Annotated in this window: 56 protein-coding genes and 4 tRNA genes (1 of these 60 running past the window's edge); 29 read left to right on the plus strand and 31 right to left on the minus strand. The window is 67.7% G+C overall.

Annotated features, from left to right (window positions below; translation table 11 throughout):
- A protein-coding gene (locus NZ773_07835) for a YggS family pyridoxal phosphate-dependent enzyme (protein MCS6801837.1) crosses the window boundary here: on the minus strand, nt 1-21 show its 5' portion. The gene continues 666 nt to the left of window position 1, outside the view; 21 of the gene's 687 nt are visible here — the first part of the coding sequence; its start codon is at nt 19-21; the stop codon falls past the left edge of the window.
- Nucleotides 22-158: 137 nt separating this feature from the next.
- Here NZ773_07835 and NZ773_07840 point away from each other — a divergent pair.
- A tRNA-Arg gene (locus NZ773_07840) sits at nt 159-231 on the plus strand.
- 13 nt (nt 232-244) lie between these two features.
- Here the strand turns inward: NZ773_07840 and NZ773_07845 are convergent.
- Both NZ773_07845 and NZ773_07850 read right to left on the minus strand, forming a co-directional pair.
- The gene (locus NZ773_07845; GenBank protein MCS6801838.1) at nt 245-1,198 is read right to left on the minus strand and encodes an esterase family protein; all 954 of its coding nucleotides are present in this window, start codon (nt 1,196-1,198) and stop codon (nt 245-247) included.
- A 176-nt stretch (nt 1,199-1,374) separates the two neighbouring features.
- A complete protein-coding gene (locus NZ773_07850; GenBank protein ID MCS6801839.1) occupies nt 1,375-2,082 on the minus strand; it encodes a hypothetical protein in 708 nt (235 codons plus the stop codon).
- A gap of 496 nt (nt 2,083-2,578) precedes the next feature.
- Between NZ773_07850 and NZ773_07855 the strand changes: the two genes are divergently transcribed.
- A complete protein-coding gene (locus NZ773_07855; protein ID MCS6801840.1) occupies nt 2,579-2,887 on the plus strand; it encodes a hypothetical protein in 309 nt (102 codons plus the stop codon).
- A gap of 362 nt (nt 2,888-3,249) precedes the next feature.
- Nucleotides 3,250-3,948, plus strand: coding sequence for an aspartate/glutamate racemase family protein (locus NZ773_07860; protein ID MCS6801841.1), 699 nt, complete (start codon nt 3,250-3,252; stop codon nt 3,946-3,948).
- 14 nt (nt 3,949-3,962) lie between these two features.
- On the opposite strand, the gene NZ773_07865 is transcribed toward NZ773_07860, so the two are convergent.
- Nucleotides 3,963-4,036 (minus strand) — tRNA-Glu (locus NZ773_07865).
- A gap of 189 nt (nt 4,037-4,225) precedes the next feature.
- Between NZ773_07865 and NZ773_07870 the strand changes: the two genes are divergently transcribed.
- The gene (locus tag NZ773_07870) at nt 4,226-4,495 is read left to right on the plus strand and encodes a hypothetical protein (GenBank protein MCS6801842.1); all 270 of its coding nucleotides are present in this window, start codon (nt 4,226-4,228) and stop codon (nt 4,493-4,495) included.
- On the opposite strand, the gene NZ773_07875 is transcribed toward NZ773_07870, so the two are convergent.
- The 8 genes from NZ773_07875 to NZ773_07910 all read right to left on the minus strand — a co-directional run bounded on the left by NZ773_07875 (nt 4,492) and on the right by NZ773_07910 (nt 11,747).
- Nucleotides 4,492-4,917, minus strand: coding sequence for a hypothetical protein (locus NZ773_07875; GenBank protein MCS6801843.1), 426 nt, complete (start codon nt 4,915-4,917; stop codon nt 4,492-4,494). The two genes, NZ773_07870 and NZ773_07875, sit on opposite strands and share 4 nt — an antisense overlap.
- A 57-nt stretch (nt 4,918-4,974) precedes the next feature.
- Nucleotides 4,975-6,252, minus strand: coding sequence for an MFS transporter (locus tag NZ773_07880; GenBank protein ID MCS6801844.1), 1,278 nt, complete (start codon nt 6,250-6,252; stop codon nt 4,975-4,977).
- A 166-nt stretch (nt 6,253-6,418) separates the two neighbouring features.
- Nucleotides 6,419-7,405, minus strand: a complete 987-nt coding sequence (locus tag NZ773_07885; GenBank protein ID MCS6801845.1) for an amidohydrolase family protein — start codon at nt 7,403-7,405, stop codon at nt 6,419-6,421.
- 58 nt (nt 7,406-7,463) lie between these two features.
- Nucleotides 7,464-8,300, minus strand: coding sequence for a GNAT family N-acetyltransferase (locus NZ773_07890; protein ID MCS6801846.1), 837 nt, complete (start codon nt 8,298-8,300; stop codon nt 7,464-7,466).
- Between the two features lie 7 nt (nt 8,301-8,307).
- Nucleotides 8,308-9,216 (minus strand): PfkB family carbohydrate kinase, encoded by a 909-nt coding sequence (locus NZ773_07895; protein ID MCS6801847.1) that lies wholly within the window; start codon nt 9,214-9,216, stop codon nt 8,308-8,310.
- Nucleotides 9,217-9,267: 51 nt separating this feature from the next.
- On the minus strand, nt 9,268-10,143 hold the full coding sequence (mtnP, locus tag NZ773_07900; GenBank protein ID MCS6801848.1) for an S-methyl-5'-thioadenosine phosphorylase: 876 nt from the start codon (nt 10,141-10,143) through the stop codon (nt 9,268-9,270).
- Nucleotides 10,140-11,207 (minus strand): S-methyl-5-thioribose-1-phosphate isomerase, encoded by a 1,068-nt coding sequence (gene mtnA, locus NZ773_07905; protein ID MCS6801849.1) that lies wholly within the window; start codon nt 11,205-11,207, stop codon nt 10,140-10,142. Before mtnA ends, mtnP begins: the two co-directional genes overlap by 4 nt.
- A gap of 15 nt (nt 11,208-11,222) precedes the next feature.
- Nucleotides 11,223-11,747: an adenine phosphoribosyltransferase gene (locus NZ773_07910; protein MCS6801850.1), complete on the minus strand. Its 525-nt coding sequence runs from the start codon at nt 11,745-11,747 to the stop codon at nt 11,223-11,225.
- Nucleotides 11,748-11,865: 118 nt separating this feature from the next.
- Here NZ773_07910 and NZ773_07915 point away from each other — a divergent pair, with 118 nt between their 5' ends.
- On the plus strand, nt 11,866-13,155 hold the full coding sequence (locus tag NZ773_07915) for a (Fe-S)-binding protein (GenBank protein ID MCS6801851.1): 1,290 nt from the start codon (nt 11,866-11,868) through the stop codon (nt 13,153-13,155).
- A gap of 337 nt (nt 13,156-13,492) precedes the next feature.
- Here NZ773_07915 and NZ773_07920 read toward each other — a convergent pair whose 3' ends face one another.
- The 5 genes from NZ773_07920 to NZ773_07940 all read right to left on the minus strand — a co-directional run bounded on the left by NZ773_07920 (nt 13,493) and on the right by NZ773_07940 (nt 18,117).
- A complete protein-coding gene (locus NZ773_07920) occupies nt 13,493-14,164 on the minus strand; it encodes a DUF5343 domain-containing protein (GenBank protein MCS6801852.1) in 672 nt (223 codons plus the stop codon).
- A gap of 822 nt (nt 14,165-14,986) precedes the next feature.
- Entirely contained in the window at nt 14,987-15,427 is a 441-nt protein-coding gene (locus NZ773_07925) for a cytidine deaminase (GenBank protein MCS6801853.1), read from the minus strand.
- Nucleotides 15,417-16,724, minus strand: coding sequence for a hemolysin family protein (locus NZ773_07930; protein ID MCS6801854.1), 1,308 nt, complete (start codon nt 16,722-16,724; stop codon nt 15,417-15,419). Before NZ773_07930 ends, NZ773_07925 begins: the two co-directional genes overlap by 11 nt.
- The gene (locus NZ773_07935; protein ID MCS6801855.1) at nt 16,721-17,737 is read right to left on the minus strand and encodes an NTP transferase domain-containing protein; all 1,017 of its coding nucleotides are present in this window, start codon (nt 17,735-17,737) and stop codon (nt 16,721-16,723) included. Before NZ773_07935 ends, NZ773_07930 begins: the two co-directional genes overlap by 4 nt.
- Nucleotides 17,734-18,117, minus strand: coding sequence for a RidA family protein (locus tag NZ773_07940; GenBank protein ID MCS6801856.1), 384 nt, complete (start codon nt 18,115-18,117; stop codon nt 17,734-17,736). Before NZ773_07940 ends, NZ773_07935 begins: the two co-directional genes overlap by 4 nt.
- A 188-nt stretch (nt 18,118-18,305) precedes the next feature.
- Here NZ773_07940 and alaS point away from each other — a divergent pair, with 188 nt between their 5' ends.
- The 6 genes from alaS (at nt 18,306) to NZ773_07970 (ending at nt 24,589) form a co-directional block, all read left to right on the plus strand.
- Nucleotides 18,306-20,966: an alanine--tRNA ligase gene (alaS, locus tag NZ773_07945; GenBank protein MCS6801857.1), complete on the plus strand. Its 2,661-nt coding sequence runs from the start codon at nt 18,306-18,308 to the stop codon at nt 20,964-20,966.
- The gene (locus NZ773_07950; protein ID MCS6801858.1) at nt 20,963-22,477 is read left to right on the plus strand and encodes a baseplate J/gp47 family protein; all 1,515 of its coding nucleotides are present in this window, start codon (nt 20,963-20,965) and stop codon (nt 22,475-22,477) included. The genes alaS and NZ773_07950 overlap by 4 nt, the downstream gene beginning before the upstream one ends.
- Nucleotides 22,467-22,895, plus strand: a complete 429-nt coding sequence (gene ruvX / locus NZ773_07955) for a Holliday junction resolvase RuvX (protein ID MCS6801859.1) — start codon at nt 22,467-22,469, stop codon at nt 22,893-22,895. The genes NZ773_07950 and ruvX overlap by 11 nt, the downstream gene beginning before the upstream one ends.
- Nucleotides 22,895-23,974, plus strand: a complete 1,080-nt coding sequence (mltG, locus tag NZ773_07960; GenBank protein MCS6801860.1) for an endolytic transglycosylase MltG — start codon at nt 22,895-22,897, stop codon at nt 23,972-23,974. The genes ruvX and mltG overlap by 1 nt, the downstream gene beginning before the upstream one ends.
- Before the next feature lie 15 nt (nt 23,975-23,989).
- Entirely contained in the window at nt 23,990-24,229 is a 240-nt protein-coding gene (locus NZ773_07965) for a hypothetical protein (GenBank protein MCS6801861.1), read from the plus strand.
- 219 nt (nt 24,230-24,448) lie between these two features.
- Nucleotides 24,449-24,589: a hypothetical protein gene (locus NZ773_07970; protein ID MCS6801862.1), complete on the plus strand. Its 141-nt coding sequence runs from the start codon at nt 24,449-24,451 to the stop codon at nt 24,587-24,589.
- 97 nt (nt 24,590-24,686) lie between these two features.
- On the opposite strand, the gene NZ773_07975 is transcribed toward NZ773_07970, so the two are convergent.
- Entirely contained in the window at nt 24,687-26,030 is a 1,344-nt protein-coding gene (locus NZ773_07975) for a cobyrinate a,c-diamide synthase (protein ID MCS6801863.1), read from the minus strand.
- A gap of 118 nt (nt 26,031-26,148) precedes the next feature.
- On the opposite strand from NZ773_07975, the gene NZ773_07980 reads away from it, so the two are divergent.
- From NZ773_07980 to NZ773_08020, 9 genes are all read left to right on the plus strand, one after another.
- On the plus strand, nt 26,149-27,090 hold the full coding sequence (locus tag NZ773_07980) for a DUF6282 family protein (protein MCS6801864.1): 942 nt from the start codon (nt 26,149-26,151) through the stop codon (nt 27,088-27,090).
- A 17-nt stretch (nt 27,091-27,107) separates the two neighbouring features.
- Nucleotides 27,108-27,197: transfer RNA gene (locus tag NZ773_07985), tRNA-Ser, on the plus strand.
- Nucleotides 27,198-27,527: 330 nt separating this feature from the next.
- Nucleotides 27,528-27,605, plus strand: a tRNA-Pro gene (locus tag NZ773_07990).
- A gap of 162 nt (nt 27,606-27,767) precedes the next feature.
- Nucleotides 27,768-29,075: a LamG domain-containing protein gene (locus tag NZ773_07995; protein ID MCS6801865.1), complete on the plus strand. Its 1,308-nt coding sequence runs from the start codon at nt 27,768-27,770 to the stop codon at nt 29,073-29,075.
- Nucleotides 29,076-29,965: 890 nt separating this feature from the next.
- On the plus strand, nt 29,966-30,688 hold the full coding sequence (locus tag NZ773_08000) for a thermonuclease family protein (GenBank protein MCS6801866.1): 723 nt from the start codon (nt 29,966-29,968) through the stop codon (nt 30,686-30,688).
- A gap of 59 nt (nt 30,689-30,747) precedes the next feature.
- The gene (locus NZ773_08005; GenBank protein ID MCS6801867.1) at nt 30,748-31,449 is read left to right on the plus strand and encodes a hypothetical protein; all 702 of its coding nucleotides are present in this window, start codon (nt 30,748-30,750) and stop codon (nt 31,447-31,449) included.
- A gap of 1,114 nt (nt 31,450-32,563) precedes the next feature.
- Nucleotides 32,564-32,896 (plus strand): hypothetical protein, encoded by a 333-nt coding sequence (locus NZ773_08010; protein ID MCS6801868.1) that lies wholly within the window; start codon nt 32,564-32,566, stop codon nt 32,894-32,896.
- A 596-nt stretch (nt 32,897-33,492) separates the two neighbouring features.
- Complete coding sequence (locus NZ773_08015) at nt 33,493-34,386, plus strand: hypothetical protein (protein ID MCS6801869.1); 894 nt, start codon at nt 33,493-33,495, stop codon at nt 34,384-34,386.
- 61 nt (nt 34,387-34,447) lie between these two features.
- Complete coding sequence (locus NZ773_08020; protein MCS6801870.1) at nt 34,448-35,569, plus strand: hypothetical protein; 1,122 nt, start codon at nt 34,448-34,450, stop codon at nt 35,567-35,569.
- On the opposite strand, the gene cas6 is transcribed toward NZ773_08020, so the two are convergent.
- Entirely contained in the window at nt 35,566-35,946 is a 381-nt protein-coding gene (gene cas6 / locus NZ773_08025) for a CRISPR system precrRNA processing endoribonuclease RAMP protein Cas6 (GenBank protein MCS6801871.1), read from the minus strand. The two genes, NZ773_08020 and cas6, sit on opposite strands and share 4 nt — an antisense overlap.
- Nucleotides 35,947-35,958: 12 nt before the next feature.
- On the opposite strand from cas6, the gene NZ773_08030 reads away from it, so the two are divergent.
- Nucleotides 35,959-36,864 carry an RAMP superfamily CRISPR-associated protein gene (locus NZ773_08030; GenBank protein ID MCS6801872.1) on the plus strand — a complete coding sequence of 302 codons (906 nt, stop codon included), beginning with the start codon at nt 35,959-35,961 and terminating at the stop codon, nt 36,862-36,864.
- On the opposite strand, the gene NZ773_08035 is transcribed toward NZ773_08030, so the two are convergent.
- The gene (locus tag NZ773_08035) at nt 36,861-38,300 is read right to left on the minus strand and encodes an MEDS domain-containing protein (protein MCS6801873.1); all 1,440 of its coding nucleotides are present in this window, start codon (nt 38,298-38,300) and stop codon (nt 36,861-36,863) included. The genes NZ773_08030 and NZ773_08035 overlap by 4 nt on opposite strands.
- A 461-nt stretch (nt 38,301-38,761) precedes the next feature.
- The gene (locus NZ773_08040; GenBank protein ID MCS6801874.1) at nt 38,762-39,706 is read right to left on the minus strand and encodes an LLM class flavin-dependent oxidoreductase; all 945 of its coding nucleotides are present in this window, start codon (nt 39,704-39,706) and stop codon (nt 38,762-38,764) included.
- Nucleotides 39,707-39,875: 169 nt separating this feature from the next.
- Here NZ773_08040 and NZ773_08045 point away from each other — a divergent pair, with 169 nt between their 5' ends.
- From NZ773_08045 to lpdA, 4 genes are all read left to right on the plus strand, one after another.
- Nucleotides 39,876-41,165, plus strand: coding sequence for a hypothetical protein (locus NZ773_08045; protein ID MCS6801875.1), 1,290 nt, complete (start codon nt 39,876-39,878; stop codon nt 41,163-41,165).
- Nucleotides 41,166-41,259: 94 nt separating this feature from the next.
- Entirely contained in the window at nt 41,260-43,059 is a 1,800-nt protein-coding gene (locus NZ773_08050) for a glycosyltransferase family 39 protein (protein MCS6801876.1), read from the plus strand.
- A 169-nt stretch (nt 43,060-43,228) separates the two neighbouring features.
- Nucleotides 43,229-43,603: a hypothetical protein gene (locus NZ773_08055; GenBank protein ID MCS6801877.1), complete on the plus strand. Its 375-nt coding sequence runs from the start codon at nt 43,229-43,231 to the stop codon at nt 43,601-43,603.
- 154 nt (nt 43,604-43,757) lie between these two features.
- On the plus strand, nt 43,758-45,155 hold the full coding sequence (gene lpdA / locus NZ773_08060) for a dihydrolipoyl dehydrogenase (GenBank protein MCS6801878.1): 1,398 nt from the start codon (nt 43,758-43,760) through the stop codon (nt 45,153-45,155).
- Nucleotides 45,156-45,239: 84 nt separating this feature from the next.
- On the opposite strand, the gene NZ773_08065 is transcribed toward lpdA, so the two are convergent.
- The 5 genes from NZ773_08065 to dnaJ are packed head-to-tail and all read right to left on the minus strand — an operon-like array spanning nt 45,240 to nt 50,034.
- Nucleotides 45,240-46,475: an MFS transporter gene (locus NZ773_08065; protein ID MCS6801879.1), complete on the minus strand. Its 1,236-nt coding sequence runs from the start codon at nt 46,473-46,475 to the stop codon at nt 45,240-45,242.
- Between the two features lie 58 nt (nt 46,476-46,533).
- Nucleotides 46,534-47,316, minus strand: a complete 783-nt coding sequence (locus tag NZ773_08070; protein MCS6801880.1) for a 16S rRNA (uracil(1498)-N(3))-methyltransferase — start codon at nt 47,314-47,316, stop codon at nt 46,534-46,536.
- A complete protein-coding gene (locus tag NZ773_08075) occupies nt 47,276-47,917 on the minus strand; it encodes a cytidylate kinase-like family protein (protein ID MCS6801881.1) in 642 nt (213 codons plus the stop codon). The genes NZ773_08070 and NZ773_08075 overlap by 41 nt, the downstream gene beginning before the upstream one ends.
- An 18-nt stretch (nt 47,918-47,935) precedes the next feature.
- Nucleotides 47,936-48,865: a 50S ribosomal protein L11 methyltransferase gene (prmA, locus tag NZ773_08080; protein ID MCS6801882.1), complete on the minus strand. Its 930-nt coding sequence runs from the start codon at nt 48,863-48,865 to the stop codon at nt 47,936-47,938.
- A gap of 56 nt (nt 48,866-48,921) precedes the next feature.
- A complete protein-coding gene (dnaJ, locus tag NZ773_08085) occupies nt 48,922-50,034 on the minus strand; it encodes a molecular chaperone DnaJ (protein ID MCS6801883.1) in 1,113 nt (370 codons plus the stop codon).
- A gap of 165 nt (nt 50,035-50,199) precedes the next feature.
- Between dnaJ and NZ773_08090 the strand changes: the two genes are divergently transcribed.
- The 3 genes from NZ773_08090 to NZ773_08100 are packed head-to-tail and all read left to right on the plus strand — an operon-like array spanning nt 50,200 to nt 52,710.
- Nucleotides 50,200-51,201 (plus strand): glycosyltransferase, encoded by a 1,002-nt coding sequence (locus NZ773_08090; GenBank protein ID MCS6801884.1) that lies wholly within the window; start codon nt 50,200-50,202, stop codon nt 51,199-51,201.
- Nucleotides 51,179-52,414, plus strand: a complete 1,236-nt coding sequence (locus NZ773_08095; protein MCS6801885.1) for a glycosyltransferase family 4 protein — start codon at nt 51,179-51,181, stop codon at nt 52,412-52,414. The genes NZ773_08090 and NZ773_08095 overlap by 23 nt, the downstream gene beginning before the upstream one ends.
- A gap of 20 nt (nt 52,415-52,434) precedes the next feature.
- Nucleotides 52,435-52,710 carry an N-acetyltransferase gene (locus tag NZ773_08100; GenBank protein ID MCS6801886.1) on the plus strand — a complete coding sequence of 92 codons (276 nt, stop codon included), beginning with the start codon at nt 52,435-52,437 and terminating at the stop codon, nt 52,708-52,710.
- Here the strand turns inward: NZ773_08100 and accD are convergent.
- The 4 genes from accD to NZ773_08120 all read right to left on the minus strand — a co-directional run bounded on the left by accD (nt 52,707) and on the right by NZ773_08120 (nt 54,816).
- Nucleotides 52,707-53,534, minus strand: coding sequence for an acetyl-CoA carboxylase, carboxyltransferase subunit beta (accD, locus tag NZ773_08105; GenBank protein MCS6801887.1), 828 nt, complete (start codon nt 53,532-53,534; stop codon nt 52,707-52,709). The two genes, NZ773_08100 and accD, sit on opposite strands and share 4 nt — an antisense overlap.
- Before the next feature lie 15 nt (nt 53,535-53,549).
- The gene (locus NZ773_08110; protein MCS6801888.1) at nt 53,550-53,819 is read right to left on the minus strand and encodes a DUF2007 domain-containing protein; all 270 of its coding nucleotides are present in this window, start codon (nt 53,817-53,819) and stop codon (nt 53,550-53,552) included.
- Between the two features lie 119 nt (nt 53,820-53,938).
- The gene (locus NZ773_08115) at nt 53,939-54,205 is read right to left on the minus strand and encodes an Rdx family protein (GenBank protein ID MCS6801889.1); all 267 of its coding nucleotides are present in this window, start codon (nt 54,203-54,205) and stop codon (nt 53,939-53,941) included.
- Nucleotides 54,206-54,207: 2 nt separating this feature from the next.
- On the minus strand, nt 54,208-54,816 hold the full coding sequence (locus NZ773_08120; GenBank protein ID MCS6801890.1) for a thioredoxin family protein: 609 nt from the start codon (nt 54,814-54,816) through the stop codon (nt 54,208-54,210).
- Between the two features lie 122 nt (nt 54,817-54,938).
- Here NZ773_08120 and NZ773_08125 point away from each other — a divergent pair, with 122 nt between their 5' ends.
- Nucleotides 54,939-55,853, plus strand: a complete 915-nt coding sequence (locus tag NZ773_08125) for a hypothetical protein (GenBank protein ID MCS6801891.1) — start codon at nt 54,939-54,941, stop codon at nt 55,851-55,853.
- Nucleotides 55,854-55,948: 95 nt separating this feature from the next.
- Here NZ773_08125 and NZ773_08130 read toward each other — a convergent pair whose 3' ends face one another.
- Entirely contained in the window at nt 55,949-56,113 is a 165-nt protein-coding gene (locus tag NZ773_08130; protein MCS6801892.1) for a hypothetical protein, read from the minus strand.
- Nucleotides 56,114-56,262 lie beyond the last annotated feature (149 nt).

The following is a 56,262-nucleotide window of genomic DNA, read 5'->3' on the forward strand; positions in this document are numbered from 1 at the left end:
TCGGTCGGCGAGGAGGGTCACCCTGCAATCGTAGCACCGGCGGACTGTCTCGTGACGGGACGCACCGCGCCCCGACCGGCGGCGAGATGCGATGGCGCTGCCCCGAACAGGGCGCAGCTCTTGACCGGCGACCGAGGCAATGGCATAGTCAAGGACGGGTCCCGGTAGCTCAGCGGACAGAGCAGCTGCCTTCTAAGCAGTTGGCCGGGGGTTCGAATCCCTCCCGGGGCGCCTTCCTCCTCCCCTACGACCCGAACGCCTCGCGCTCAGAGAAGGCCCGGCCGTAAAACGTCACGTAGTCGACCATCCGCGGTCCCCAGTAGGTGAACTCGTGGATGCCGGAGCCGATCGAGAACTCATGCGGAATATCGAGCTGGGTCAGCAGGGCGTGAAAGCGCTCAACCGTCGGCCGCCAGATATCCGCGTCCCCGACATCGAGCCAAATCCGGAGGCTGCGTGCCGCTGCCGCTTGCTGCGGCGCGAGCTCGAACGGATCGTACGGACGATACCCCGCCGGGTTGCGGAAGTACCAGAACACCTCGAGATACTCGAAGTGAGCGAAGTCTTCTGAGGCGAATGTCGTCCGAAAACTGGGGCTGTGCGCGCCGACGATGCCGAAGAGGTCAGGACGGCGCAGCCCGAATTGGAGCGCGCCGGTGGCGCCCATCGAGAGACCGCCAATCGCCCGCGCTTCCCGGTGCGCGATCGTCCGATACCGCGCATCGATCGTCGGGATGAGATCCTCGGTCACGTAGTCTGCCCAGCGGTCGCCGCCCGGGTGATTGAACCAGTACGACTGGTCTCCTTGGGGGAACACCATAATGAACGGCTCCACTTCGCCGGCAGCAAACACTGCGTCAGCCGCGTCAGCAACCCCAAACGAGATCCATTCCGTGTGGTTGCCGCCGACCCCGTGGAGGGCGTAGAGCACCGGGTAGCGCCGGTCGCTTGCGGCGTAGCCGGGCGGCAAGTAGACGGCATAGGTCATCTCGCGGCCGAGGATCGGGCTGAAGAAGCGCTCCTCGCGCAGTTCGCCGTGGCGATCCGCGGGCCGCTGGGCGCCAGACGAGTAGCGCGCTTCGAGCACCTCTTGGAGGGTCCGGCGCGCGACCGGCGAGACCCCCCGCTGCGGTCCGGCCGCATCGGGCGGGACGGGCTCGCCAAAGAGCACCCCGACGAGAAAGAGCGCCACTGCCATTGCCAGCAGCAGCAGGCGCGGACCAAGCGGCCGCCGCGACCGCTCGCCTGACGTGGTGGTCTGCAGAGCCTGTCGAGCCTCCTGCAATCAGTTGCCTCCGTTTAACATTTACTGCGCGCTCGCGTCCAAAGTTGCGCTGACGCGTCGTGCTGGCCAACGGCTGCTCGCTCGGCGGATTATCCCAGCCGCAGCCAGATTTCCCCGGGGATGCCTTGGAACTGGAGGGCCAAGATCGCCTCAGCCTGACCGGCCTTGGGGATAAGCGCTGGCGGCAGAAAACCCTCATAGCTTGAGCCGGGACCCGGCAGCATGCCGCCCGAAAACGCCGGGGCAGGCGCCGGGGCGAGCGCCGTGCGTCCCCACGTCTGGCCCTGCGCCATCACCTCGTGGGTGGTCAACGGGACCATGAATGCCCCAGGAGGGCCGGAAACATACTGAAGGCGCAGCTTGATCAGCACGTAGTCGAAAGCCGGGTCTGGTAGGGCGACGGGGATGCCGAGGCGCGCCAGCTCGGCGAACGCATCGTGCTGTACCGAAACTACCGAGATGAGCAGCTCTCGCCCCTGAGCGCGGACCCGCACCGGGGCGCCGAGCGGGGCAGCGGAGTAGGGGGTGCGAACTTCGCTCGCCTCGAAAATGCCGCCGGGGCTCGGCGTGCTCGTTGGCTGCAGCAGCCCGCTCGCTGGCGGGTCGGCGCGGCCGGCAGCAACGACGAGTGCGGCGAGCCCGCCCCCGAGGCAGGCAAGCGCCACCATCCCCGCGACGCCCAGCGCGACCAGGGGGATCATGCTGCGGCGGGAGGCGGCGGGAGCGGGCTCTGGAGCGGCGGCGAGGACTGTCCCGCAGACGCGGCAGGCGCGGTCGCCCGGGCGCGGCACGGTCACGCAGACAGGGCATCGAGCCGACGTGTCTATCCCTGGCATCTCTTTGAGCTTAGCGCATGCAGTTGCCTCGTGCTCCCCTTTTGACGCGGCGCGTGGTACCCTGCGCATGCGGAATGAGGAAGGAGCGCAATGTGCAGCATCAGCAGCGAGACCCCCGCAAACCGTCCGCTCCCGCTTTGCGCTCGCCCAACTGCCCCTGCCGCGCTCCCGCGCCGGGGGCTGAGCAGCCAGCTGAAGGAAGCCCGCCCCTCGGAGGCCGGCTTGATGCGCTGCGGCAGCGTGATGGCGGGAGGCCGCGCAGGCGGGGCGGTCGGCATCGCCCGAGCATCTCCGCCTGCAGACCGCGGCTGGGCGGCTGCCGCTCCGCGCGACGGCGTCGTTCTGCCGCGCCTGCGCAGTCCGAGCGGACCGCGGACTGCTTTCAGGGTCGGCGCGACCGTGCGAGACAGCGGGCGTCTCGCCTCGCCAATCGAGCGCAGGGAGGTCGTGGTGCGCGATGACGTCATCTGAGCAGACGGTCGTGTTCGCGGAGCTGTGGATGCAGCCGGGAAGACGGCTGGAACTGGAAGCGGCGGCGCGCGAGGCGGCGGCGCTCCTCCAGCGTCAGCCGGGGTTTGTCGCTGGCCGGTTGCTCCATTTCCGCGGCGGGCCGTATTTCTATCGCTACGAAATGACTTGGACCGATCCTGCCAGCTGGGGAGCGTTCTGGGCCAGTGACGACGAGGCCGCCTTCCGCGCCCTCTTCGACCCGTGGCTGCTCCGCCCGTTCACCTACCACGTCCATGAGGTGAAGGTGAACGCATGACGAGCGGGCGCTTCTCCCGCTTGCGGCGGTCGGGGAGGCGATGAGGCGCGTCCCGTCGCCAACGCGCAGCCGTTCTTGGTGGAGGAGCGGAGCATGGCGATGCCGCTCGGGGTACGCTCTCAAGCCGCGTTCTCGCTCGCGAGAAGCGCCAAGGAGACGCGCGGCGCCGAGCGCGTGCCGGCGGGCGCAGAGCGGAGAGCGGTGTGTCATACTGCGCGCAGCGGCGCGAGGCGGCCCCTAGCCACAAAGAGCAGGAGAGCGCGGCTCGTCTGCGCTGCGTTCGCCGCAGCGGGGGCGGCTGGCTGCGGGCGGCGGCCCGCCGGGCGCGCCCCTTGAGCGTGAGAAATGCTGAGGAGGGAGCAATGCGTCCACGTCGGAAGCGTGTCGGCCTGCTCGTACCGTCGACCAACTCGGCGGCGGAGCCGGAACTGGCGCGCCACCTGCCCGCTGAGGTCACGGTCCACACCGCCCGAATGCGCTTCACCCCCGAGGGGGGGCCTGCAGCGATGCTCGACACCTATCTCCCGGAGGCGGTCGCTGACCTTGCCACGCTCCAGCCGGACGTGGTTCTTTTTGCCTGCACCACAGCCGGCGCGATGCGCGGCAGCGCCTATGAGGTGGCCATGCTCCGGGAGATCGAACAGCAGACGGGCGCGAAAGCGCTCTCGGTGATGGCCGAGGCGGTGGAAGCGCTCCGCCGGCTCGGGGCGCGCCGGATCGGTTTGCTCACCCCCTACCCCGAGGAGGGAACGCGCGCCGTTGCCGCTGCCCTCGTCGCCGCCGGCTTCGAGGTGCCGGTAGCGAAAGGGCTGCAGATCGCGGGGGTTCGCCCGCCGGAGCTGACGCCGGATGACCTGATCGCCTTCGGGCGCGAGGCGCTCGCCGGGGTCGAGGTCGACGCGGTCTTCATCTCCTGCACCGACCTCTTCACCCTCGATGCCCTCGACCAGTTCGAAGCGGCGTTCGGCAAGCCGGTCATCACAAGCCTGTCGGCAGGCCTCGCTGCCGTCGAGCGCGCGCTCGGCGCCTCTGCGCACGACACAAAAACGGCGGTATCCTGAGAGGATACCGCCGGTAGCGCATGCCGGATTCGAACCGGCGATCTTCGCCTTGAGAGGGCGATGTCCTAGGCCGCTAGACGAATGCGCCGTACTTCAAAACCATACCAGAGAAGAGGGCTGGCGATCAAGCGCCGAACGGGGATGACCGCACGTCGCCAGAGCCCGGCGGCGCGGATGCGCGCTGAGGAAGAGCGCGCAACTTCGCGCGCTATCCTCTTGCGGCCGCCTGCCGCGATCCGTAGGATGCGCTTTTACCTCGACTGCGGGGAGAGGCGCGGTGAGCGGTTCTGGCCGAGCGGTTTTGACACTGGCGCAACGCCCTGGGTTTCTGCTTCTCGCCCGGATTGAGGCGCGCGGCGCCTCAGTCCGCATCACTGTCGAGCTGAACGGCGCGCCTGTGCGGTCAGCGCGCCGTCCCACTCTCACGAGCGCGCTCCGGTGGGCGCTCCGCTTGAGCGAGCGGGTGCTCGATCTCTTCGGTCAGCAGGGCGAAGTGATCTCGCTCGAACGCGCAGTTCGCCAAGCGTCTGCCCAGCTTGCCGCTTAGCGCCGCCGCTTTGGCTGCAGCTCGCGGATGCGCCGCTGCCGCTCGAGGGCAGCCATCCGCTTCGGATAAACCGTGCGCAGATACCAGATGAGGTAGCCGAGAAGGATGAGCGCGGCGATCGCATCGAGCAGCAGCCACAGGCGCATGCCGAAGAAGCCGACGTCGAGCAGCCGAAAGACGACGACAATCAAGCCGATCGTCGCGATCCAGAGAATGCCTTGCCCGATGTTGGCTGCCAGCATCGCGTGATAGCGGTTGTCGCGGAAGAAGTGGCGCGGCACGAACCAGACGAGGTAGAGGCCGGCGACAATAGCGATCAGGAACAGTGCGCCGAGGATGGTGTACCAGCTCGACGCCGGTCCTGGCTGAGGATTGAACCACCGTCCGAGATCGAGCAGCTTTGCGGGATCAAAGGGCGGCACGGCGATCCTCTGGGGGAACTATTGCGAGTATAGCCAAGCGCGCAGAGCGCAACAACGCTACCGGCCCATCGGCGCCTGCGCTGGCCGCTGTCCGGCGGCGGCGGCATACCCGGGATTGAGGGCGAGCGTCAGCGCTACTCCGCCGGCAAGGAGGATCCCGAGCGCCGCGCTGGTCGGCACCACGCCGATCGCGTCTGCGGCGGCGGAGATGGGCACGGTGGTCAGAGGCGTCAGCGCCATCGTCATCATCAACAGCCCCATCACGCGGCCGAGGAGCGCGCGGTCGGCATGGAGCATAACGAGCGTGCTGTTCAGTGCGAGGAACGTCTGGGAGAGGATGCCGGCGGCGAACAGGATCGCCAACCCGAGGAGGAAGTGGTGGATCACGGCGAAAGCGGTGATGGCGATGCCGAACCCGATGGCGGCGGCAGCTTGAAGCCGCCCTTTGTGCGGATGGTCGGAGCGCCATGCCACCAGCAACGAGCCGGCGAGCGCTCCCAGCCCCATCATCGTGTTCATGACGCCGAGGCCGGCGGCGCCGACGTCGAGGACGGTGACCGCAAAAACCGGCAGGAGCATCTGAAACGGCATGCCGAGAAGCGGCAGGAGCGCGCCGAGCACTATCAGCACGCGCAGCACCGGGGTGTGCCAAATATGCGCAATCGCCTCGCGAATGTCGCCGGCGACCGAGCGCTGCTGGGCCGGCCGCCGCGGCGGCACGGCAGGCAGGCGGAGGAGGAACAGCACCGCTGTCAGGTAGCAGGCGGACATCAGCAGATAGACGCCGCCCACGCCGACCGACGGGGTCGCGATGAGCGCTCCCGCGAGCGCCGGTCCCGCAATCCGCGTCAGACTGAAGGAGGCATTGTTGACCGCGACGGCGTTGGTCAGGCGCTCGTCGTCGACGAGGTCGGGCGCCATGCCTTGGCGCGCTGGCATATTGAAGGCGAACGCCGTCCCGTGGAGGAGCGCCACGAGCGCCATCATCCACAGCTGGAGGACGCCGCTGAAGATGAGCACGGCCATGATGAGCGTCATTCCCATCGCGACACTCTGGGTCACGATCAGGATGCGGCGCCGTTCGTAGCGGTCGGCGACGACGCCGCCGACCATCACCAGCGCCAGCTGGGGCAGCCCCCATGCCAGCGCGATGAGGCCGAGCGCTGCCGCGTACCCCGTCAGGCGGTAGGCGAGGTAGCCCTGGACCATCATCAGCATGGTCATGGGCAGCGACGAGAAGAGCATGCCGGTCAGGTAGAACCGGAAGACCGGCAGCTCAAGAGAAGAGAACATCCGGGGCCACCGCCGCGCGGCCGCGGCATGCTCCGCCTCCATGCCGCGCATCATAGGCGTTTGTCCGGGAAGTTGCCAAGTGAACTATTTGCGTTCCGACCGGTTTTGTGCGGCGCGCGCGCTGCGCGGAGGGAGCGCGGACCGGTCCGTCGGCGCGCTCCGCCTGCGGCACCCGGCGCTTTGTGCCGGCAGGGGAGGCGCGGCCAGGTCAGCCGGCTGCGGGGGCGTTCCGCACTTCCTCCTTCGGCGGCAGCTTGAGGAGGCGGGCCGCATTTTCGCCCAGCATGAGGTCAACCTCTTCTTGGGTGAAGGTATAGCCGAACCAGCGGCCGATCGTCGGGAGATTGCGCCAGATGAACATCCATTCGCCGTCGCCGTTATCCGCCCCGTCGCGCCCGAGGGGATTGTCGGTGCCGTTGACGATCTTCTCAGCGCCGACATACGACTTCATGACATGGATGCGCCGGATCAGTTCCGGCACGTCCTTGAGCGCGCCCCACAGGTGCCACTCCGTGGGGTCGAGATACACATTCTCGTGGCGCGCTGCGACGATCACCGCTTGCTCCCAACCGTAGGTCGAGAAGAAGGGCGACTCGACGCCGGCGTGGCCGAGGATCACTTTCAGTTCGGGATACTGGCGGCACACTTGCCCCCAGTGGATCGGCTCGCACCAACTGACTCCCGCCTGGGTGTGCGAGAGGATCGGCACATCGAGCTCGATCGCCTTCTCGATAATCGGCTTGACGCAGTCATCCCACGGGTAGAACCCCATTGGGGGGTAGAGCTTAAACCCCTTTGCGCCGTCCTCCTTCACCCAGCGCTCGAACTTCTCGGCGGCGCCGGGCCGGCGCGGGTCGATGCCGCAGAACCACATCAGGCGGTCGGGGTGGTTGCGGACCGCTTGGGCGGTGCCCGCGTTGATCTCGTCAATCGTGTTGTCCGCCTCGACCCCGTAGCCGATCGACCAGTCCACGACTTGGATCACTCCCATATCCATCCCGAGGCGGTCGAGGATCTTGACGTTCAGATTGCCCGACGGGTCCATGAAGCCGTTGCCGACGCGCGGCCGGATCGTCATCGGGTCGACCGGCGGACGGCGGCGTTTCGCGGCGCGGATCGCCATGTTCATCTTGTGCGGCTCTGGCAGCCAGCCGTAGTCCCACATGTGAGTATGGATATCGATGACCCAAGGCATGGTACTCCCTCCCACTCGCGCTCAGGATAGCTCGCCGGCCGTGTCGGGGCAACGTGGCTCAGCGGCGCAGCCGCTCGACCGCGCGCTGCAGCCATCCCGCGATGCCGCCCGGCCGGCGCACCGCCACCGCTTCAACGAAGCGCATCGCCTCGCGGAAGCCGAGCTTGCGGTAGACCGCTTGGGCGGGGGCGTTGGCCGCGCTCACGTTGAGGACGATGTCGCGGCAGCGGTCGAGGATCGCGAGGATGACCGCGCTGGTCACCTGCGTCGCAAAGCCGCGGCCCCGATAGGCAGGATGGGTGAAGACGTTGCCGACGGCGCCGAGGCGCTCCGTCGGGTTGATGAAATGGGTGCCGGCGACTGCGACGAGCCGGCCGCCATCGAAGATGCCGTAGTACACCCCGTCGGCGACGTGCTGGCGGGAGATATAGCCGCCCGCGCCGAGACGATAGAGCCGATTGATCTGGTCGAGGTCGGCCGGCGAGAGCCGCGTCGCTGAGCCGGCAGGGCGGAAGCGCCCGGCGGTCACCGCCATGCGGATCATCTCCTCGCAGGCGGTGATGCGGTAGCGCGGGCGCAATGCCGCAATGAGTGCGGCTGGACCGCTAAAGTACAGCTCGGCGGGCAGGTCGAGCCGCCGGAGGACCGCCGACAGCCCTGCCGCCGTGCCGGAAGCCCACAAGCTGACGCCGTGCCCGAGCCGCTGGAGACCGACAAGAGTGTCGCCCGCCAAAAACCATTCACCCCGAGGCTGACCCCGTGGGTCGACATCCCCGAGCGGGTAGGCTGCTCCGATCCGGTCGGCGCGCAGCAGCCGCAGCACCTCGTCCGGGTCGTGCAGGCGAACGACCGCCGGCCGGACCCAGAGCGGAGCGCGGACGACGAGATCGGCCATCGCCGCCTCAGATGGCGTCGACCAGCGTGAAGTTGCGGAACTCTTCGTAGCGTTCGCGGATCTGCGCCGGCGTCAGGTCGCGCAGCGCGCGCAAGGAGAACTCTCCCACCGTGAAGCTTGCCACCACGCTGCCGAAGATAATCGCTTGGCGCATCGTCTTCCGGGAGATCTCGCCGCACTGGTCGAGGTAGCCGAGAAAGCCCCCGGCAAAGCTGTCGCCCGCGCCGGTGGGGTCGCGCACCTCCTCGAGCGGGTAGGCCGGGGCGGTGAAATAGCCATGCTCATCGAACATCACCGCGCCGTACTCTCCCTGTTTGATGACGACCGCTTTCGGCCCGAGTTCGCGCACCTTGCGCGCCCCCGCGATCAAGCTGCTTGTTCCGGCAAACATCCGCAGCTCGGATTCGTTCATGGTCACAATGTCGACCGCGCTGATCATGCGGGTCAGTTCATCCCGCTGGCCCTGGATCCAAAAGTTCATCGTATCCATCATGGTCAACCGGGCATGCGGAACCTGGGCGCGCACCTCATACTGCAAGGTCGGGTCGATGTTGGCGAGAAAGACGGTCGCGACGTCGGTGTAGCCTGGGGGCAGGACGGGATGAAAGTCGGCGAAGACATTCAGCTGCGTATCGAGGGTGTGGGTGACATTCAAGTCATAGTCGTAGCGGCCTGACCAGCGGAAGGTCCGTCCGTCGGCGACTTGCAAGCCGGAGAGGTCGACCCCGCGGGCGCGGAGGAAGTCAAGCTCCTCGAGGGGGAAATCCGTCCCGACGACAGCGACAAGCTTCACCTCGGTGAACAGGCTGGCCGCTGCCGCGAAGTAGACGGCGGAGCCGCCAAGCACCTCGGTCTCTTTGCCAAACGGCGTTTCAACGGTGTCGAGGGCGACCGAGCCGACGACCAGAATACTCATTGGTATGCCGCTCCGATCAGCAGTCCTGAAAGTCCAAAGTCCAATTCAGGACTAAGTCGACTTGTCAAGATACTTGTCGATGAGGAGTCCGTACTTGCGCCGATGTTCCGGCGTAATGTACCGCCGGTCGGTGATGATCGCGAACTCCAGCGCCCGCTCGCATTTACAGTCTCGTTTCATGTCGATCCTTGCGACGACGGACTTGATGATGGCCTGCGCCGTCGCGGTATTCCGGAGCAGGTTTTGGATCACCATATCGATGGTGACGTCGTCGTGGTGCGGGTGCCAGACGTCGTAGTCGGTGGCACAGGCGAGCGTGGCGTAGCACAGTTCCGCTTCGCGCGCGAGCTTCGCCTCGGGCAGCGCAGTCATCCCGATGATATGAGCCCCCCAAGAGCGGTACAGCTCCGACTCGGCGCGGGTGGAGAAGAGGGGGCCTTCCATCACGATCAGCGTTCCGCCGCGGTGGACCGTTGCGCCCGTCTCCTCGGCGCACGCGGCGACAATGGCGCTCAACTCCGCGCAGAAGGGGTCGGCGAAGGCGGCGTGGACGACAATGCCGTCTTCGAAGAAGCTGTTGACCCGGCTCTTCGTCCGGTCGATGATCTGGTCGGGCACGACGAGGTGAAGCGGCGCGATCTCCTCGCGCAGGCTGCCGACCGCGGACACCGACAGCACCTTGCGGACGCCGAGCGACTTGAGCGCCCAAATGTTGGCGCGCACGGGCAGTTCGGTAGGGCTGATGCGGTGGCCGACCCCGTGACGGGGAAGGAAAGCAACGCGCTTGCCCGCAATCTCGCCGATGACAATCCGGTCGCTCGGCTTGCCGAAGGGGGTGTCGATGTCGACTTCCTCCAGTTTGATGAACCCCTCTTCAAGCGCATAGAGGCCGCTGCCGCCGATCACGGCAAATTCTGCGGTCGTCATCTCCCATCCTTTCGCGATCGCGCCGCGACGGCAGCGCGCAGCCCCGGCTCGAACGGCGGGCGGAGAACGGCCACCTCGGTGACGATCGCGCTGACATAGCGGTAAGGCGTGACGTCGAAGGCAGGATTGGCGACGTCGACCCCTGCGGGGGCGACCACGCAGCCGCCGAAGGAGGTCACTTCCTCGGGCCGCCGCTGTTCGATCGGGATCGCGTCGCCAGAGGGGGTGGCGAGGTCGATCGTGCTGGTAGGCGCGGCAACGTAAAACGGGACGCCGTTTTCCTTCGCGAGCACCGCCAGGGTGTAGGTGCCGATCTTGTTCGCGACGTCGCCGTTGGCAGCGACGCGGTCGGCGCCGACGATCACCGCCGAGATCGCGCCTTGGCGCAGGAAATAGCCCGCCATCGTGTCGGTGATTAAGGTGAGCGGGATGCCATCTTGCGCCAGCTCCCAGGCGGTCAGCCGCGCGCCCTGCAGCAGCGGGCGCGTTTCGTCGACGAAAACGCGCCGCACCTTCCCCTGTTCCCATCCGGCGCGGATGATGCCGAGGGCGGTTCCGTAATCGACCGTGGCCAACGCCCCAGCGTTGCAATGGGTGAGCACGGTCGCGCCGTCGGGCAGCAGCGCCGCGCCCCGCTCCCCGATCGCACGGCAGGCGGCGATATCCTCCTCAGCGATCCGCTGCGCCTCGGCGAGCACCGCGGCCCGAACAGCGTCGGGCGTCTCTCCGACGGCGGCGGCGAGCACGCGATCGATCGCCCAGAACAGGTTGACGGCAGTTGGCCGGGTGGCACGGAGCCGGTCGGCGGCGGCGGCGAGGTCGGCCCGCAATGCAGCCGCAGTGGTTGCCCGGCTGGCGCGGGCAGCGAGCGCCAAGCCGAAAGCGGCCGCCGCGCCGATCGCCGGCGCGCCGCGTACCCGCATCTCGCGGATAGCGTCTCCCAAGGCCCGGTCGTCGTCGAACTCGAGCCACACGACCTCATGCGGCAGCCGGGTCTGGTCGATCAGCCGGACCCGGCCATCCCGCCAAGAGACGGTTTGCTCGCGGCGTCCTGTCGTCTGCACCGGCCGCCACCCCCGCTAGAAATGGATGATGCTGACCACTTCACGGCCTTTCAGGCGCTGGCGGCCGTTCAGGAAATCGAGCTCAACGAGAAAGCCGATGCCGACGACATGGCCGCCGAGCAGTTCAACGAGCTGGGCCGTCGCGTTGATGGTGCCGCCGGTGGCGAGCAGGTCGTCGATGATCAAGACGCGCTCGCCGCGCCGGATCGCATCTTTATGGATCTCGAGCGTCGCCGTGCCGTACTCGAGGGTATATTCCTGCGCGATCGTCTCGTGGGGGAGCTTGCCTACCTTGCGGACCGGAACGAACCCCGCGTTCAACGCGAGGGCGATCGGCGCGCCGAAGATGAAGCCGCGGGATTCGACGCCGACCACCCGGTCGATACCCCGCTGCTGCCACGGCTCGGTCATCGCCCGGATAGCCTCGCGGAAGGCGGCGGGGTCAGCGAGGATCGGCGTGATGTCCTTGAAGACAATGCCAGGCTGAGGGAAGTCCGGGATATCGCGCACGAGTGCGTGCCACCACACCGTTTCCGCCATTGAGACCGTCCCCGGACAGTAAGCGTGTCGGGCGCGCTGGGATGCGCGCGGAACCGCAGAACTATAGTCAGCCCGTCCCGATACCGTCAACGTCGCGCCGATCGCCTACACTTTGCCGGTGACCCGCGCTGCCCAACCGCCGCTGCCTGCCCATCCCGATGGCCCGACGGCGGCCGACCTTGTCAAATGCGTGCGCTGCGGACTGTGTCTCAGCGCCTGTCCGACGTATCACCTGCTCGGCCTAGAGACCGATTCGCCGCGGGGACGGATCCACCTCATGCGCGGGCTCGCCGAGGGCCGGCTGGCCTTAACCCCGGGCGTGGTGCGCCACCTGGACCAGTGTCTCGGGTGTCGAGCGTGCGAGACGGTGTGTCCGTCCGAGGTGCCCTTCGGCCGCATGCTCGAAGCAACGCGGGCGGTCATCGCTGACCGCCGCCCGACCCCGGGCTGGCGCGGCCGTCTCCAGCGGTTCGCCCTGCGCCAGCTCCTCCCTGCGCCGCGGCGCCTGCAGGCAGTCGGCGTAGTCCTCTGGGCGATGCAGCGGCTTGGCCTCCTGCAGGCCGCCGCCCGCTTGCCGGGGTGGGTGGGCATGGCCGCCGCGCTCGTGCCTCCGCTTCCGTCGCGTCCCTCCCGTCCGCCTGCTGGCCGGCGCGCCGCGCTGGGGCCGCGGCGCGGGCGCGTGATCCTCTTTCAGGGCTGCATCATGCCGATCCTGTTTGGCGACGTAATGCGGGAGACGGAAGAGGTGCTCCAGCGCAACGGCATGGACGTCGTGATCCCGGCGGGGCAGACATGCTGCGGCGCCCTGATGGCGCACGCGGGCGAGCGGCGGCTCGCACAAGCGCTGGCGCGCCGAAACATCGAGGCGTTGGCCGGCGACGACCCGATCGTCGTCAACGCTGCCGGCTGCGGCGCGATGCTCAAAGAGTATGGCGAACTCCTCGCCGCTGACCCGGCCTATGCGTCTCGGGCGGCTGCCTTTGCCGCTCGCGTTCGCGACGTGACCGAACTGCTGGACGCGGTCGGGCTGACGGCGCCGCTCGGCCGTCTCGAGCGGACGGTCACATATCAAGATGCCTGCCATCTCCTCCATGGGCAAGGGATCCGCCGTCAGCCGCGTCAGCTCCTCAGCCGGATCCCGGGGCTTCGCCTCGTTGAGCTGCCCGCCAGCGACCGCTGCTGCGGCAGCGCCGGAATCTACAACCTAACCCATCCGACCCTCGCCCGCGCGCTCGGCGAGCAGAAAGTCGACGCCATCCTCCACACCGGGGCCGACACCGTTGCAGTCGGCAATCCGGGCTGCCTGATCCAGATCGGCGCCGGACTGCGTGCCCGCCGCGCGCGGGTGCAGGTCGCTCATCCCATCTCCCTCCTCGCGGAAGCGGCGCGGCGCAGTCTCGGCGCGTAGTCCGGGCACGCCCAGCCGCCGACGGCCTCCTCCCAAGTGGCTAGCGGTGCCGCTGGCCGCTCCCGCCGCGGCGGCACCCGAGACCGCGATCGTCCGCCAATATTATGAAAAGAAATGGCGCAGTCGTGTCAGGGCGAGGCGCGCACAATTTTTATGACAACTTTCTGCCGCCCGGCAACTGTTCACTATATTTACGTCAAGCAGAGATCTATCTTCACGGCGACGTGCTTTCCGAAAGTTTTATGACAAGAATGCGCGATCGCGCAGTGAGCAAAGAGCGCAGTGAATGTCCGGCGGCGGAGCGTGGCGGCCGGAGGGGGGAGAACTGCGGCAGGGACTACGCGGTGGCCGTCCGCCACGCCCGGATCAGGCGGCCGAAGAAGCCGGCCAGTTCTTCTTCGCTCATCGACAGCGCCTCGGCGGGCAGGACGAGGCTGAGCGCCGGAGGGTCGCTTCGCGTTCCCTCGGCGGCCACCGCGCGCGGCTGCGCCGTTCGGGTCCGCCGGCTGGCGCTGCCCGGTTCGGCCGTCCGTCGGAGCTCGGCCGTCCGCTCATCGTGGCTGTCAGCGCGCTCGATGCCGACTTGGAACCCCGCTGCCCGCGCTAATTCGAGGAAGAAGCGCGTCGCCTTCGCCGCCATCTCGGGCTGGAGGCCGAGGTCGGCGAGGAAGTGGTTGTAGATGTCGTCGCGGGTTGCGGCGCGGAGGTCCAGCTTGCGGAAGAGGGTCGGATACGCATCGCGGACGATCTGCTGCAGGTTGAGCAGCTGGACCGCGCCCCGCGCTTTCAGCAGGCGCGCCCGTTCCGTCGGGCGCCCCTCCTCATCGATCAGGCCGAGGTAGCGCAGCGCGCCGACGACCTTGTATTCGTTGCCGCGCGCAATCCCGTGCGAGCGCAGCAGCTCTTGGTCGACGATGCTCGGCGAGGTGCGCTGGAGCAGGCGCAGCCCTTCCAGCATCCCTTTCGCCGGGCCGTAGGGCGGGGTCCGCCGAACCGCTTCGGTCGCCATCAGCCAACCTCCTTCATCTCCTGCATCTCCAGTCCACCGCAGTGTACCACGGTCTCAGGGAAGAATGGAACCCTATTGAGACTTTTTGGGACTACAAGAAACTAGCCACATTGGACTGCGATTGCTGTCTCTCTTAGTCCGAAATATTCTGGACGGACTGGACTCGCCTTAGCTGTCGGCGCGCAGGTGTCAGCGGCCGTGGGGAGATGGCGGGGAGGGCGAGATTGCCGAGAGTGCGAGGAAGTGCGCGGCGCGGAGACCCGGCGTTGGAGAGGGCGCGAGCTTGGGGATGGTGCCGTGCTCGCGCCGCAGGCCGGCTCTCGCGCTGCAGCGCCGCCCAATGCCGGGCAAGGTCGGCAGGGGAAGCGCCGCTCAGCGCCGCGTAATGCTGTGCACTGCTGCGATGATGTGCACAAATTGCAAAGAAATTGCCCAATTTATAAGGCTTGCACAGATTTGGATCTCTGCTGTGCACGGGACAACGGCGGAGGCGCGATCGTCCCACCCTGTGCGGCAAAGGCCGCTCGCTCAGGGCGCTGCCCTGCTCAGCCAGCGCGCGAGCGCTAGAGCGCAGCGACGCGCTGCGCCAGCTCTGCCATCCTCGCCCCGACGCGATTCCGGCCAGCCCCGGGCCGGAACTTGCCGATCGTGCCGTGGCGCGTCTCGCGAACAGTCCGGGCGCGAGTGTCAAGTGTGGCAGCGCGCGTTCCGTTTGCGCGAGCGGAGATGCAGCGGACGACGGCGCAACCGCCGGCGGCAGCGGGCGGCGCGGCTGCAGGGCCGCCCGCGAGGCACTCCGAACCGCGACGGCCGGAGCGGCGGTCAGGCGCGGGGGGGATCGCCGAAGAAGGAAGCGCGCTCAAACGCCTCAGGAAGCAGTGAGCGCACGCTCCGCCGGATGGGGTCGCGCGCGTCCACGGCAGCGATCAGCACGCTCGGCGCGTCTCGCTGGTCGTGCGCCCACAGCTCCCAGAGCACTTGTCGACAGGCGCCGCAGGGGGGGACTGCAGAGGGAGCGGCGACGATCGCAATCGCCGTAATGGCGCGCTCTCCCGCCGTGACAGCCGCGCCGACGGCGACCCGCTCAGCGCAGAGCGTCAAGCCGAACGACGCATTCTCGACGTTCGTGCCGCGGTAGATCTGGCCGCTTGCGCCGCGCACAGCCGCGCCGACTGCGAACCCGCTGTAGGGGCTGTAAGAAGCAGCGCGGGCAGCGCGCGCCGCCGCGAGCAGGCGCGCTTCGTCTGCCCGGTCAATCGCCATGGCTCGCGGTGTCCCGCGCCGGCTCGCGGGGAGCGTCGGGCAGCGTGATGCGGACCGAGCGGATGCCGCGGCCAGACACCTCGTTCACTTCGAAGGTGATCCCGTCGATGACGACCGTGTCGCCCACCTCTGGCGCCTCGCCGAGCCGGTCGGTGACGAGGCCGCCCACGCGGTCCACTTCCTTCTCGTCGAAGCGATGGCCGATCAGGTCGCTCAGGTCGTCCAACGACATGCGGCCGGAGACGATCACCTCTTTGCCCTCGCGCACCCACGTCACATCCACGACCGGCGCGTCATATTCGTCCTGGATTTCGCCGACGATTTCCTCGATCAGGTCTTCGATTGTCACCAGCCCTTCCACGCCGCCGTATTCATCCGCGACGATGGCGAGGTGCTTCTTCCGCTCCTGCAGCGCATGAAGCAGCTGGTCCACGCGCATGCCGGGCGGAATGATGTACGGCTCGCGCGCGATATCGCGCAGGGTGAACGGCTCGCCGCTGATCAGCTTCGCGAGGAGATCTTTGGCGTACACCACGCCGACGATGTGGTCGATGGTATCGGTGTAGACGGGAATGCGGCTGTAGCCGCTCTGCACGATCAGTTTGGCGAGGTCGAGCGGGTCGCTCTCAATCGGCGCGCACACCATCGCGACGCGCGGCGTCATCACCTCGCGCACCGTCGTATCTTCCAGTTCGAAGATGTTGTCGATCATGTCGAGCTCATCGGCTTGGATGACGCCCTGTTCGCGGCCGACACTGAGCAGCAGATGCACCTCTTCCTCGCTGACAAGGAGCGACGCTTGCCCGCCGCGCCGCCATCCGAAGGGCCGCAGCAGCAGGCCGGTGATCCATTCCAAGGCACGGACGATCGGCAGCAGCGCTACCGAGAGGGCGTAGACCGGCCGGCCGACCAGCCGCGCGATGGCCTCCGGCCAGAGCCCGGCGATCGCTTTGGGGATGATCTCGCCGATCACCAAGAGGAGGAGCAGCACAATTCCGATGCCGGCGACGAGCGCCCAGGGGCCGATCAGGGCCGACCACCACTCGATCGCGAGCTGCGCTCCCACCGCCGCCGAGACGACGCTCGCGAGCACATTGACAAAGATGATGGCGCTCAGCACTTGGCCCGGGCGCTCAAGGAGCGCCTTGACCACTTCCGACTTCGCTTCGCTCTGCTCGAAGGCGCGTCGAGCGCGCAGCCGGTTCGACGAGAGGATGGCCGCCTCCGCAAGCGAGGCAAAAGCGTTGACGAGGATCCCAAGAAGGACGACCGCTACGCCGAGGCTCGTCGGGATCACGGCGCGGCGTCTCCCGCAATCCGCTGGAACGACTCGACGACGCTTCCCGGCGGAAGGACCGCCCGCCGAATGTCGGCGGCGCGGACCGTCGCTCCGTCGCCGATGACGGCATCTTCGAGGATGGCGTGTGGACCAATGCGGCAGCCGCGTCCGACCCGCGTCCGCCCGAGGAGGAGCGAGCCGGGCAGGATCACCGTGTCAAAGCCGACCTCCACATCGATGTCGATCACCGTAGTTTCCGGGCTGATGAGCAGCACGCCGCGCTCGAGCAGACGGCGCCGGATGCGCTCGCGGAGGACGGCCTCGCTGCGCGCCAGTTCGGTCCGGTCGTTGATGCCGGCCACGGCGAGCGCGTCGTGGGTAGTCACGGTGGTCAGCGTCTCTTCGGCGGCGGCGAGCGCGACGAGGTCGGTGAGGAAGAGTTCGCCCGTCGCGCTCGGCCGCAGCGACTCCAGCCGCGGCCAGAGCCATTCGCCGGCAAAGGCATAGAGCCCGGTGTTCCACTCGCGGATCGCCCGCTCCTCCTCGCTCGCGACCCGCTCCTCGACGACCGCCACCGGCCGGCCGCCGCGCCGGACGACCCGGCCGAGCCCGGTCGGGTCGCCGTGGTCACACGTCAACAGGGCCATGGCCGCGCCCGCCTCACGCCGCGCCCGGTGCAGCGTTGCAATCATGTCTGGCGGGACGAGCGGAACATCCCCATAGATTATGACAAGATCTTCCGTGCCGGTGAAAGCGGACCGAGCTTGGAGCAGGGCGTGGCCGGTGCCGAGCTGGTCCGCTTGGAGGACGAACTCGCGCTCGGGAAAGACGGCGCGGACGTGGTCGGCGCCGTAGCCCAGAACGAGAACGGTACGGGACGCGCCGGCGGCGTCGAGGGCGGCGAGGACATGGCCAAGCAGCGGGCGGCCGGCGAGCGGCTGGAGCACCTTCGGGAGCGGCGACCCGAAGCGCGTTCCGCGGCCGGCCGCTAAGACGACCGCCGCGAAGGGAGAGGGAGGCTCCTCACTCACGGGCGGACTGCGATCGCGTCGATCTCAATGCGGGCGTCGCGGGGAAGCCGCGCCACCTGCACCGTTGACCGCGCCGGCGGATCGACAGGGAAATACTCGCCGTAGACGGCATTAACGGTCGCGAAGTCGTCCAAATCGGCGAGAAAGATCGTCGTCCGCACCACGTGCCGAAGATCGAGCCCGGCCGCAGCGAGCACGGCGCGCACGTTTTCCATCACCCGCCGCGTTTGAGCGGCGATGTCGCCATCGACAAGCTGTCCTGTTGCCGGGTCAAGCGGGATCTGGCCGGAGAGGAAGAGGAAGCGGTCCCAGCCGACGGCCTGGGAATACGGCCCGATTGCAGCGGGGGCAGCGGAAGTGGCAATGATCTGGCGGTCCACGCGGTCCTCAGCTCCGTTTTGAAGGCACGCTTGACCATATTGTAGAATGAGGCGACCTGACGTCAACCCCGGCCCGTTCCGCTCGGCTCTGGCAGCGCCGGCCGTTCATCTTCAGGGCCTTCCGGCGACCGCCGGCCGCTCCGCCAACGCGCGGCGCGTCCGGCAAGCTACCGCGAGGGTGCGAGCAAGTGACCAGCGACGAGATCCGCGAAGCGTTCTTGCGCTACTTTGAGCGCAACGGGCATACCCGCGTTCCAAGTTCCTCCCTCATTCCCGGCAACGACCCGACCCTGCTCTTTACCAATGCCGGGATGGTCCAATTCAAAGAGGTGTTCCTCGGCCTTGAGGAGCGTCCGTACCGCCGAGCGACGAGTGTCCAGCGGTGTGTCCGTGCCGGCGGCAAGCACAACGACCTCGATAATGTCGGCCGCACCGCCCGCCATCACACCTTCTTCGAGATGCTCGGCAACTTCTCCTTCGGCGACTACTTTAAGGAAGACGCTATCCGCTTCGCCTGGGAGTTTGTCACCGTCGAGCTCGGGCTCGACCCGTCGCGGCTCTGGGTGACGGTCTTCCGCGAGGACGACGAGGCGGCCGAGCTGTGGCAGCGCATCGCCGGCTTGCCCCCAGCGCGCATCGTCCGCTTGGGCGAGAAGGATAACTGGTGGGCAATGGCCGAGACGGGCCCGCAAGGGCCGTCGTCCGAGCTCCTCATCGACCGGGGCGCGGAGCGCGCGTGCGGTCCAGACTGCGGCATCGGCCGCTGCGACTGCGACCGCTGGCTCGAATTCTGGAACCTCGTCTTCATGCAGTACGACCGCGATGCCAGCGGCCGCCTCACTCCGCTCCCGAAGCCGTCGATCGACACGGGGATGGGCCTCGAGCGCATCGCCGCGATCGTTCAGAACGTTGAAAGCAACTGGGAGACCGACCTCTTTCAGCCGATCATCGCCCGCATCGAAGCGCTCTGCCGCCGCCCGTACGACCGCGGCGAGGCCGGCTTCCCCTTCCGGGTGATTGCCGATCATGCGCGCGCCTGCACCTTTTTGATCTGCGACGGCGTCCTGCCGAGCAATGAGTGGCGCGGCTATGTTCTGCGCCGGATCTTGCGGCGCGCCGTGCGCTTCGGGCGCAAGCTCGGCATGGAGGGGCCGTTCCTCGCCGAGGTTGCCGACGCTGTCGTCGACCGGATGGCCGGCGCCTATCCGGAACTGGTGAAGCGGCGCGACTTCATTCGCCGGGTAATCGAACTCGAAGAAGAGCGGTTTGGGCGGACGCTCGCCGCCGGCCTCCAGCTGCTGGACACCCTGATCGTCGCTGCCCGGCGGGACGGACGCGCCACCCTCGCGGGCGAAGACGCGTTCCGCCTCTACGACACCTACGGTTTCCCTCGCGAGCTGACCGAAGAGGTCGCGGCCGAGCACGGCGTCACTGTCGACCGGGCCGGCTTCGACGCCGCCCTCGCGCGCCAACGCGAGCAGTCCAAGGCGAGCGCCCGTTTCCGCGGCGCCGGCGTGGAACGCTTCAACGCCCTCGAGTTGCCGGAGCTGCGCTTTGTCGGCTACGACCGCCTCATCCACACTTCGCCGATCGTCGCGCTGCTGCGCGAGGGCGAGCCGGTCGATGCTGCGGCCGAGGGACAGGAAGTCGAATTGCTGGTGCGCGAGACGCCCTTCTATCCGGAGGGGGGCGGCCAAGTCGGCGATACCGGCACCGTCCGAACCGCGACGGGCGTCGCGACCGTGCTGGACACTCAGCGGCCGGCGCCCGAGATCATTGTCCATCGCGCAGTCATCGACTCGGGCTTTCTTGCCGTCGGCCAAGAGGCGCGGCTGGAGGTCGACGCGCCCCGGCGCGCCAACATCAAGCGCAACCATACCGCCACCCACCTGCTCCATGCCGCGCTGCAGGAGGTGCTGGGACCGCACGCGCGCCAAGCAGGCTCGCTCGTCGCTCCCGACCGGCTGCGCTTCGACTTCACCCACCTCGCCCCCGTCTCTGACGAGGAACTGCGGCAGATCCAACGCTGGGTGGCGCGGCGGATTTACGAAGATTTGCCGGTTACCCCCGCCTACGCGCGCTACGATGAGGCGATTGCTGCCGGCGCCATTGCGCTCTTCGGCGAAAAATACGGCGATACCGTCCGCACGATCTGCATTCGTCGTCCTCCCGAAGAAGAGCTCGAGGTGGGGGTGCCGTGCGCGAGCTTGGAATTGTGCGGCGGCACGCACTGCGACCGGACGGGTGAGATCGGCCCGTTCGTGATCATCTCGGAGGGGAGTGTCGGCTCCGGCATCCGGCGGATTGAGGCGGTGACTGGGCCCGCGGCTGAAGAAGCGATCCTCGAGCGCATGGGCGTGTTAGAGAGCGTGGCGCGGCGGCTGAAGGCGGCGCCGACCGAGGTCGAAACGCGGGTCGCGAGCCTGCAGGCTGAACTGGCTGCCGAACGCCGGCGGGTCGAGCAGCTCGAACGCGAACTGGCGCGTCGCGAAATCGAGGCGCTCCTTCAGCGCGCAGAGCAGGTGAACGGCGTCACCCTGCTCGCCTCACGCGTCACAGCGTCGCGTCCTGAAGCGCTGCGCGAGATGACGGATTGGCTGCGCGAGCGCTTGAAGAGCGCGGTGATCGTTCTCGGCGCGCAGATCGGCGACCGGCCCTACTTCATTGCTGCGGTCACGCCCGACCTCGTCGCGAAAGGCTATCACGCAGGAGAGATTGTCCGTCAGGCGGCGCTGCTCGCCGGCGGCGGCGGCGGCGGCCGGCCCGAGCTTGCCCAAGCCGGCGGCAAAGACCCGACGAAGATCGAAGAAGCGCTTCGGGCGGCGCGCCAGGCGGTGCAGCGGATATGACGAAGGGAGCCGGCGGCAGCCGCGGCTCGTCCTCTCCATACGCTCTCGGCCACGACCAGCCGTCTGCCGGACCCCTGAGCAGCGCCCCGACTGTGCTCCCCGTCGAGCCTGACGACGATATCGGCTCGCTGCGCGAAAAACTTGACCTCGCCGAGAGCCGTCGCGTGGTGCTCGTCGTTCCGCGCAGTGCCCGCCTCTTTCGCAACCCCGTCCGGCTGAAACTGCTCCGTCGCTATGCGCGCCAGGTCGCGCGCGAGGTTGCGATCGTCGCTGAGGATGGCGAGGTGCGGCGCTTGGCGCGGGCAGAAGGGTTCCGCGTTGCGCGCTCTGTTGAGGCGGTTTCTTTTGCTCCGGGCGCCCGGTCGCTCGCGTTGCCGGCGATTTCGCCGGCGGGGCTGATCGCCGGCGGTGCGCTCCTCGCCCTCATCCTGCTCGCCTGTTCGACCGCGTCGGCGCTTCTCGTGCCGAGCGCGACGGTCGAGATCGCGCCCGTCGCCACGCCGGTCACCGAGGTGCTGACCGTCCGCGCCTCGCGCCAAGCGCGCGGGGTCAATGCCGACCAGCGCACCGTGTCAGCGCGGCTGGTGACGGCGGAAGCCGAGGCGTCGGATACAACCGAGGCGACGGGGAGAAAATCGGCCCCGACCGAACGCGCCAAAGCCCGGGTCACGATCACCAATCGGAACCCGCAGGACGGGCAGTTCACCCTTCCGCGGGGGACGCTGGTGCGGACACTGGGCAACATCCAGTTTGCGCTTGATGACGCCGTCGTAGTGCCCGCTTCCCCGGCGCCCGTGCAGGTAGGAGTGACAGCGGTGGAGCCCGGCGTCTCTGGCAATGTCGCTGCCCGCGCTATCACCGCCTTCTCCGACCCGGCGCTGAACACCCGGGCGACCGTGGTCAATGAGCAGCCGGCGACGGGCGGGGCTCAGAGCGAAACCCCCTTCGTTACGCTTGCCGACCGCAATCGGCTGCGCCAGACGGTGATCGAAAAGCTTCGCGCCGCAGGCTATGCCCAGCTGTATGATACGAAGCGTCCCAACGAGTCGATCTACCGCGAGACGGTGCAGGTGACGGTGGTCGAAGAGACGTTCGACCGGCTGCTCGACGAAGAAGCGAGCACCGTCACAATCCGAGCGCGAGCGCGGGTCTCCGCGATCGCTTTCACGTCGGACGATGTTCTCGAGCTTGGACAGCGGGTCGCGCGCGCGCAGGTGCCGCCGGGCCAGCAGATCCTGCCGGGCAGTCTTACCGTCGCGCCCCTTGGGCTGGTGGGGGCAGACGACGATGCGGTTTCCTTTAATTTAAGCGTGACGTATCTCGCTATTCCCCAGATCGACGAGGCGCAGATCAAATCGGCAATTGCGGGGCAGCCGGTCGGTCAAGCTGAGCGCTATCTCGCTTCCACGCTCCAGCTTCGCCGCCCGCCGACGATCTCGGTCTGGCCGGGCGGTCTGCCGTGGCTGCCGCGCTTGACCCAGCGCCTTGAGCTGAGGATCGTTGGCAGCTGAACGGATTGGCCGCTGGCTGGCAGTGGACCTTGGCGACCGCCGCATCGGCGTGGCGGTATCGGACGAGCTCGGGCTGATCGCCACCCCGCTGGCGGTCCTGCCGGCGCGCGGCCGGCGCGTCGACATCCCCGCTCTCCTCGCTCTCGCCGAACGCGAGGGCGTCGTCGGCATCGTTGTCGGGCTTCCCATCCGCGATGACGGAGCGCGCACCGAGCAGACGGCGAAAGCGGAGCGGTTTGCGCGCCGCTTGGCTGCGGCAACCGCGCTCCCCGTCTGTTTGCACGACGAGCGCTACACCACCTGGGAGGCGCAGCAGCGCCGTCTCGGGCGGCGGCGCGGCCCGGACGATGCCGAGGCGGCGGCGGTGCTGCTGGAGAGCTTTCTTGCCGACCGACAGTTTCTCAAGGCAGGAGGGTGATGGGGCGCGTCATCGCTGGCGGCATTGTGATCGCGGCGCTCTCCTTCTGCGCGTGCCTAGCGGCAGCGCTGGGGCCGCTGCTTGCGAGTGAGGCAGGGCGCAGCGCGGTTATCGACCTGCTCGACCGCCCGGCAGCGCTCGACCCGACCCCGATCGCGTTCACCGTCGAGCCGGGGGACGACGCTGGCACCATCGCGCGCCGGCTGAAGGAGCAGGGGCTGATTGGGGATGAGCGGCTCTTCCGCTATCTTGCGAGCGCGACCGGACTTGGCGTCGCGATCCAAGTCGGCCAGTATGAACTGCGGCGCGACATGACAAGCCGCGCCATCCTCGAAAAGCTCGCTCGCGGCGAGGTCCTGCTTCGCACGTTTACGGTGCCGGAGGGATGGCAGGCGCTCCAAATCGTAGAAGGGCTCGAAAAGCAGGGGGTCGGCGACCGCGCAGCGCTGTCAGCGGCCCTTGCCCAGCTCACGGCCTCCCCGCCGCCGGGAACGCTCGCGGCTGCCCGCCCGCCCGGTCAGTCGCTCGAAGGCTATCTCTTTCCTGAGACCTATCGCCTCGCGCGCGATGCAACGCCCATCGAGGCGCTCACGCTCATGCTGCGCCAGTTGGACGAAGCGTTTACGCCGGAGCTGCGCGCTGCGGTCGCGGCGCGCGGGCTCACGCCGCATCAGGCACTGACGCTCGCGTCGATTGTCGAACGCGAGGCGGTGAAGGCGGAGGAGCAGCCGATCATTGCCGCCGTCTTCCTGAACCGGCTGCGTCTCGGCATGCCCTTGCAGGCCGACCCGACGGTTCAATTCGCGCTTGCGCTCGACCCGGTCCGGCGTGCTCGCGACGGCTACTGGAAGAAGGACCTGACGGTCGAGGACCTCGCGATCGACTCCCCCTACAACACCTATCGCGTGCCGGGGTTGCCCCCCGGGCCGATCTGCAGCCCGGGGCTGGGAGCGCTGCGCGCAGTGGCGAAGCCGGCCGAGGTCGACTACCTCTACTTCGTCGCGCGCCCGGATGGCTCCCATGCCTTCGCCCGCACCCTCGCTGAGCACAATGCGAACGTTGCGCGCTATCAACGGTAGCGCGGGGAGGAAAAGATGGCGCTCCGGCGCTTCCAGCGGGACGAACTCGGCGGGCGGCTTGCGCGCTTGTGGGACGAGGCGCGCGCCGCCGGCAACGAGCCGCGCTTTCTCGAGGTTGTCGCCAACGCTCCGAATGTCGCCGACTTCTATTTCGACCGCTTCTACGGCGAGCTGTTTTTCCGCGGCATCGCGCCACGGCGGGTCAAGGAGCTGGTCCGGCTGCGGCTGAGCATCCTCCACGGCTGCGCCTCCTGAAACCGCTCGAACACCGTCTCGGCGAGACGGGCGGGGATCAGCGACGACGAGATCGACGCGCTCTGGCGCAACGAGCGCGCCCCGTTTACTGACGGAGAGAACGCGGCCCTTGAACTGGCGAGCCTCCTCTCGAATGCCACGCCGGACGGCCCGATCGAGGAGGATCTGCTTGCCCGCCTGCAAGCCGAATTCAGCGACGGGCAGATCGTCGAGATCGCGGTGGTCTGCGCGGTCCTGACGGGAATGGCCAAGCTGCTCTTCGCCTTCGACCTTGGGGAACGGGAGGACTTCTGCGCCTTCCCGGGCCACGGCTGGACGGCTGGCGAAGAACGCTCCGACGGCCGCGCCGGTTCGCCCTAAGAGCGCCGAACCGGGGAGCGAGCAGCGCGGCTGTTCCGTTCGCTGGGCGAGAAGCGCGCGCCTTGCGCGGCGGCCTTGCTGCCGCGAGCGGGGCTGGCTATGCGTTCGCGGCGCGCGCCGCGCTGCCCTGCTCGGCCGCCGCCACGAAGCGCGCTGCCGCTTCCTGATGCGCCAGCAGATAGAGATGAACGAAGCTGCCGAGGACCCGTCCGCTGCTGAAGCCTTCGACAGCCTCGCTTCCGGCGAGACGCCAGGCCGGCAGGGGGCTTCCCTCCATGCGCGCGTAGTGAAACTCGTGGCCGCGCAGCCGCCAGCCGGGCAGCGCTACCGGGCTCTCCCGGAGCGCGATGACCTCCCGATAGCCGAGGACGGGACGGTCGGCGAGGACGGCCTGACCGGGCAGGAGCCCCACCATCGCAGCGCGTCGGTCCCCAATGACGAGGGCTTGGGCAAGGTACATATAGCCGCCGCACTCGGCCACAATCGGTCCGGGGAAGGCGCGGATCGCTTCGCGCATCGGCCGATTGGCCGCGAGCGCCTCGGCATGCAGTTCGGGATAGCCGCCTCCGAAGTAGAGCGCATCGACCGCCGGCAGCTGCGCGTCGGCAAGGGGGCTGAACGGCACGATCTCGGCGCCAAGCCGGCGCAGCAGCTCCCGCGTCTCGGGGTAGGCAAATTGGAACGCAGCATCCTCGGCCCAGCCGATCCGGACGCGCGGCGGCTGCGGCTCTGGAAAGACCGCCGCCGCCGGGGGCAGGGGGCCGGCGCTCCGGGCGAGACGCACGAGAGCCGCAACGTCGAGGTGGCGGCCTGCCGCACGCAGCGCCTCTTCCGGGATCGCCATTTCGCCGGCCAAGATAAGCCCGAGATGGCGCTCCGGCAGATGGAGCTGGGGGTCGTTTGGCAGCCAGCCGACGAGCGGCAGGCCGACCGCTGCCAGCGCCTCGCGCAGCAGGTCGGCGTGCCGCTCCGAGCCGACCCGGTTCGCGATGACGCCGCCGACCTGCACCCGCCGGTCGAAGGCGGCAAAGCCGTGCGCCACGGCCGCGATGCTGCTTGCCATCCCGCTCGCGTCGACGACGAGCAGGACGGGCGCGTTGAGAGCGGCGGCAAGGTCCGCCGTCGACCCCGCGCTCCCGGCGCCGGCGCGGCCGTCGAACATGCCCATCACCCCCTCCACGACGGCGATGGTCGCCCCGCGCATCGCCTCGGCAAACAGTCCCCGCGTCTGGCTGGGGGTGAGAAACCAGGTATCGAGGTTGTACGGCGTCCGCCCTGCCGCTGCGCCAAGATGGGAGGGGTCGATATAGTCTGGCCCCGCCTTGAACGGCTGGACGCGCTCGCCGGCGCGGCGAAGCGCCGTGATCGCGACGAGAGCGACCGTCGTTTTGCCGGCGCCGGAGCTTGGGGCCGCGAGGACGATGCGGGGAACGGTGCGCATGGCGGCTCCGCTGTCGGGCAGCATATGACCGAGGGCTGCCTGCTCGCGCTGAGCGGGGATTGTAGCCCGCTGCTGCCGCAGTTGACAGCGGCGCGCCCTCGCTCTACCCTGCGCTGCCATGAGCGATGTGCGCCGGATGCAGCGCGCCTACGCGATGATCCGGGAGCTGACGCTGCCGACGACGCTGCCGGTGAGCGGGCAGCTGCCGGGCGTGGTGGATATCCACGTCCATGTTGGCGTCGGACTGATCGACCCGCTCGAGCTGGGGCTGCGCGCCACTGCGGCGGGAATGCGCGCAATCGTCTTCAAGACCCCGTCGCCGACCCTCGACCTCGCCCTCACGGTGAATGCGGCGCTGCGTCGCCTCGCCGCCGGCCAGACGCCCGTCGAATGTATCGGCGGCGTCGTGCTCGAAACGGCCGGCCCGCCCCACGCCGCCGCGGCAAGGCGGTGGCTGGAGAAAGGCGCTCGCGTTGTCTGGTTCGCGACCGGCTCGAGCGCCAACCATCGGGAGCGCGCCCATGGCCTGCCCCGGCGGACAGCGCGCCGAAGCGGTCAGTATGTCCTGAAGGGCGGCGCACTGATCCCCGAGGCGATCGAGGTGATCGAGACCGCCCTCGAGTTTGGGGCAGCGCTCTCCTTCGGCCACCTCTCGCGCGAGGAGCTGGTCGCGCTCGCCCGTGAAGCGGAGCGTCGCGGGCTGACGCGGGCATTCGTGGACCATCCGCTCAATCCCGTAATGGGCCTCGCTGTCGACGATTGCGCGCGTCTCGCCAGCCACGGCGTTTGGCTGAATTTCACAGCTGCCGAGCTGTCGCCGATGTTTGGCGTCGACCCCGCCGAGATGGGGCGGGCGATCCGGGCGGCGGGGGTGGACCGGGTCGTGCTCTCCTCCGATGCCGGCCACCCAACGATGGCCGACCCGGTTGAGGCGATGCGCATGTGGCGCGCAATCGCCCTCTGGCAAGGGTTCAGCGAGCGTGAGATCGACCAGATGATGGTGGCGAACCCGGCGCGAGTGATCGGCCTGCCCGAGATTGCCCCCGCCACCGGGGGTTGATATACTTGGTTGCTACTGGGGGGATCGCATAGTTGGTCTAGTGCGGCCGCCTGCTAAGCGGTTACTCGGGGAAACCCGGGTCGAGGGTTCGAATCCCTCTCCTCCCGCCCCGCTTGAAACCGGCTCACGCGGAGCCGGTTTTTGTTGTCTCGCGGAAACGGCCTGCCTCTCCGCGCGGAAGCACAGGCGGCCGCGCGGAGAGCGTGTGCCGGCCGCAGCGCGGCTCCCCCTCTCTTGGCGCGCGGCTGCCGGCCGCGCTGGAGAGCGGCGTCGGTGCTCTGGGCGCGGGGCGCAAGGTCGCGAGGCCGCCGCGAGCGCCCGAGGCGGAAAGGGGACAGGGCAGCGGATGGGCGCCGCGGCTGCTCGGCGAAGGCTGGGCAGGCGAGCGAATGAGCGCGCTCTCCTAATGCCCGCAAAAGCGCTATACTCCGACTGTTCGGGATGTAGCGCAGCCCGGTTAGCGCACTTGACTGGGGGTCAAGAGGTCGCCGGTTCAAATCCGGCCATCCCGACCATGGAGCGCCTGCGAGGCGGGCCAACGCGTCCTGACCGCTAAGGCGCCGCCCGAAGAACGTCTCGCCGCCAGCTCCGCTTGCCGGGAGGGCGCCCGCCGCGTGGCCTCATTCCATTCTCCGCGACCATGGCAGCGCCGCCGCGCCGCCTTTCCCCTCCTCGCTGTGGCTGCGCTGCTGCTTGCGTTCCCGCCGGGGTTCTCCTTTGCGGCGGCAGAGCGGAGCGACGCCCTGCAGGGGCAGCCGGCAGAGCGCCGGGGAGGCGAACCCGGGCAGCTGCCGGCCGCGGTCCAGCCGGCGTCCGGCTATGCGCTCCGCTTCTTCGGCAGCGGCCGCGACGGGGTCGACCGGGTGACCGTTCGCATCGACGGCGCCGGCAACCCGGCGAACGTGGGCGGCGATTTTACCCTCGAGTTCTGGCTGAAAGCGCTGCCCGGCGAAAATCGCAGCGGGCCCTGCCGCACCGGCGCCGACGCTTGGACGAACGGGAATATCATCGTCGACCGCGATATCTTCGGGCCGGGCGATGACGGCGATTACGGGATTTCGCTCTTCGGCGGCGTGATTGCGTTCGGCGTGGCAGTCGGCTCCGCGGGCGCGTCGCTCTGCGGCACAACCCGGGTCGATGACGGCGCGTGGCATCACGTTGCCGTCACGCGCCGGCGGGCAGACGGCCGCCTCCAATTGTTCGTCGACGGTCGGCTCGATGCGTCGGTCATGGGGCCGTCCGGCTCCGTCGCCTACCGAAGCGGGCGCGCGAGCAGCTGGCCGAACGACCCCTATCTTGTCCTCGGCGCCGAGAAGCACGATTACGACCCGGCGGCCTATCCCTCATTCCGCGGCTGGCTCGATGAGCTGCGGCTCTCGACGGTCGTTCGGTATGCTGCTCCCTTCACGCCGCCGGCCGCGCCCTTCGCGCCGGATGCGAGCACAGCGCTGCTCTTCCATTTCGATGAGGGGCCGGAAGGACCGTGCACCGGAACGGTCGTCGACTCGGCGCCGGGAGGGAGGAGCGCGGGCGTCTGCGCGTTTGGCGGCCTATCGGGAGGCGGCCCGCGCTATGTTCGCGACACGCCGTTCCAGCCGGCAAACGAACCGCCTCGCGTCGTCAGCATCACGCGCGCCGACCCGAATCCTGCGGCCGGCGGCTCGCTCCGGTTTCGTGTCCTCTTTTCCGCGCCGGTCGAGCAGGTCGACCCGGCCGACTTCGCGCTGACGGTGCTGAGCGGCGGGTTTGCGTCGCTCAGCGTTGCTGAGGTGGCTGGCGCGGACGCTGCCTACACGGTTACAGCGCTCGTCGGCGCGGGCGCTGGGCTGGTCCGTCTCGATGTTCCTGCAAGCGCGACGATCGTCGACGGCGCCGGCCGGCCGCTTGCCGGTCTCCCGTTCACCGCCGGCGAGGCGTATCTTCTCCCGCGCGACCGCCAGTTCGCGCCGCTTGCCTTGCTCCGCGGCTCTCCAGCGGCCAACTGATCGCTCGTGTTTGCACGGTCGCTCATTCCTGGCGCCGTAAACCGGCCGCTCCCATGCGCGGGGGCAGGTATTGCGCTGCTGCCGCCTCGTCTTGAGCCGTAACGGCATGCTCCGGAACGCGCCGGACCCTGCGCTGAGGCTTGCGCCGCTCAGGGGCGCTGAGCACGCCGGCGCCGCTGTGTCGCGCGCGTTCTCAGGAACGGCCGTCTTCGGCGCGCGGCCGGGCGGAGAACGGTGAGCATCTTGTTCCGCGGGGCTGCGCTCTCCCGCGGAAGGTTGTGCCGCGGGGCAGCGCGCGCCCCGCGTTCGGCCGGAGCCGATCCCGCTGAGCAGGTCGGCCGCAAGCGATGTTGGGCGGATCGCGCTGGTGAGGTGGCGCGCGATCGAAGCGGGCAGGACGCGTCCTGAGCAGCCGAAGCCGGCATCTGGCCTCCTGCTGCCGCAGCATCTGCAGACAGGTTTGAAGCTCGCGTGCGTGACTGAGGGGGCGGCAAGCGGAACAGCCTCCCTGTTCCAGCAAAAGGCGCATCGCGCTGATGCAGGAAAGTTTTCCGCTCACACGCACGAGCCAGCCGACAGCTATCGAGATGGAGGACTACCCCCAGAGCGGCGCCCGCTGCGGGAAAATCCGTGTGATGGCTGCGCATTGCCGACGCGGGGGTGATAAGGGGTTCGACTGCCGTCGCGGCGGTACTGCTTCGCGGCCTGAGCTCCGGCGGTCATTTCGGCCGCGCAAACAGCGGGAGCGCATTGCGGTTGGCGCGACCGGCTGCGGTTTCGGCGCTGGGAAAGCAAGGCCTGCGCTCTAACGATGTTCTATTAGAAAACTACCGATAATTTCTCTATAATTTCGGCGCGTTCAGCGTTCTGATCCGTGTTTGGAGGAGCCGATGCGTTTCGTTCGCCGTGCGCTGGTCTTTGTCCTCGCTCTTGTCCTCCTTGCGCCGCAGGTGGCATTCGCGCAGGAGGGGAGCTGGTGGCAGACCATCCGCATCGTCGACGGCGACACGCTGTGGGTCGCTGGCCTTGGCAGCGCAATCCGGCTCGCCGGCATCAACGCGCCGGAGCCGGGCCAGCGGTGCGCTGCAGAGGCGACAGAGCTCGTGCGCCAACTCGCATTTCCGAGGGTGTTTCTCGAATTCGCCTCGCCGCAGCGCGACCAGTACGGCCGCTACCGGGCGTACGTGCGCTATCTCGACCGCGACGGCCAACTCTGGACGATCCAAGAGCGGCTGCTGCAGGCGGGCTATGCAACTGCCGACAGCGGCCGGTTCCGCGACCCGCGCTATGGCAACTGGTTCGCTGCCGCGGAGGCGGAGGCCATTGCCGCTGGCCGCGGCATCTGGGGCGGGCAATGCTCAGGCAGGGGCGGCATCATCGATCCATTCGCCACCTCGTCACCGCCGCCGCCTCCTCCGCCGCCGGTTGAGCCGGGCATCGTGCCGCCGCTCGCGCCGTTCACCTGCCCGGCCTCCCATCCCATCAAATTGAACGCCAACAGCGGCATCTATCACGTGCCCGGCGGAGCGTTCTACAACGCCACGAACCCCGAGGCCTGCGCGAGGACCGAGGCTGATGCCCGCGCGGCCGGCTATCGACGAAGCTTGCGTTGAGCGGGGGACGGCGGGCGAGGCGCACGAACCTCGCACGCCGTCATTTGATAGGCGTGGACATGCCGATGGCGACGCGTCCTGTGATATATCCCTCTTCGGACCAGACGATTGAGGTGGCGATCCATTGCCACAGCAGTACTCCGCCCTCGGTGCAGTTTCTTTGCTTTCCTTCGAGAGAACATCTCGATCTCTGCTTCTATGTTCTTCTCGCCGCGTATGGCCTTCGGCAGCTCTCCAACTCTCGATTTCTTTTTGGCAAACCGGGCGGAAAGTGGTTTGATGAAGAGGTGCTGTTCAACGATAATCCGACGGACTTCTGGCGTCCTTGGGATGGAGAGACTGCTCAACGGCAGTTCCGTCCCAAGCTCGTCTTTTCAGAGCGAAAGCTGCTTTTTACGCTCGGATTGAAAGGGGTTGGCTTTTTTCCAGAGCCGGTCAAACTGTGGTTTGATATCGTCGCTTCTCTTCATGCATTAGTGTGGGAAATGGCACTGCAGTTTGGTCGGATGAGCAATCCGACTGGATATCGAGGGCTTGCAGTAGTCTGGCATTCGCTCGCAAAGATGCTGCATGGCGAGCCTCCTCGGAAGAGTATCAAGCATAGCGATCGCGATTTGGCGCTCGTGCTTGCTGGTCTAGGATATGAGCTCGCCGAGCGGGCAACTCCTCCTTTCCAGATAGATTTCTGTGAATACGCCCGTATACATCTCATGAATTCTCGGTGGTGGGCGGATTCTCCGCCGACTGCATTGCCCCTGTAGCGTCCTTGTCACGATGACGGTGAAGTGAGAGGTGCGAGGCGCGCCGTCGCGGAGGGCGGAAGAGAGCAAGGCGCGGCCTCTCTCTTCCTGATAATCACCTTGCTGTTCTTGAACGCCTAGAAGGAGAGGCCTATCTCCTGCAGCCGGCGGAACAGCGCGGCTGCCTCCGGTGAACCGCTTCGGCCCAGCCGCTCGCGAATGCCGTCTCAGTGCTCGGCGCGGAGTTGAACTTCCCGGTCTCGGAGGAGGCGGTCCACGCCCGGCAATTGCGGACGAAGGCCGAACTCGTCGCCCTTCTTGCGCGCTTCTTCCCGCGGCATCGCGCCGGTCCAGACGGCGAACAGCAGGCCGGCAGTGCGGAGATTGTACGCCGCTGCCCAGCGCGCAGCCTGGATGGTGCGCGGCGGCAGCCCGCCCTCTCTTGGGGATGGTTGGGATGGCGACCGGTCACGGACTGTGTGTTACTCGACGGACGCTGATGATCTCCGTGTTTCTACCCCATCCGGGGTGGCGACCGGTCGCGGACCAAGATCCCGAGCGGGGTCGGGTTGTGTCGGGGAGGTTTCTTCTCCGTTCGAGCCTAGCCCAGAAGAAGAGGAATGACGCGGAACTGGGCAGCTGGAGCGCGTTCCTGCTGGAGGGGGCAGCCATCCTCGAACGCATTGTCGAAGTCGGGCGTCAAGGCGGGAAGATGTGGAAAAGAGGAATTCCGCGACGGGCGGAGCGAGGGGGCACCAGCGGGCCGGCAGGCCGGGAAAGAGGTGGCAGAGGCTGCGCTCAAGCTGGCAGCGGAGTTGACGTTCTCCTGCCGATTGAGCGCCTGACCTCTCCCCTCTCGATGAGGCGGGATGGCGGCGGGAAACGGTCGGCGAGGAACAAGGGAGAGCGCGTCCACGGACGAGGCGCGCTTTGCTCCTGCGTCTCGTCCGCGCTGCCGCCCGAGAGCGCTTGGGCGGCCCCGAGTTTGAGCGCGCCGGCGCGAAACGCCGCTGGATGCGAGAATGCGCCTTTGGAGCAAGGCGAGCGCGTGAACAAACGAGAGAAAGGGGAGGGCGAGTATGGGGCCGTGCAACAAAAGTCAGCCCGATGCAGTCCAATACACAAGGAGGGAGCCATGAACGACCGCGACGAGGATCTGAGGACAGAACGGCTTCGCAAGCTCTACCGGTTCGGGAAAGTTGACGAGCCGGAGCAGCCGGAGTTCGATTTTTCTTCGCTTTGCGACGAGGATGGGGGGGAGTTCGTCGAGTTCGATTCGCTTTGCGACGAGGATGTGGGGGAGTCCGTCGAGTTCGCCAGTCCGGAATGGCGAGGGGATGGGAAGAGCGGCGGCGAGCGCGGTCTCAGCATGTTCAGCTTCTTGCCGATCGAGACCCTCCTCTCCGCGCTCGGCGACACGGATAACGATGGCGGCGAGCAGGAAGGAGAGGGCGAGGATGAATGGTAGGGGTGGAAGTGAGAGGGAGACGAAAGTGCACCGTTTGTCGACATCACAGAGATACATCGCGCTTGAAACGGAGCACGCGGCGCCCGTGGGGGAGATAGCAATCTACTCGTAGTTCTTGCTCCCCTGTCGCCTCAATGGGGTCGAATACGTCGTGCTGGTTGCTCTTCTACCGCTCCGCCGGTTTGTGCTCGGCAAAGAGGTCGTCGCAAATGGCAGCCATGATTGCCCCCTCGCCGCTCGAGTCGAGGAACGCGGCAATACGAACGCGGCGCGGCGGATCGACGCATTGGGCGAGCTGAGGTGTAATTTGTCTGTTGTTGGAAAATCGCTCGGCGGCCGGTCCCGCACCTTGCTCTCCGTAGTCTCCCTCTCCGCCGTTCGGAGGTTTCTGCCCCAGCCGGCGTGACGACCGGTCTCGTTCCCCATCTACGCAATCAGTGCGGCACGGGCAAGCCCCGCCGCCCGCGCAACGCATCACCACACTACGGCCATGGCCCTCTTCTGACCGCACTGTCCGCGGTCGGTGAGCGTGTCGCAGTTTTCTTCATTCCCCGGAATTGCACTTCGGTGGCGGCACACTTGGTCCTCGAGGAGGAATGACCGTGAAGCTCAACGCGCTGTTCACGATCTTCGCTTTGACGCTCGCTCTCACGGGCTGCGCTGGACCCCGCTCGGCGCCCGCCGCCGAGATCCCTGCCTGCGACGGCTCTCCGATCCCCCGCTACCCGAACGCGCCCCACCAGACGTGGGTCATCGCCTTCGACCGGTCGACCAGCTATCCGGTCGCCGTCCGCGAGGCGGGGCAGCGCGAGGCCGCCGACCTGATCGACGGTTTGGTCCGCCCCGGCGCCGGCGCGACGATCCATATCCTGTTCATCGGCCGCAACTCCTACGACCCGGAGAACAGCCTCCCGGCGATCGTCGTGCCGTCGGTGAGGCCCGCGGCTGAGCCGCCGCCCCCGCCGACCCCGCCCGGCAACCGGTTCGACCCCCGCGAGCGGAAGCGGTATGAGGAGGCGGTGAGGGCGTGGTGCGACGGCATTCGCGCCGAGGCGGAGCGCGTCGAGCGCGAGCTAGCGGCTGCCGCCGAGCAGGTGCGCGTCCGCACCGACGGGCTGCGGCATCATCGGGTGCGCCACGAGGACGGCAGCGACTTCTGCTCCATTGTCATCCGCGCCGAGGAGCGCTTCACCAACGCTCTGGACGGTTCGTTCCGCCGGCTGTTCTGGTATTCCGACATGGAGCCGTACGGCTACCAAGGCTGCAATCTCGATCGGCTCCCCCTGCTCAGCGGCGTCGAGGTCATCATCTCGCACTGGTACTGTCCCAGCGCCGCGCTCTGCCAGCGGCTGCGCGCTGCTTGGAACGAGCGGTTCGCGGCTGCCGGCGCTGCCTCGGTGCGGTGGTATGCCGTCGGCGAGCCGCTGCCGAAGGAGGAGATCCTCGCGGTGCCCGCTGCGCCTATCATGACCGTCGCAGGCTCGCGCTGAGGGGCGCGGGCAGGGACGATCGCGCCTGTTTTCCTGACGCCCTTGGGAGGAGGAAGGACCAATGAGGTGGGTGTTCGTCGCGGCGCTCCTCGCCGCTGCCTGCACGCCGAACGGCGAGATGCCGCGGGTCGGTCTGCCGGCGCTGGAGACGCTGATCCTCGGCGTCTTCATCGTCGGCTTTCTCCGCAACCGGCTGATGCAGGCCATCAACGCCTTCTTCGCCGTGCTCGCCTGGCCGTTCGTCGTCATCGCCCGCGCCTGCCAGCCGGCGATCGCCGCGCTCTCCGCTGCCATCGACGATGCCGCTGCGGCACTGCGGACCTACGGCGGCCGCTTGAACGACCCGGCGCCGCTCCTCTTCGAGCTGATCGCGCCGCTGGTCTATCTCGCCTTGTTCGTCATCATCGCCCTCGCTGACTTCACGGTCGCCCGGCTGCGCTTCGGCGCCCTCTTCGGCGAAGCGGTGAGCGAGGCGGACTGGTTCGGCATCAATCTCGCCGATGCGACCGGCCTGCTCTTGATCGCGGTGTTTATCGTCCTCGGCTACATCCTCTTCGATGCTCTCGGCATCGCTCCCAATCGCCTGCCGTGGGGGCTGCTCGACTCGACTTGGCGCGCTCGGCTCATCCGCGGCGCGTGGGCGGGGCTCATCCTGACAGCGATCGCCACCGTCGCCTTTTTCTGCTGGGGCCAGCTCCAGCTGCTCGACGATGCCGAGCGGCCGCTCCTGCTTTCGACCATCCTCGAGTATCTGTTCATCGTTCCGCTCGCCATCCTCCTTGTCGCCACGACGCTGCTCTCGGCATGGGCGGTGATCGTGTCGGCCGGCGCGCTCTGGGCGATCGTCCTCTTTGCGGTGCGGATCCTGCTCTGGATCGTCCGCGCGCTGGCCGTCCTCGGCGCTCGCGGGCTCGACCTCGCGGCGGCGCTGGCGGTGTTCGTGCTCGATGTCATCGCTGCCGGCCCGATCTGGCTGAAGAATTGGCTGGCCGGCTATGAGGCGCTGCGGCGCTGGCTCCACCTCACGCCGTACGAGCGCGAGGCGCGCCCGCCGATCGATGTCGACCTCGACCGGCCGCTGTTTGCGCCTGCCGCCTCCGGCTCACTCGCCGGCGAGCGCCCGCTCCTCGAGCAGGGCCGCCAGCCCGAACCCACAGGCCGTCTTCCGGCCGACGCCGGCTAGCGCGCCGAAGCGGAGCAGCTGGGCAAGGAGCATCCACGCCCCGGGGTCAGGCGAGAGGCAGCGGAACGCGACCGTCCCCACAAACCCAACCACGGCGCCGAGCGGAACGGGACGGCGAGCGTCCGCAGCGATTCCACTCGCGCCACAGCCGCAAGCTGGCCGAGCTTGGCGAGCACGTCTGCCGGCAGGGCGCGGTCGGGAAAGAGCGCGTTCCAGCGCCGGCCGAGATGCTCGACCAGCTTCGCTGGGTCGGGCAGCACGATCGGGCGGTCGATGCGGCGGCCGCCCGGCAGCGCGATGGCGTCGGCGAAGCTCGTGGGCGTGAGGAAACGCAGCCAGATCGGCGCCGCCAGCCGTTCACTTGGGACCGAGTCCATGGGCTGCGCGGGGTGATCTGGGGGACGATTACCGCCGAAACGGCGGTGCTCCTTCACGATGGCCGCAGCGACAATCCGATGCGCTTCCTGCGCCTGCCCGGCGGGGCGGCGTCCATTCCCGGCAGCAGCCTGAAGGGGATGATCCGGAGCGTCGTTGAGACGGTCGGTCCCGGCTGCTGGTGGCGCAGCGACGAGGGCCAAGGAGCAGGCGCGATCCCGCGCGACTTCCGGTCCTGCGCCGACCGGTCCGCGCTCTGCCCGGCCTGCCGGCTGTTCGGCTTCCTCGGCGCGGGGAGCGACGCTTCCGCCCTCCTCGGCGCCGCCGCCTTTCTCGATGCGATCGCTCAGCAGGAAGTTCGGCTCGAACCGGTCTGGGTCGGCCCATTCGGGTCGCCGAAACCCCAGCGTAGGGCTTGGTATTTCCCGAACGGCGCGGTCGCCGGGCGCAAGTTCTACTGCCACCACGTCCCGACGTTCCTGCGCAGCGACCCCGGCCGCGGGAAGCGGCTCGAGCCGCTTGGGGCGGGCTCGTCGTTCCGCTTTTCCGCCCGGTTCGACAATGTCGCCGAGGACGACTGGGCACTGCTGCTCTCTGCGCTCGTGCTCGAGCCGGCTCTCCGCCATAAGCTCGGCTACGGCAAACCCGCGGGCTTGGGCTCGGTCCGGATCGAGATCGACCGCATCGAATTCCTTCCGCCGCCTGGGAGCGACGGCCGGTCGCAGCGGCTCCTCGAAGGCGACGCTTTGCGGCAGTATCTCGACCAGCAGACTGAAGCGTTCCGGCGGCGCACTGATCCGACGCTCACTGCGCTGCGCCGAATTTGGGGATGGCCGCCCGCGGCCGGCGTCACCTATCGCTATCCCTCGCTGCAGTGGTTCCGCGCCAACCCGGCCGCTCCCCTCTCCGCGACGCGCTAGGGCGAAGCAGGCGTCGGTATGTCCTCCGGCGGGGCTGCGTCCTGCTCGCCCATAAGGCGGCGCACCACCCGCCGCAGTTCTGCCCGCGAGAACGGCTTCGGCACCACCGCGCTGACCATTCTCGCCACCGCCGGGTCGCCGTCGCGCTGCGCGAACTGGCTCACGAGGAGAATGATCGGCAGCGTCGGGCAGCCGGCGCGCAAGGCGCGGATCGTCTCGCCGCTGTCGCTGAAGGGATCGAAGTCGACGATGGCCATTTCGATCGGAGCAGACCCCAGCAGCTCGGCCGCTTCGCCGGCGGACTCGGCGACGAGCACGCTGTATCCCTCCGCGATCAGCTGAAGCGCGAGCGCCTCGCTCAGTGTCGGGTCTCCGCTGACAACGAGGAGAGGAGAAGCAGGAGCGCGCCCGGACGCGCTGCCCGGCGCGAGCGGCGTCGGCTGGGTCTGCGGCAGGGGGTCGAGCGCGAGAACGAATCCCCCCGCGCCGTCATCGAGGCGTTGGGCCACTGCGCGCGTCCAGAGCGCGCTCCCGTCGCCGCGGCGTAAGCGCAGGTTGCGGCGGTCCGGACCAGGCGACGCTGGCCAGCCGTCCGGCGGAGCGCTTTCCGCAAAGAGCGCAGGGAGCGGAGCGCCGATGAGCCGCTCTGGCGCGCTCGCGAGGAGGGCTGCTGCTGCCCGATTAATCAACCGGATCACGCCGCCGGCGTCGCTCAGCACGACCCCCTGGGGCAGCGCGTCGAGGACGGCAGACAGCAACAGCGCGCTGGAGGCCGAGTCGACGAGACGGTCAAGCGACAGGAGCATCCGGTCGACGGATCGGCGGGCGTTTCGGCGATCCGGCAGGGGAACAAAGTAGTGGTTCGGCACAATGCACCCGCTCCGGACAATGAGCGGATGCGCTCGCAGCGCAGCTTCAAGAGCGTGCGGAGGAAAGCGCACCCGGTCGTAGAGGAGCAGCGCAACGGCTGCGCGCTTCGCGAGCACGGCCCCCAGTCCCTCGGCAAAGCGGCCGATCTGCTCCGGGCTGCCGGTGGGGCGGAGCGCCCATGTCATATCGACGCAGATTCGCGCCCCGGCATAGCCCGCTGCGCGCGCCGCCTCCACTGCTCGCTCGGCAAGCGCGACCGCCGTGTCGGAGTCGAAGGTCCACTCTCGGAGGACGTAGTCGCGGTTCGTCACCGGCTCGACCGGCTGCCGCTCCATCGCCACTGCCGGCGAACTGGGCAGCGCCGCCCACACGTGGTCGACGAAACGGCGGTCGGCGAGCAGGACCCCGCGTTCGCCCCGCGCGAGCCCGTCGCTAAGGAATGCCACCGTTGCGGCAAGCTGGTCCTCTGGGCTGTCAACGATCGCGCAGAGCAGGTCGCCCGGCGCGGGCGCTCTGCCGCGCAAGCGGGGAACTGCGCCGTACTGCGTCACACCGTCTGCTCTCACACCGCGTTCCTCAAGCTGCGCCCGCCTTGCGCAGTGACGTGCCTCTGCCGGCGGGCGGCGCAGCCTAGCATCGTGCCCTCACCTTCGCGCGGCGCGAGTATACCGACCCCGGCAGAGAGACGAAATCAGATCGCCCGAAACGGTAGAAGAGCGATCGGAAGCTGCCTCGCAGATGACGGGGGCGCGCGACAGGCGGAGACGAAGCGCTGACCTGAGGACCGTGCCGCAGGAACTGCCGACCTGCCCCTCACCGTCGAGGCGGGGCGAGCCGGCAGCGAAGGCCGCTGATTGACAGGATTGACAGCCGGCACGGCGTTGGCAGGATGCCCCGCGCGCGCCGTCCGGCGGCGGCCGTCGTCCAATCGACAGGTGATGAGGCGCGCGCCGGCTTCGCCCGTCTGACAGGCTGAAGGGGCTTCTGCTCGCCGAACGCGAAACAGTCAGCGCTGCGCGGAAGAAGATCAGCGCAGCAGCGGGATGACCTCCCTGCCGAAGCGCTCGATGCTCTCCATCTGGGCTGCATGGCTGATGTCCCAGAAGAAGGCGATAAACAGCGACGCGCCGGCCTCGAAGTACGGGCGGATGCGCTCGGCGACCTGCTCGGGGCTGCCGAGGTTGGCTCGCTGGAGCAAGCTCCGCTGCTCCGGCCGGCTGGCGATGATCCGCTGCAGCCGCTCCTCTGCTTTGCCTGGCTCGTCCACGATGATCATCTGGTGGACGGCGCGGCGGATTGTCGCCGGGTCGCGGCCGATCTCCTCGCAGTAGCGGTCGAGGATGGCGCTCTTGCGCCTGAAGTCTTCTACGTTCGCAGAAGACTCCCAGATGTCGGCGTGGCGGGCGACATTCTTGAGCGCGAGCTGCTCGCCGCTCGCGCCGATGAGGATCGGCGGATGCGGCCGCTGGATCGGGAATGGCTCGCAGACCGCTTCATGGATACGGTGATAGCGGCCTTCGAAGGTGGGAGCGGGCTCGGTCCACATCTTGCGGATGATCTGGATCGCTTCGCCGAGGGCGCGAATGCGGTCGGCCTGCGGCGCGAGCTCCCAGCCATAGCGGGTGAATTCGCGCTTGGCATTCGGCGACCCCGCGCCAAGCCCGAGGATCAGCCGGCCGTGGCTCATCACGTCGATCGTCGCGCCCATCTTGGCGATGAGCGCCGGGTTGCGCCAAGGAGTGCAGACCACGAGAGTGCCGAGTTTGACGCGCTGGGTGTCGCGCGCCAAGCCGGCGAGGGTGGTGAACACTTCTAGACAGTTCGGGTCGCCCGTTGTCTCAGGAATGGCGACGTGGTCGCGGATCCAGATCGAGTCGAAGCCGGCGGCCTCGGCCGCCCGCGCCTGCGCCGCTGCGTCGTCGTAGCGTGCCAGCCCCGTCTCCACTCGACAGCCAAACGATCGATTGCTCACCGTTCCTCCCATCGTGCAGCCGCGAGGCAGCATACGGGACGGTCAGCAGCAAGGCAACAGCACCCGGCGTGACGAAGTATTGGGCTGAAGCTTGCGCAACGTAGAAAAATCAGATAGTTCTAGGCTATTATGGTTCGATTGCCGAATAGTGCTTTCGGAGGAAGGAAGAATGCGCCCCGGCCGCGGTCTCCTGTTAGGCCTGCTCGCTGCAGGCGTCGTGCTGGGCCTAGGGTATCGCTGGATGGGCTCGCGAGCGTACGCGGACGCGGTAGCCCTCCAGCTGGCAGACCGCTGCGCTGAGGCGATCCCGCGGTTTCAGCAGGTCGTAGACCTGTACGATGATTTCTCAGATCTGACCCAAGCGGCGAGGCAGCAGATCGATCTTTGCGAGCAACTCGTGCGCGCTGATACTGCGCGGGCCGCTGCGCGCTGGCGAGACGCCGTCCGCGGCTATCAAGCGGCGGCGCGCGCGGCAGCCGGTCAGCCATTCGAAGCCGTTCTCCTCAGGCGACTGGCGGACATTCAGCCGGAATACCGCAGTGCGGCGGAGAAAGCGTACGCGGATGCGGTGGCGGTCCAGTTAGCGGGCCGTTGCCTCGATTCTTTCTCCCTCTTCCAGACGGTCATAGAGTTGTACAACGACTTCTCGGACCTGACCCAATCAGCGAGGCAGCAGATCGATATCTGCGCCCAAGTAGTGCGCGCAGACAATGCGCGGAATAGCGGGCGCTGGCAAGAGGCCGTCCGCGGCTACCAGGCGGCGGCGCGCGCCGCCGCCGGTCAGCCAGCTGAGGTTGTCCCGCTCGGCCGGCTCGCGGATCTCCAAGCTATCGCGATTGCCGACTCCACCACCCTCGACGCCTGTCGAGGGATCGGCATTTTGGACGCGTTTCGCGCCGAAGGGGTCTCGCTCTCGCGTCAAGCGCAGGCAGCGATCCCGACCGCGATCTTCCAGTGCGGGCGAGCAAGCGACAACGCGAACAACTATCGTCTAGCAGCTGACATGTATGCGCGGCTGCTTACGGATTATCCTTCCCATCCCAATGCTCGGGAGGCGCGCCGGCTTCGCGCCGATGCAGAAGTCAACGACGCTTTCAGCAAGTCCACGCCCCGGCATTCATCGCTTCAACCGAGCGGGCCTGGCCGCGCCGGGGTCGTGACGCTGGAGATCGTGAATGACTCCCCTGAACCCCTCGAATTCTTCTTCAGCGGCCCGACCTCCGATGTCATCGTCCTGGGGCCATGCCCGACCTGCCAAACGTACCCTTTGTTTGGGCCGTTGTACTGCCCAAACCGCGGGCCTCGGCAGATCATCACCCTGCCGCCTGGGACATACCGCGTGCTTGCACGAAGCCGTGGCGGGACGAGTGTGACCTCCCACCACGCTGTCTGGGATCTCGCGAGCGGCATGTGGTACACAAACTGCTACGTCATCAACGTCTGGAGATTCGGGGGCTGAGATTTGAGCACCCGCTGACCGGCTCGGTATCATCGGGCGGGGGGGCACCCTCCTAGCAGCGCGCCTCCCAGCATCAGAGACTGGCACATCCGCGATGGACCTCTTCTCACCGCTGCGGCCGTTCGGCCTGCTGCTTCGGGAGCGGGCGCGCCGGCTCGAGGTGCCCTTTCCGCGCGCCGTTCGCCGCTGGCTTTTCATCGGCGGGTTGACCCTCGCCGGGCTCGCCGCGCTCTGGCCGGTGCTCGTGCGCGCCGCGCGCGTTCCCACCCTCGCCGACGCCGTCATCTGGCTGGCCGGGCTGCTCACGGTCGCTGCGCTCCTCGGCGCCGCCGATCTCCATCAGGGGCATCGCAGGCCAGCTGCTCCCACAGAACGCTGGCTGCTCACGGCCGGTCTCGTCGCGCTGCCGATGGCGCTTGCTGCACTCCTCACCTTCCCGACGCTCGCCGACCCGTATTTCTCGGCGATCGGCGACGAGTATGCCTTCTGGGAGTTCGCCCGCGCCTTGGCCCGAGGCGCGCCGCATGATCCGTTCACGCAGGCCGGGGTCTATGGCAACCATCCCGTGCTCTCGTCCTACCTCATGGCCGGCACGATGCGGCTGCTGGGGCCAGAGCAAGTGGGCTGGCGGGCCGCCTCGGCGTTGTCGCATGTCGTGGCGGCGGGCGCGCTGACCGCGCTCGGCATGCTGGCGTTCAACCGCTTCGCCGGTCTCGTCGCTGGGGTCGGCCTTGCTGCCGCACACCCGCTCCTCGCCTATGCCCACACCGGCTACAACAACATCCAATCGGTGCCGCTGACGATCCTCGCGCTCGTCTTCGGCGTGGCAAGCCGCCGGTTCGGCAGCCTCGCCTGCGCCTTTGTCGGCGGCGTCTTCGCCGGCGCAGGCTGGTACACCTTTTATACCTCGCGCGTCGCGGTCGTCGCGCTTCTTGCCCTCCTGCTCCTCCAGCCTGGTCGCGGGCGCCGCATGGGACAGATTTTCGTCGCGCTTGCCGGGTTTGCGCTTGCTGTCCTCCCGCTTGTTGTCGCAAGCCGGGAACAGGTGATCCTCAAGATGCTCGCCGAGAGCGCTGCTGCGCCTGCCGCAGGAGCGACCACCGCCGCTGCCGTCCTCGCGCGCCTGCTGACGCTCACCGCCCAGGCAATCCGGGCGCCTTGGGCGGGGGACCGCACAAGCCATTACATCTCCGGTCCCCTTCTCGACCCCGTGAGCGGCGTGGTCGTCGCTGCCGGGGCGATCCTCGGCGTGCTGCTGGTTCGGCGGGCGCCGTGGCGCTGGCTGTGGGTGTGGTATGGGCTGGCACTTCTCGCCGGCGGCGCCACCTCGCAATACGACCACCTGCCAAACTCGCGCTCATTCTTCTTCCTGCCGCCCCTGCTCCTTATCGGCGGGCTGGCAGCCGGGAAGGCGTGGGAGCGCGTTTGCCGCACGCGCTGGACGGCAGTGGCCTTCAGTGCGTTTGCCCTCGTCCTTGGGGTCGTCGTCGTCGCGCTCAATCTCTCCCGACTTCACGTCGAGACGCCGCGGGTGCTTCCCCTGTCGGCAGAAGCGGTGGCGGCAATGACGAGCGAGCGTCATCGTTGTCGTGAGGCACCGGCGGGGCCGCTTTTCCTCGCCGACCATCCGGAGCCGGTCTTCGAGAAACTGGTCGCTGCCTCTGGCTGGACGGAGCGGGTCGAGATCAGGAAGATGCCATCGTCGCTCAGTGCGCGCGACTTGGCGACCGGCCGCTGCATCATCGCCTTCGGAAGTGCTGCCGTCGCAGAACTGCAGCGGCTCGCCGCGGAGACAGGCCGGATAGATCAGCTTGTCTGGGCGACGGACGGTCCGGGAAACCGCCGGGCCGTGCTGTTGCGCCGGACGGCGGATGACCGTTCGCCGCCGCGCTAGGCCGCCAGTCGGTCGACTGGCTCGTTGCTGCTCGTCGGGGCGGCCGGCAGCGGGCCGCCGGTTCGATGCGCTCCTTCTCTTCGCTCCGAGCGGCGGAACCGGCTGCGGGTTGTCAGGTTGGTCACTTGCATTTCATAATTCCAGCGCGGGCGTCAGAGGAACCACAACTATGCCGCGCGTCGCTCTGCTTGTCATTGCTGCTGCTTGGCTGCTGGTCGCCTCGTCAACAGCCGCAGCTCAGCCAGTCCGCTTTGTCGCGCTCGAGCCGGCAGTTGGAACGCTTGACACGGTGTTCACCGTCACCGGCACCGGTTTCTTGCCCGGAGAAGCGGCGATCCATCGCTTCACGAGCCCCGATGGCCTCGTCTTTTCCCCCGCTGACGACCTCGCAGCGCTCCATCTCGCGGATGAGCAGGGAGTGTTCCAGTTTCAGTTCGTTCCGCTCCACGACTTTGTGGCGCCGTCTCCCGGGCAATGGACACTGACCGTCTGTCTCACCGACCGGCGCACCTGCGCCACGCTTGAGTTCACGCTCACGGGCTGAGCGCGCTGCTTGGGCAGCGGTTCCGCTCGGCGATCTCCTGGCCTCCCGTCGGCGGGGCGCTCCGGCAGCATCGTGACGGGTATGCCTCGTGGTCAGCTCGACTGCCGCAACTGCGCTACCATCTGGGCAGACCCGAGAAGGAGCGAACACCGCAATGGCAACGACCTATGACGTGGTAGTGCTCGGCGCAGGGCCGGGCGGCTATGTGGCGGCAATCCGCGCTGCCCAGCTTGGCCTCAAGACGGCGATCGTCGAGAAACAATGGTGGGGCGGCGTTTGCCTCGCCGTTGGGTGCATCCCTTCGAAGTCGCTGCTCCACAATGCGTATCTCACCCACCTTATGACGCATCGCGCCGCCGAATTCGGCTTCACCTTTGAAGGATTGAAGGCGGACTATGCTGTTGCCTTCAAACGAAGCCGCGACGTCGCCGAAGGGCGGATGAAGGGCGTCAACTTCCTGATGCGCAAGAACAAGATCGACCAGTATCACGGTTGGGGCACCTTCCAGGGGCCAACCACCCTGACCGTTGCGCTGAATGAGGGAGGCGAGCAGCGGCTCGAAGCGAAGAATGTCATCATCGCCACGGGCGCAGTTGCCCGGCTGCTGCCGGGGACCAAGACGGGCCGGCGCGTTATCACCTACCTCGAGCAGATCCTGAGCGATCGTGTCCCGAAGGACATCGTCATCATCGGGGCGGGCGCGATCGGCGTCGAGTTTGCCTATGTCCTGAATGCCTACGGGACAAAGGTGACCCTCCTAGAATACCTGCCCTCGATCGTCCCGCTCGAGGACGAAGACGTGTCGAAAGAGCTCGACCGGCAGTACCGACGACTTGGCATTCGGGTTATCACGGGCGCGCGCGTTGTTTCGGTGGAGGAAACCGAGGACGAGGCGATCGTCGTCTACGAGAAGGACGGCAAGGAAGAGCGCCTGACAGCGGAATACGCAATGCAGGCGGTCGGCTGGGCGCCGCGCGAGGATACCTATGGCCTCGCGACCACGGGCGTCGCCCTGAATGCGCGCGGCTGGATCGAGGTCGACAGCCGGATGGCGACGAATGTTCCCGGCGTTTACGCGATCGGCGATGCGACGGGGATCCTGCAGCTGGCGCACGTTGCGAGCGCGCAAGGGATCATCGCTGCCGAAGCGATTGCTGGACGGCCGACGAAAGCGCTCGATTATGTCATGATGCCGCGCTGCACCTACTGCCAGCCCCAAATCGCCAGTTTCGGCTATACCGAGAAACAGGCGCGGGAACACGGCTTCGACGTGAAAGTGGCGAAGTTCCCGTGGGTTGCTAACGGCAAAGCGAATGGGCTGGGGGAAACGGCAGGGTTCCTGAAGCTGGTCACCGATGCCAAATACGGCGAGATCCTCGGCGCGCACCTGATCGGCCCCGAGGTGACCGAGCTCCTGCCGGAGTTGACGCTTGCTCAGCAGTTCGAGATGACTGCGGCGGAGATCGGCCACAATGTCCACGCGCACCCGACGCTCAGCGAGGCATTGATGGACCTCGCTCATGTCGCGGAGGGCATGCCGATCAATCTCTGAGCCCTCGCTCGCGCCAGCCTCCCGCAGCGAGGAGGCGCCGGGGGCGGCGCTGCAGCCCCCCTTCGCTGCCGGACAGGACGGCCGTCAGTATCTGCTCGCGTGCTGTGCCGCCGCCGCGGCTGCTGCCGAGCGGGCAATGGAGCGCGTGAGCGCGGCTCCTGCTGCCAAGGCAGCAGCGAACAGCGCCGAAGCGAGGAGAAAAAGCAGCCGCAGGTCGTAGGTTGCGACGAGGGCAGCGAGGACTGGCCCCAAGAACATCCCTGTGTTGCGGGGGAAGGGCGCGAGGCTGATCAGCGCGGCGCGGTTATCCGCCGGCGCATGGAGCGCGAGCGTCGCATTGAGCGGGCTCATCGTGCTTGAGGCGGGGATGTTGCGGAGCAGCAGAAGCGTGACGAGCGCAAGGGGGCCGTTCAGGAGGAATAGGAGCACGTGGATCCCCACTAACGCGCCGAGGCCGAGCAGGGCGAAGCGGTCATGGCCGTGGCGATCGCCCAGAAATCCGATCAGCGGCGTGACCAGCACTGTCGTCAGGCCGGCGGAGCCGAGGACAAGCCCGATCATCCGCGCCAGCGCGTCTCCCTCGTAATACTGACTGAGGAAGACCGGAATATACGGCTGGACCGCCGTCATCCCAATCAGCATCAGGAACATCGTCAAGAAGGTCCAGCGCATCGCCGGCAAGCGCACAGCTTGGCGGAAGGTCAGCTTGAGATGCGCGCCGAGGCTCTCGCGGCGTGCGGCGCGCTGCGGGTCGCGGATGCCGACAATGAGGATGAGCGCCGACAGCGTGACGAGCACAGCATCGATCGCGAAGAGCCCGCGGAGCCCGACGAGCGGAATAAGCAAAGAGCCAACAAGCGGGCCGAGACTTTGGCCGAGCGGCACTGCAGCCTGGATGATGCTGATCGCGAAGCCGACGCGATGCGTCGGCGTCACCTGCGCGAGCACGGCCATCAGCACGGCGATATTCCCATACGTGAGGCCGAGCAGGAGCGCCGCGCCGAAGAAGTGGGGGAGGGTGGCGGCGAAGACCATGCCGAGATAAACCACGAGTTCAAAAACCTGTGCGCGGACGATGATCAGCTTCGGGCTGTAGCGCTCGGCCCACACCCCCCAGAACGGCGCGAGGCAGAGGGCGATGGCGAGCGGAATGCCGGCGACAAGCCCCGTCCACAGCTTCACCTCGGCCGAGCTCAGCTGCAGTTCGGTCGCGAGGTAGAGCGGGACGAACGCGCCGACGTGGCTGAAGGTCAGCACCTCGAGCAGCAGCGCGACCGTCAGGACGACGAGCACGCGCCGCCAATCCTGCTGGGAAGACATGGTGCGGATTAAACCACGAAACGGGCGCGGAGAGCGGCGGTTCGTATACGGAGGCGGCTCACCCGCCGAGGTCGCCGAGCTCGTAGAGGATCACGCTCGCCGCGACCACGCCGGCGGTCTCGGCCCGGAGAATGCGCGGACCGAGCGAGACGGGGATCGCGCCATGTTCGAGAGCGAGGGCGATTTCGTCCTCGCGGAAGCCGCCTTCGGGCCCGATGAACAAGTTGACGGCGAACACCTTGCGGCCGGCCAGCGCAGCGCGAATGCTGCGGCGCTCCTCTCCTTCCCACGGGATCAGCGTGAGGCCGGCCGCTTGCGAGAGAGCCGACTTGAAGTCGACAACGGGATGCAGGCGCGGCAGCCGGCCGCGGCGGGCCTGCTCTGCCGCTTCTTGAATGATGCGGCTCCAGCGGGCGTAACGGTCTGCCGCGCTCTCCGCGGGAACGATGGCGCGGGCGGTCGTAATCGGCACAAAGGCAGCCACCCCCACCTCGGTGCACTTCTGCAGCACGTATTCGAACTTGCTCCCCTTGAGCAAGCCCTGAAAGAGGACGATCTTGGTGCGCGGCTCACCGCTCGCCAGCTTCTTGCCGCGCACTGAGCCGGTTGCGCTCTGCCGATCGACGGTCTCGAGCTGAACCGTGTACTCCCAGCCGGAGTCGTCGAGCACGATCACGTGGTCGCCGGGCGCAAGGCGCAAGACATCGCGCAGCTGGCGGGTTGTGAGGGCGTCGAAGGTGACGGTGTTGCCAGCGAAAGCGCTTGCGGGGAGAAAGAAGCGATGGAGCGTGATCGGCGTCCTACCGGCAGAGCTGGTCGACCGCCTGCGCGCCGCGGACAATCATGTCCACCGCCGCATCTTGGCCGACCCGGCCCAAATTCACGATCAAATCGTAGTGACGCGTATCAACCCAGTCGATCCCGTACTGGGTCTGGAAGAAGGCGCGCCAATCGCGGTCGTGCTGCAGCACCACTTTTTCGGCGGTCTTGCGGTCGAGCCCCTCGTCCAGCATCACTTTCTGGATCCGGTAGGAGAGGGGAGCGACGAGAAAGACGCGAAAAACCCGCGGATGATCTTTCAGCACCACCTGAGCGCCGTGGCCGAGGATCACACAGTCGCCTCGCGCCGCCACCTCGCGAATGAACTCATCGATCAGCTTGCGATACTGTTCGTGGGTCGGAGGAGGAGCGGGGGGCATTCCCGCCATCGACCACGACAGCAGGTCGTCCATCGGATAGCGCGCGAGCAGTTCGGCCATCCGCGTGAGGAGACTCGGCGTCTTGGTCGCTTCGCGAAGCGTCTCTTCTGAGACCCCGGCGCGAACTGCGACGGCGTTCGTAATCTCACGGTCGAGTAACGGAAGGTTGAGGCGATCGGCTACCACCCGCGCCACTTCGTCGCCGCCGCTGCCATATCCCCGCTGGACGGTAATCACCGCCATCCGACCTCCTGCCCACGATCATTCTCCCGGTCGCGTCGCTCTCGCGCTCACAGTATCGCGCACTGCCTCAGTGAGCCTCCAGTCGGCCTCGCCGCTGCTCCCTGTGACGTGAAAGCCTGCCGCTGCCAGGGCGAGCGCAACCGCTATCTCCCGGTCGTCGAGAAAGCCGCTGACGAGCAGCCGCCCGCCCGGACGGGTAACGCGGGCCAACTCGGAAGCGATCGCAAGGATCACGTTGGCGCTGATGTTCGCTACGACGACGTCGAACGCCGCCTCGGACGCCGCTTCGACTGTCCCCTCTATCACCGTCACCGACCCGGCGACGCCGTTGGCAGCGATATTGGCGGTCGCCGCGCGGACAGCGACGGGGTCGATATCGATCGCAAGCACCTCAGCTGCGCCAAGCTTTGCCGCCGCAATGGCGAGGATCCCCGACCCGGTTCCGAGGTCGAGCAGGCGGTCTCCGGGCCGCACCACGCGCTCAAGGGCGGCGAGGCAGAGGCGCGTCGTCGGGTGCAAGCCGGTACCAAAGGCCATACCGGGGTCCAATTCGATGACGACGTCGGCTGCGGCCGGCGTGTAGTCACGCCACGACGGCCGAATGACCAGCCGCTCCCCGACCCGATGGACGACGAAATGCTCCTTCCAGGCCTCAGCCCATTCGGTGTCGTCGACTTCTCGGACTTGCAGGGGACAGATTGGTCGCAGCTGCGCCAAGTGCCAGAGTGCCCGCTCGATGCGCTTGCGCTTGGCGCCGACGCCGCGGACCGCGGGAAGGTAGGTGCGGAGCCGAACCGGACGCGCAGGGTCGGCTTCCCATCCGCCCCACTCGCTGGTCGGCGTGATCGCTTCGTCGATGATGACGGCGCCGCCTGCCGCGCTGAAGACCGCCGCCACGGGCTCGACCGCTTCGCGATCGACCTCCGCTATCAGTTCCAACCAGCGCACCGCGCCTCCTCATCGCGCGTTGCCGGGATCAGGGCGGCCTGTCGGGCTGGAAAGAGCTACCCGCCGCTGATCGCGTCCTTCAGTTTGCTGAAAAAGCTCCGCTCTTCTTGATGGTGTTGGGTGCCGGTGCCGAACGTCTTCGCGAGCTCGCGGAACAGCTCCTTTTGGTAATCGGACAGATTGGTCGGGGTGACAACCCGGATCTTGACAAGCTGGTCGCCGCGGCCGCCGCCGCGGAGATAGGGCACCCCTTTCTCCTTTAAAGTGTAGATCCGGCCGGTCTGGGTGCCAGGGGCGATCTTCAGCTTGTAGGTGCCGTCCACCGTCGGCACGTCGACCTCATCGCCCAAGGCTGCCTGAGCAAAGTTGATCGGCAGCTCATACAAGATGTCATAGTCGCGCCGCTTGAAGAAAGGATGCTCGCGGACGTTGATGACAATGTACAGGTCACCGTTTGGACCGCCGCGCTGCCCTGCTTCACCCTTGCCCGGGAGGCGGAGTTCGCGGCCGTCGTCGATGCCGGCCGGAATGTCGACTTCGAGCTTCTCGCTCTTCCGCTCACGGCCGCTTCCCCGGCACACGCGGCACGGCTTGACAATGACCCGGCCTTCGCCGTTGCAGCGGCCGCAAGGAGCGACATTGACAAAATGGCCGAAGATGCTCTGCTGGACGCGGCGCACTTGACCGCTACCGTTGCAGTTGGTGCAGCGCTCCGGCGGAGTGTCCGGGTCAGACCCGATCCCGCCGCAGGTGGCACACGTTTCTGTGCGGACGATCTCGATGATCTTCCGGGTCCCAAACACCGCTTCTTCGAAGTCGATCGTCAGGTCATAGCGCAGGTTCGCGCCGCGGCGCGGCCCTCGTCTCGCCTGCTGAGCGCCTCCGAAGAACGTTTCGAAGATATCGCCGAAGCCACCAAATCCGTTGAAGGGATCAAACGCCCCCGTCGCCTCCGCCGTCCCGTAGCGATCGTAGGCAGCACGCTTCTGGCTGTTGCTCAGCACCTCGTAGGCCTCGTTCACTTCTTTGAACTTAGCCTCGGCATCGGGAGAGGGGTTCCGATCCGGGTGGTACTGGAACGCCAGCCGGCGAAACGCTTTCTTGATCTCCTCTTCAGTTGCGTCTCGGCGTACGCCGAGCACCTCGTAGTAATCGCGCTTGGTGGGCATTCGGACGTTCCTTGCCCAACTGTGGGAAAGTGGTGACAGGTATACCCACTTTTCAGTGTATGGGAGTGACCCGCGCCGGGCAAGAAAGAGTTCTGTTAGAGTTCCATTTGCTCGGCGAGTGCGCTCCAGGTGCTCCTATTTCGCTCTCGGAGGGGGTGTCGAGCAGTGTCCTTCCCGATCGCTTCTGATGCGGCGGAGGCGCCGCCGGCGATGTCGGTCGTCCTCCTCGTCGACCGTCGCCGGGAACGCGGGGCGCGCGCCCTTGGTTCCTTGCTTCGTCAGACCGTTATCGATCGTCTCGAAATCGTGCTCCTCGACTTCGGCGGGCCGCGCATTCCGCCGCTTCCCGGCTCCGAGCATCCGCGCGTCCGGACGATCCGCTTGCGGCGCGGACTGCCCTACGGAGTTGCCAAGCTGATCGGCTTCCGGGCGGCGCGCGCGCCGCTCGTCGCCTTCACCGAGGAGCACTGCCTCTATTCAGCGCAATGGGCGGAGGCGCTTCTTGCGGAGTTTGCTGACAGTCGCGTCGGCGCCGTCAGCGGCGAGATGCACAATGCCACGCCCGGGCGCGGCATGTCGGATGCCATTGCGATCGCGATCGCAGGGCCGTGGGCGGCGCCGGCTCGTCCGGGCCCTGCCCGAGCGCTCTCCTCGAACAACGCTGTCTATCGGCGCGCCGTGCTCGAGCGGCGGGCCGCCGACCTCGACCGTCTGCTCCGCGCCGAGCCGCTGCTTCTGGCTTGGCTTCGTGCTGAAGGCTATCACCTCCGTATCATCCCTGGAGCAAAATACGCCCACGAATTCGAGGCGGTGCTGAGCGACTATCTGGTACCTCGCTTTCTCCACGATCGGGTCACTGTCGCGACGCGGGCAGAGATGGAAGCGTGGGGGCAGGGACGGCGCCTCCTCTTCGTGGCAATCACGCTCCCCTGGCTGGCGGCGCGCTTGGTCTGGAAGCCGCTTCGGCTGGCGCGCCGACCAGGGGTCGGCTGGCGCGTCGTGCCGGCCATCCCCGCCATCGTTGTGGGCGAGGCGGCGGCGCTGGCGGGGATGGCGGTCGGCGCACTGCGCGGACTGGGGCGCGCTGATATCACGCTGCTGGACTACGACTTGAATGCCCGGCGCAGCGTCATCGAGCGGCAGGTTGGTCCTCGTCCTTTCCTTTGACTATGGCTCGCCGAGCGGCGGTGCCATTATCGCCGAGCAGATCAGCCGCCGCCTCGCCGCTGACTTCACTCTGCGGGTAATCCGCTTCTGCGACGAGCGCCGTCCCGGTGAATTGCCGTGGGCGCGCTTCGCGGACACGCAGTCCCGCCAGTTCGTCCGTCACGGCATTCCTGTGACCCAGCTCGGCCCGGCGGCGCCGCTTGCGCCGCTGCTGCGCGCGCTCACGCGCGCAAGCCGCGCCGCGCCGCCGCTGCGGCTCCCGCTAAGCGCGCTGTTCTATGCCGTGCATCGCGCTGCGCTCCGCCGCGAGATTGCCGCCGCTGACCTCGTCCATCTCTATTACGGCGGGCTTCCTTTTGCAGCGTGGCGCATTGCTCGGCTTGCAGCGGGGAATGGGGTGCCAGTTGTGCTCACGCCCTTTCTCCATCTCGAACGGCAGGGCCGGACGGTGAGCATGCCGCTTCGGCTTGGCAGTGTGCTCTTGCCCGTCCTGTGCCGCGAGGCAGCTGCAGTCATTGCCATGACCGAGGTTGAGCGCCGCTGGCTGATCGACCGCGGGGTGGCGCCGGCGCGCTGCTTCGTCGCGCCCGGCGCGCCGTCTCTCGACCCGGCTCATGAAGCCGATCCCGACCGTTTCCGAGCGACCTCCGGTCTCGGCGGGGATCCGATCGTGCTGTTCCTCGGCCGCCTTAGCCGCGCCAAAGGAGCCGAACGGCTGCTGCGCGCCGCCCCGCTCGTCTGGCGCGTTGCGCCGCAGACACGCTTCGTCTTCATCGGCCCCCTAGTCGAGCAGGAGGTCGATCCGCGGCGGTTCACGGACCCGCGGCTTTGCTTTCTCAAGGCCATGGGCGCCGAGAAGGCCGACGCGCTCGCGGCGTGCTCGCTCCTCTGCGTCCCCTCCGAGGCGGAGAGCCTTGGCCTCGTCTACCTCGAAGCGTGGGCGTTCGCGAAGCCGGTTGTCGCGCTCCGGCTGCCCGTTCTCGAGACGGTCATCAACGATGGCGAGGATGGGCTGCTCGTCGACCCGGCGCCCGAGGCGATCGCCCGGGCGATTGTGACGCTGCTTGCCGCACCGGAGACAGCAAAGCGGCTCGGGCTGGCCGGTCGGGCGAAGGTCCAGCGAAACTTTGTCTGGGAGCGGTCGGCGGCGCAGGTCGCTGCCGCCTATCGCCACGCGCTCGGCGGCGCAGCGCTTGACCGCGCCCGAGACTGAGCCTGTGCAGGAGGCGCGCTATGGAGATCCGTCATGAGCCGGAACAGCAGCGCTTCGTCGCCGTTCTTCCCGCCGGGGAGGCCGAATTGCGCTATGTCGACCGCGGAGACGGGGTGCTCGATTTCGTCTCTACCTTCACGCCGCCTGCTGAGCGCGGCAAGGGCGTCGCCGCTCGGCTGGTCGCTGCGGCGGTCGCGTACGCGCGCGAACGCGGGCTGCGTGTCGTCGCAAGCTGCTGGTACGCGCGCGATTGGCTCGCGGCCCATCCGGAGGAGAGCGCCGCCGTGCGCCCTTAGGGGGTGAAGAGACTGAGGATCTTCCCGAGCGTGTCGGGCAGGTCCTTGCGCGGGACGACGAGGTCGATCATGCCGTGTTCGAGCAGGAACTCGGCGGTCTGAAAGCCGGGGGGAAGCCGCTGGCGGGTCACCTGCTCGATGACGCGCGGTCCGGCAAAGCCGATGAGAGCACCCGGCTCGGCGATGGTGATGTCGCCGAGGCTGGCAAAGCTGGCGGTGACGCCGCCAGTCGTCGGGTCGGTCAGGACGGCAATGTAGGGGACGCGCGCCTCTCCCAGCCGGCTGAGGCTGGCAGCGGTTTTTGCCATCTGCATCAGGGAGATGGCCCCCTCGTACATCCGGGCGCCGCCCGAGGCGCTGACGACAACTAAGGGCCAGCGCCGGCGCAGTGCCTCCTCGACGGACCGCGTGACTTTCTCCCCGACAACCGACCCCATTGAGCCGCCGAGGAAGCCGAAGTCGAGAACCGCCAACACGACTGGATGCCCTCGGATCGCGCCGCCGCCGCAAACGGCCGCCTCGACCAAGCCGGTGACGCGCTGGGTCTCTTCGAGCTTCGCGAGGTAGGTCTGGCTCTCGGTCTTGAAGCCGAGCGGGTCAGTCGGCGCGAGGTCGGCAAACCATTCCTCGAAATGCCCCCGGTCGACCAGCTGAGCGATCCGCTCGCGGGCGCTCAGCCGAAAGTGGTACCCGCACTTGACGCACACTTTCAGGTTGTCTTCGAGCTCGCGGACGTAGTTCAGTTCCCGACAGCGCAGGCAGCGCACCCAGAGCGTTTCCGATGGCCCGCGCGTCCCGCGGCCGGCCGAGAACGACTTGCGCAGCCGGTCCACGTCGCCCTAGTCGTCCGGCTCCTCGCCGGCGCGGTCGTCATCGTCGTCGCGCTGCCAGTCCGCCTCGGCCTCTTGGAATTCCTGCAGGAGCTGCCGCGCCACCGGCGCCTGCTCGACCGGCACCATCAAGCGGACCGGGATGGCCGAGACGCCGAGAAACGAGACGGCGTCTTCCGGCTCGAGCATGGCGACGACCCCCTCTTCTTCAAGCATCGCCTTCAGCATTTCGCCGATGGTTTGGTCGGGGGCGGTGATGACGTGCTCCCAGCCTTCCACTGCAGTTCCTCAGCGCGAGCGTCGCGCAATTCTACAGCACCTGCCGGCGCGGAGCCGCAGCGGCGGCCGCATACTCTCGCCGGCACCCAGCTTTTGGCAGCCGTGTCGCGGACGCCTGGTTAGTCTGCCGCGCTCGCAGCGAGCTTGGCGCGCACCGCTGCCGCGATCGTTTCGGGGTCCGGGAACCCTCCCTCGCGATACATTGAATGGACCAGCTCGCCGCCGACGGTGACGTCGAAGCTTCCGTCCTGCCAGGGGATGATCTCGATCGACGACAGCTGGTCGCGGAACTCCAGCATCAGATGGTTCGCGAGCGCAATCGTATACGGCTCATAGCCGCATTCAGCACAGTAGACGATCTGCACCTTGACCGGTTTTGGTGCCATTGCTACACCTTCTGCGCAAACGCCTGTTCGACGATCGCCCGCAGTTCGGCGATGACATCGCGGTTGTCGAGGTCGCGCCACTGTTCGCGCGCGTTCGCCATTTCCTGCATCAGCTTGACGCGGATCTCCTCCGGCAGCTCGGCGATCGACCGGTCGGGCGGGCCGAACTCGGGGTTCTTCCGGTACAGCTCCTCTCGAAATTGCCTCCGCCGGGCGGTCGCGCTCGCGGGGCGTTCGATGAAGAGCCCGACTTGGTTGAACGCTTCGTCGAAGAAGACGAACGTCGGGATCGAGCGGAACTTCCCTTGGTAGAGCCACTGATCCATCAGGTCAAGGTTCTGATCGCGCAGGAAGATGCGGAGGTTCAGCTTGCCGCTTTCGCGGGCGAGCCGCCCGAGGATCGGCAGGTTGTCGATCACGTCGCCGCACCAATCTTCTGCGAGGACGAGCACGTTCAGGGGCTTCGGCAGCCGCTTAAACGCCTCGAGGTCCTCGGCCGCAATCTGGACGCCGGCCTCGTTCTGCTCCAGCCGCTCGCGATTGCGGGTCATCTGCGCCTTAAATTCCTCATAGGTCATGCCCTGGGCAAACCGCTCGGGGGTGACGGTCATTGGGAGCTCCTCAGGGGCGAACCGAGCTGCGATCTCGGCCGAATTCGATGGAGTTTTATCACAGGGGCGGAAGAGCGACAAACGCAAGCGCTGCGGTGGTCAGACCGCGCTGAAGGAGGGCTATGACAACCGTTTCATTCTCGCAGCCGTGGGTCGCGGCGGTCGTCCATGCGCCGCTGGTCGGGGTCCAGTCGGATGAAAGCGCCAAGGAGACCCAGCGCCGCAACGCGCACCGGATCGCAGCGCAGATCGATCGGATCGTTCAGACCTGGGAGCCGTCGCCTCGCCTGCTCGTCTACCCGGTGCTCTGCTTGACCAGCCCGCGCCGGAGTGCCGCCGGCGTCCGCATGGAGACCGTTGCGGTCGAGCTGCCAGGCGAGGAGTTTCAGCCGATCCTCGATGCCTGCCGGCGGAACAACTGCTATTTCGTCTCCAGCACCCAAGAGCGGACGAGCAAGCTCCCCGGGCGCTACTTCCACACCGGCTTCATGCTCGGGCCGAACGGGCTTGTCCTGCGCTCGCCGAAAGCGCAAGCGTTCAGCGCTCCTGAAACCACGGCCTTGCGCGACATGATCGAAGAGTACGAAGCCGCCTTCGGCGCGGGGTCGGTGCTTCCAGTGGCGACGACCGAACTTGGGACGGTCGGCTGCCTTGTCGAAGCGGAGATCGCTGTTCCCGAGGCGGCGCGGCTCCTCCGCGCGAAAGGGGCCGACCTGATTGTTCACCCGACAGTCGAGCAGGCGAGCGGCCCAGCCCGCCCCCCGATGCAGGCGCTCAAGCAGGCAGTCGCTTTTGCCGCCGGTGTCTATCTGCTGTCGGCGGCCGCATCGCGCATCGTCGGCTATCCGGACGAAGCTCCCACCCTCGGCGCATACTCGATGATCGTTGGGCCGGACGGCGCGATCGAGGCGTCGGTCGGTCCGCGCGACGGCATCGCGACGGCGATGATCGACCCAGATCGGCTCGCGGAGGCGCGCCGCCGAGCCGAGCGCTCCACCACGCCGGCGACGGCCCTCTACCGCGAGGTGTATCGCTAGGGCGAGCCCTTGCTCAGCGGACGAGATCGCCGGCGGCAGGCGCGACAGGCGGCGGCACGTCGCATGTCGACCCTGCTGGCCGGCAAACCGCTCTGCTATCCAGCCGACGACTGCCGGCCGGCGACTTTGGCACTCTTGTTGTGCGCAGCTCCGTCGAGCCGAAGGCTGGTCAGCAGCGAGGCGGCGGCGCACCAGCGGGCCTGCAGGGCGGCCGTTGTGTTCGGCAGAACTCCCCGGTCGGCGAGGCTCTGGATGATCATGACCGGCGGGCTGGGCGGCAGCGGCGTCTGGGCGAGCAGCGCGCGCCGCTAGGCAGGGTCGGTGGCGGGGGCGACGCGGAAGAACGCCTCGCCGAACCGTTCGCGCGCGCGGCCGATCATGCCGGCGGCCGCCAGACACTGCTGAGCGG

It is taken from the genome of Dehalococcoidia bacterium (assembly GCA_025054935.1).
Lineage (GTDB): Bacteria > Chloroflexota > Dehalococcoidia > SpSt-223 > SpSt-223 > JANWZD01.

Coding starts and splice junctions, on each gene's coding strand:
- NZ773_07845 (MCS6801838.1), bottom strand. CDS start 1,198: ATGGCAGTGGCGCTCTTTCTCGTCGGGGTGCTCTTTGGCGAGCCCGTC.
- NZ773_07855 (MCS6801840.1), top strand. CDS start 2,579: ATGACGTCATCTGAGCAGACGGTCGTGTTCGCGGAGCTGTGGATGCAG.
- NZ773_07860 (MCS6801841.1), top strand. CDS start 3,250: ATGCGTCCACGTCGGAAGCGTGTCGGCCTGCTCGTACCGTCGACCAAC.
- NZ773_07880 (MCS6801844.1), bottom strand. CDS start 6,252: ATGGAGGCGGAGCATGCCGCGGCCGCGCGGCGGTGGCCCCGGATGTTC.
- NZ773_07885 (MCS6801845.1), bottom strand. CDS start 7,405: ATGCCTTGGGTCATCGATATCCATACTCACATGTGGGACTACGGCTGG.
- NZ773_07890 (MCS6801846.1), bottom strand. CDS start 8,300: ATGGCCGATCTCGTCGTCCGCGCTCCGCTCTGGGTCCGGCCGGCGGTC.
- NZ773_07895 (MCS6801847.1), bottom strand. CDS start 9,216: ATGAGTATTCTGGTCGTCGGCTCGGTCGCCCTCGACACCGTTGAAACG.
- mtnP (MCS6801848.1), bottom strand. CDS start 10,143: ATGACGACCGCAGAATTTGCCGTGATCGGCGGCAGCGGCCTCTATGCG.
- NZ773_07910 (MCS6801850.1), bottom strand. CDS start 11,747: ATGGCGGAAACGGTGTGGTGGCACGCACTCGTGCGCGATATCCCGGAC.
- NZ773_07920 (MCS6801852.1), bottom strand. CDS start 14,164: ATGGCGACCGAAGCGGTTCGGCGGACCCCGCCCTACGGCCCGGCGAAA.
- NZ773_07925 (MCS6801853.1), bottom strand. CDS start 15,427: ATGGCGATTGACCGGGCAGACGAAGCGCGCCTGCTCGCGGCGGCGCGC.
- NZ773_07950 (MCS6801858.1), top strand. CDS start 20,963: ATGACGAAGGGAGCCGGCGGCAGCCGCGGCTCGTCCTCTCCATACGCT.
- mltG (MCS6801860.1), top strand. CDS start 22,895: ATGGGGCGCGTCATCGCTGGCGGCATTGTGATCGCGGCGCTCTCCTTC.
- NZ773_07965 (MCS6801861.1), top strand. CDS start 23,990: ATGGCGCTCCGGCGCTTCCAGCGGGACGAACTCGGCGGGCGGCTTGCG.
- NZ773_07975 (MCS6801863.1), bottom strand. CDS start 26,030: ATGCGCACCGTTCCCCGCATCGTCCTCGCGGCCCCAAGCTCCGGCGCC.
- NZ773_07980 (MCS6801864.1), top strand. CDS start 26,149: ATGAGCGATGTGCGCCGGATGCAGCGCGCCTACGCGATGATCCGGGAG.
- NZ773_08000 (MCS6801866.1), top strand. CDS start 29,966: ATGCGTTTCGTTCGCCGTGCGCTGGTCTTTGTCCTCGCTCTTGTCCTC.
- NZ773_08005 (MCS6801867.1), top strand. CDS start 30,748: ATGCCGATGGCGACGCGTCCTGTGATATATCCCTCTTCGGACCAGACG.
- NZ773_08010 (MCS6801868.1), top strand. CDS start 32,564: ATGAACGACCGCGACGAGGATCTGAGGACAGAACGGCTTCGCAAGCTC.
- NZ773_08015 (MCS6801869.1), top strand. CDS start 33,493: ATGACCGTGAAGCTCAACGCGCTGTTCACGATCTTCGCTTTGACGCTC.
- NZ773_08020 (MCS6801870.1), top strand. CDS start 34,448: ATGAGGTGGGTGTTCGTCGCGGCGCTCCTCGCCGCTGCCTGCACGCCG.
- cas6 (MCS6801871.1), bottom strand. CDS start 35,946: ATGGACTCGGTCCCAAGTGAACGGCTGGCGGCGCCGATCTGGCTGCGT.
- NZ773_08045 (MCS6801875.1), top strand. CDS start 39,876: ATGCGCCCCGGCCGCGGTCTCCTGTTAGGCCTGCTCGCTGCAGGCGTC.
- NZ773_08050 (MCS6801876.1), top strand. CDS start 41,260: ATGGACCTCTTCTCACCGCTGCGGCCGTTCGGCCTGCTGCTTCGGGAG.
- NZ773_08055 (MCS6801877.1), top strand. CDS start 43,229: ATGCCGCGCGTCGCTCTGCTTGTCATTGCTGCTGCTTGGCTGCTGGTC.
- lpdA (MCS6801878.1), top strand. CDS start 43,758: ATGGCAACGACCTATGACGTGGTAGTGCTCGGCGCAGGGCCGGGCGGC.
- NZ773_08065 (MCS6801879.1), bottom strand. CDS start 46,475: ATGTCTTCCCAGCAGGATTGGCGGCGCGTGCTCGTCGTCCTGACGGTC.
- NZ773_08075 (MCS6801881.1), bottom strand. CDS start 47,917: ATGGCGGTGATTACCGTCCAGCGGGGATATGGCAGCGGCGGCGACGAA.
- dnaJ (MCS6801883.1), bottom strand. CDS start 50,034: ATGCCCACCAAGCGCGATTACTACGAGGTGCTCGGCGTACGCCGAGAC.
- NZ773_08100 (MCS6801886.1), top strand. CDS start 52,435: ATGGAGATCCGTCATGAGCCGGAACAGCAGCGCTTCGTCGCCGTTCTT.
- NZ773_08115 (MCS6801889.1), bottom strand. CDS start 54,205: ATGGCACCAAAACCGGTCAAGGTGCAGATCGTCTACTGTGCTGAATGC.
- NZ773_08120 (MCS6801890.1), bottom strand. CDS start 54,816: ATGACCGTCACCCCCGAGCGGTTTGCCCAGGGCATGACCTATGAGGAA.
- NZ773_08125 (MCS6801891.1), top strand. CDS start 54,939: ATGACAACCGTTTCATTCTCGCAGCCGTGGGTCGCGGCGGTCGTCCAT.
- NZ773_08130 (MCS6801892.1), bottom strand. CDS start 56,113: ATGATCATCCAGAGCCTCGCCGACCGGGGAGTTCTGCCGAACACAACG.